50 protein-coding genes (2 of these 50 only partly in view) are annotated in these 56,899 nt (G+C 62.7%); 20 read left to right on the top strand and 30 right to left on the bottom strand.

Features of this window, described 5'->3' with window-relative positions:
* Window positions 1–254, bottom strand: partial view of a class A beta-lactamase gene (gene bla / locus J0O65_RS06410; protein WP_215405209.1) — the 5' end (the start) only. It extends 640 nt beyond the left edge of the window; the window shows 254 of its 894 coding nt (coding positions 1–254); its start codon is at window positions 252–254; its stop codon lies beyond the left edge, outside the window.
* Window positions 247–2,925 (bottom strand): hybrid sensor histidine kinase/response regulator, encoded by a 2,679-nt coding sequence (locus J0O65_RS06405; RefSeq protein ID WP_215405207.1) that lies wholly within the window; start codon window positions 2,923–2,925, stop codon window positions 247–249. Before J0O65_RS06405 ends, bla begins: the two co-directional genes overlap by 8 nt.
* Before the next feature lie 488 nt (window positions 2,926–3,413).
* Between J0O65_RS06405 and J0O65_RS06400 the strand changes: the two genes are divergently transcribed.
* Entirely contained in the window at window positions 3,414–5,645 is a 2,232-nt protein-coding gene (locus J0O65_RS06400) for a TonB-dependent receptor (RefSeq protein ID WP_215405199.1), read from the top strand.
* 74 nt (window positions 5,646–5,719) lie between these two features.
* Here J0O65_RS06400 and gluQRS read toward each other — a convergent pair whose 3' ends face one another.
* The 10 genes from gluQRS to J0O65_RS06355 all read right to left on the bottom strand — a co-directional run bounded on the left by gluQRS (window position 5,720) and on the right by J0O65_RS06355 (window position 20,641).
* A complete protein-coding gene (gluQRS, locus tag J0O65_RS06395; RefSeq protein ID WP_215405197.1) occupies window positions 5,720–6,634 on the bottom strand; it encodes a tRNA glutamyl-Q(34) synthetase GluQRS in 915 nt (304 codons plus the stop codon).
* Window positions 6,635–7,174: 540 nt separating this feature from the next.
* Window positions 7,175–7,642: a hypothetical protein gene (locus J0O65_RS06390; RefSeq protein WP_215405195.1), complete on the bottom strand. Its 468-nt coding sequence runs from the start codon at window positions 7,640–7,642 to the stop codon at window positions 7,175–7,177.
* A 198-nt stretch (window positions 7,643–7,840) separates the two neighbouring features.
* The gene (locus J0O65_RS06385; protein ID WP_215405193.1) at window positions 7,841–8,248 is read right to left on the bottom strand and encodes a hypothetical protein; all 408 of its coding nucleotides are present in this window, start codon (window positions 8,246–8,248) and stop codon (window positions 7,841–7,843) included.
* A 53-nt stretch (window positions 8,249–8,301) separates the two neighbouring features.
* On the bottom strand, window positions 8,302–13,311 hold the full coding sequence (locus J0O65_RS06380) for an RHS repeat-associated core domain-containing protein (protein ID WP_215405191.1): 5,010 nt from the start codon (window positions 13,309–13,311) through the stop codon (window positions 8,302–8,304).
* Window positions 13,308–14,606, bottom strand: coding sequence for a DUF2169 family type VI secretion system accessory protein (locus J0O65_RS06375; RefSeq protein WP_215405189.1), 1,299 nt, complete (start codon window positions 14,604–14,606; stop codon window positions 13,308–13,310). Before J0O65_RS06375 ends, J0O65_RS06380 begins: the two co-directional genes overlap by 4 nt.
* Window positions 14,607–14,608: 2 nt before the next feature.
* On the bottom strand, window positions 14,609–15,280 hold the full coding sequence (locus J0O65_RS27830) for a bacteriophage T4 gp5 trimerization domain-containing protein (protein ID WP_251373542.1): 672 nt from the start codon (window positions 15,278–15,280) through the stop codon (window positions 14,609–14,611).
* On the bottom strand, window positions 15,274–16,749 hold the full coding sequence (locus J0O65_RS06370; RefSeq protein ID WP_251373540.1) for a type VI secretion system Vgr family protein: 1,476 nt from the start codon (window positions 16,747–16,749) through the stop codon (window positions 15,274–15,276). The genes J0O65_RS27830 and J0O65_RS06370 overlap by 7 nt, the downstream gene beginning before the upstream one ends.
* A gap of 77 nt (window positions 16,750–16,826) precedes the next feature.
* Complete coding sequence (gene tssG, locus J0O65_RS06365) at window positions 16,827–17,879, bottom strand: type VI secretion system baseplate subunit TssG (RefSeq protein WP_215405187.1); 1,053 nt, start codon at window positions 17,877–17,879, stop codon at window positions 16,827–16,829.
* On the bottom strand, window positions 17,843–19,699 hold the full coding sequence (tssF, locus tag J0O65_RS06360) for a type VI secretion system baseplate subunit TssF (RefSeq protein ID WP_215405185.1): 1,857 nt from the start codon (window positions 19,697–19,699) through the stop codon (window positions 17,843–17,845). Before tssF ends, tssG begins: the two co-directional genes overlap by 37 nt.
* A 78-nt stretch (window positions 19,700–19,777) precedes the next feature.
* Window positions 19,778–20,641: an outer envelope protein gene (locus tag J0O65_RS06355; RefSeq protein WP_502793543.1), complete on the bottom strand. Its 864-nt coding sequence runs from the start codon at window positions 20,639–20,641 to the stop codon at window positions 19,778–19,780.
* A 391-nt stretch (window positions 20,642–21,032) separates the two neighbouring features.
* On the opposite strand from J0O65_RS06355, the gene J0O65_RS06350 reads away from it, so the two are divergent.
* From J0O65_RS06350 to J0O65_RS06325, 6 genes are all read left to right on the top strand, one after another.
* Entirely contained in the window at window positions 21,033–22,547 is a 1,515-nt protein-coding gene (locus J0O65_RS06350; protein ID WP_215405183.1) for an ABC transporter ATP-binding protein, read from the top strand.
* Complete coding sequence (locus J0O65_RS06345; protein WP_215405182.1) at window positions 22,540–23,616, top strand: ABC transporter permease; 1,077 nt, start codon at window positions 22,540–22,542, stop codon at window positions 23,614–23,616. Before J0O65_RS06350 ends, J0O65_RS06345 begins: the two co-directional genes overlap by 8 nt.
* Entirely contained in the window at window positions 23,609–24,538 is a 930-nt protein-coding gene (locus J0O65_RS06340) for an ABC transporter permease (protein ID WP_215405181.1), read from the top strand. Before J0O65_RS06345 ends, J0O65_RS06340 begins: the two co-directional genes overlap by 8 nt.
* Before the next feature lie 21 nt (window positions 24,539–24,559).
* Window positions 24,560–25,636 (top strand): BMP family ABC transporter substrate-binding protein, encoded by a 1,077-nt coding sequence (locus J0O65_RS06335; RefSeq protein ID WP_215405180.1) that lies wholly within the window; start codon window positions 24,560–24,562, stop codon window positions 25,634–25,636.
* Between the two features lie 114 nt (window positions 25,637–25,750).
* Window positions 25,751–26,587: an HDOD domain-containing protein gene (locus J0O65_RS06330; protein WP_077400451.1), complete on the top strand. Its 837-nt coding sequence runs from the start codon at window positions 25,751–25,753 to the stop codon at window positions 26,585–26,587.
* 138 nt (window positions 26,588–26,725) lie between these two features.
* Window positions 26,726–28,366 (top strand): M28 family peptidase, encoded by a 1,641-nt coding sequence (locus tag J0O65_RS06325; protein ID WP_215405179.1) that lies wholly within the window; start codon window positions 26,726–26,728, stop codon window positions 28,364–28,366.
* 45 nt (window positions 28,367–28,411) lie between these two features.
* On the opposite strand, the gene J0O65_RS06320 is transcribed toward J0O65_RS06325, so the two are convergent.
* Both J0O65_RS06320 and J0O65_RS06315 read right to left on the bottom strand, forming a co-directional pair.
* Window positions 28,412–29,632, bottom strand: coding sequence for an MFS transporter (locus tag J0O65_RS06320; RefSeq protein WP_215405178.1), 1,221 nt, complete (start codon window positions 29,630–29,632; stop codon window positions 28,412–28,414).
* A gap of 199 nt (window positions 29,633–29,831) precedes the next feature.
* Complete coding sequence (locus tag J0O65_RS06315) at window positions 29,832–30,830, bottom strand: LLM class flavin-dependent oxidoreductase (protein WP_215405177.1); 999 nt, start codon at window positions 30,828–30,830, stop codon at window positions 29,832–29,834.
* Between the two features lie 234 nt (window positions 30,831–31,064).
* On the opposite strand from J0O65_RS06315, the gene J0O65_RS06310 reads away from it, so the two are divergent.
* Window positions 31,065–32,552: a dipeptidase gene (locus J0O65_RS06310; RefSeq protein ID WP_251373539.1), complete on the top strand. Its 1,488-nt coding sequence runs from the start codon at window positions 31,065–31,067 to the stop codon at window positions 32,550–32,552.
* A 197-nt stretch (window positions 32,553–32,749) separates the two neighbouring features.
* Window positions 32,750–33,877, top strand: coding sequence for a M24 family metallopeptidase (locus J0O65_RS06305; RefSeq protein WP_215405175.1), 1,128 nt, complete (start codon window positions 32,750–32,752; stop codon window positions 33,875–33,877).
* 121 nt (window positions 33,878–33,998) lie between these two features.
* On the opposite strand, the gene J0O65_RS06300 is transcribed toward J0O65_RS06305, so the two are convergent.
* Complete coding sequence (locus J0O65_RS06300; RefSeq protein ID WP_215405173.1) at window positions 33,999–34,460, bottom strand: hypothetical protein; 462 nt, start codon at window positions 34,458–34,460, stop codon at window positions 33,999–34,001.
* A gap of 220 nt (window positions 34,461–34,680) precedes the next feature.
* Between J0O65_RS06300 and J0O65_RS06295 the strand changes: the two genes are divergently transcribed.
* Window positions 34,681–34,959 (top strand): hypothetical protein, encoded by a 279-nt coding sequence (locus J0O65_RS06295; protein ID WP_215405171.1) that lies wholly within the window; start codon window positions 34,681–34,683, stop codon window positions 34,957–34,959.
* A 21-nt stretch (window positions 34,960–34,980) separates the two neighbouring features.
* Here the strand turns inward: J0O65_RS06295 and J0O65_RS06290 are convergent, their stop codons facing one another.
* The 5 genes from J0O65_RS06290 to J0O65_RS06270 all read right to left on the bottom strand — a co-directional run bounded on the left by J0O65_RS06290 (window position 34,981) and on the right by J0O65_RS06270 (window position 38,756).
* Window positions 34,981–35,406, bottom strand: a complete 426-nt coding sequence (locus J0O65_RS06290) for a VanZ family protein (RefSeq protein WP_251373537.1) — start codon at window positions 35,404–35,406, stop codon at window positions 34,981–34,983.
* A gap of 548 nt (window positions 35,407–35,954) precedes the next feature.
* A complete protein-coding gene (locus J0O65_RS06285; RefSeq protein WP_215405169.1) occupies window positions 35,955–36,719 on the bottom strand; it encodes an SDR family NAD(P)-dependent oxidoreductase in 765 nt (254 codons plus the stop codon).
* Window positions 36,720–36,791: 72 nt separating this feature from the next.
* Window positions 36,792–37,313 (bottom strand): TPM domain-containing protein, encoded by a 522-nt coding sequence (locus J0O65_RS06280; protein WP_215405167.1) that lies wholly within the window; start codon window positions 37,311–37,313, stop codon window positions 36,792–36,794.
* Window positions 37,313–38,140, bottom strand: coding sequence for a TPM domain-containing protein (locus J0O65_RS06275; RefSeq protein WP_215405165.1), 828 nt, complete (start codon window positions 38,138–38,140; stop codon window positions 37,313–37,315). Before J0O65_RS06275 ends, J0O65_RS06280 begins: the two co-directional genes overlap by 1 nt.
* A gap of 1 nt (window position 38,141) precedes the next feature.
* Window positions 38,142–38,756 (bottom strand): LemA family protein, encoded by a 615-nt coding sequence (locus J0O65_RS06270; RefSeq protein ID WP_215405163.1) that lies wholly within the window; start codon window positions 38,754–38,756, stop codon window positions 38,142–38,144.
* Between the two features lie 157 nt (window positions 38,757–38,913).
* On the opposite strand from J0O65_RS06270, the gene pyrF reads away from it, so the two are divergent.
* On the top strand, window positions 38,914–39,738 hold the full coding sequence (gene pyrF / locus J0O65_RS06265; RefSeq protein WP_215405161.1) for an orotidine-5'-phosphate decarboxylase: 825 nt from the start codon (window positions 38,914–38,916) through the stop codon (window positions 39,736–39,738).
* 144 nt (window positions 39,739–39,882) lie between these two features.
* On the opposite strand, the gene sbcB is transcribed toward pyrF, so the two are convergent.
* A complete protein-coding gene (gene sbcB / locus J0O65_RS06260; RefSeq protein ID WP_215405159.1) occupies window positions 39,883–41,331 on the bottom strand; it encodes an exodeoxyribonuclease I in 1,449 nt (482 codons plus the stop codon).
* A 147-nt stretch (window positions 41,332–41,478) separates the two neighbouring features.
* Here sbcB and J0O65_RS06255 point away from each other — a divergent pair, with 147 nt between their 5' ends.
* Entirely contained in the window at window positions 41,479–42,093 is a 615-nt protein-coding gene (locus J0O65_RS06255; RefSeq protein WP_353056157.1) for a DUF5610 domain-containing protein, read from the top strand.
* 1 nt (window position 42,094) lies between these two features.
* On the opposite strand, the gene J0O65_RS06250 is transcribed toward J0O65_RS06255, so the two are convergent.
* The 5 genes from J0O65_RS06250 to J0O65_RS06230 form a co-directional block, all read right to left on the bottom strand.
* Entirely contained in the window at window positions 42,095–43,060 is a 966-nt protein-coding gene (locus J0O65_RS06250) for a GGDEF domain-containing protein (RefSeq protein WP_215405157.1), read from the bottom strand.
* 261 nt (window positions 43,061–43,321) lie between these two features.
* On the bottom strand, window positions 43,322–43,699 hold the full coding sequence (locus J0O65_RS06245; RefSeq protein ID WP_215405155.1) for an HPF/RaiA family ribosome-associated protein: 378 nt from the start codon (window positions 43,697–43,699) through the stop codon (window positions 43,322–43,324).
* Window positions 43,700–43,894: 195 nt separating this feature from the next.
* Window positions 43,895–44,560: a DUF1345 domain-containing protein gene (locus tag J0O65_RS06240; RefSeq protein WP_215405153.1), complete on the bottom strand. Its 666-nt coding sequence runs from the start codon at window positions 44,558–44,560 to the stop codon at window positions 43,895–43,897.
* Between the two features lie 38 nt (window positions 44,561–44,598).
* Complete coding sequence (locus tag J0O65_RS06235; RefSeq protein ID WP_215405151.1) at window positions 44,599–45,849, bottom strand: MFS transporter; 1,251 nt, start codon at window positions 45,847–45,849, stop codon at window positions 44,599–44,601.
* Window positions 45,850–45,926: 77 nt separating this feature from the next.
* Complete coding sequence (locus J0O65_RS06230; protein ID WP_215405149.1) at window positions 45,927–46,952, bottom strand: CDP-6-deoxy-delta-3,4-glucoseen reductase; 1,026 nt, start codon at window positions 46,950–46,952, stop codon at window positions 45,927–45,929.
* Window positions 46,953–46,964: 12 nt separating this feature from the next.
* Between J0O65_RS06230 and J0O65_RS06225 the strand changes: the two genes are divergently transcribed.
* The 4 genes from J0O65_RS06225 to J0O65_RS06210 all read left to right on the top strand — a co-directional run bounded on the left by J0O65_RS06225 (window position 46,965) and on the right by J0O65_RS06210 (window position 49,170).
* The gene (locus tag J0O65_RS06225; protein ID WP_215405147.1) at window positions 46,965–47,882 is read left to right on the top strand and encodes an SDR family oxidoreductase; all 918 of its coding nucleotides are present in this window, start codon (window positions 46,965–46,967) and stop codon (window positions 47,880–47,882) included.
* Window positions 47,883–47,965: 83 nt separating this feature from the next.
* Complete coding sequence (locus J0O65_RS06220) at window positions 47,966–48,226, top strand: hypothetical protein (protein ID WP_215405145.1); 261 nt, start codon at window positions 47,966–47,968, stop codon at window positions 48,224–48,226.
* Window positions 48,227–48,418: 192 nt separating this feature from the next.
* Window positions 48,419–48,688 carry a hypothetical protein gene (locus tag J0O65_RS06215; protein ID WP_215405235.1) on the top strand — a complete coding sequence of 90 codons (270 nt, stop codon included), beginning with the start codon at window positions 48,419–48,421 and terminating at the stop codon, window positions 48,686–48,688.
* A 242-nt stretch (window positions 48,689–48,930) separates the two neighbouring features.
* Window positions 48,931–49,170 (top strand): hypothetical protein, encoded by a 240-nt coding sequence (locus J0O65_RS06210; RefSeq protein WP_029496207.1) that lies wholly within the window; start codon window positions 48,931–48,933, stop codon window positions 49,168–49,170.
* Window positions 49,171–49,257: 87 nt separating this feature from the next.
* Here the strand turns inward: J0O65_RS06210 and J0O65_RS06205 are convergent, their stop codons facing one another.
* The 3 genes from J0O65_RS06205 to J0O65_RS06195 form a co-directional block, all read right to left on the bottom strand.
* Window positions 49,258–49,944 (bottom strand): glycine-rich domain-containing protein, encoded by a 687-nt coding sequence (locus J0O65_RS06205; RefSeq protein WP_215405143.1) that lies wholly within the window; start codon window positions 49,942–49,944, stop codon window positions 49,258–49,260.
* A 187-nt stretch (window positions 49,945–50,131) separates the two neighbouring features.
* On the bottom strand, window positions 50,132–51,979 hold the full coding sequence (locus J0O65_RS06200) for a CHASE domain-containing protein (RefSeq protein ID WP_251373535.1): 1,848 nt from the start codon (window positions 51,977–51,979) through the stop codon (window positions 50,132–50,134).
* A gap of 196 nt (window positions 51,980–52,175) precedes the next feature.
* Entirely contained in the window at window positions 52,176–53,942 is a 1,767-nt protein-coding gene (locus tag J0O65_RS06195) for a glutamine--tRNA ligase/YqeY domain fusion protein (protein WP_215405141.1), read from the bottom strand.
* A gap of 161 nt (window positions 53,943–54,103) precedes the next feature.
* Here J0O65_RS06195 and J0O65_RS06190 point away from each other — a divergent pair, with 161 nt between their 5' ends.
* The 4 genes from J0O65_RS06190 (at window position 54,104) to J0O65_RS06175 (ending at window position 56,676) form a co-directional block, all read left to right on the top strand.
* A complete protein-coding gene (locus J0O65_RS06190) occupies window positions 54,104–54,397 on the top strand; it encodes a DnaJ domain-containing protein (protein WP_215405139.1) in 294 nt (97 codons plus the stop codon).
* A 96-nt stretch (window positions 54,398–54,493) separates the two neighbouring features.
* Window positions 54,494–55,006: a hypothetical protein gene (locus J0O65_RS06185; protein ID WP_215405137.1), complete on the top strand. Its 513-nt coding sequence runs from the start codon at window positions 54,494–54,496 to the stop codon at window positions 55,004–55,006.
* Complete coding sequence (locus J0O65_RS06180) at window positions 54,996–55,784, top strand: hypothetical protein (RefSeq protein WP_215405135.1); 789 nt, start codon at window positions 54,996–54,998, stop codon at window positions 55,782–55,784. The genes J0O65_RS06185 and J0O65_RS06180 overlap by 11 nt, the downstream gene beginning before the upstream one ends.
* 19 nt (window positions 55,785–55,803) lie before the next feature.
* Window positions 55,804–56,676 carry a hypothetical protein gene (locus J0O65_RS06175; protein ID WP_215405133.1) on the top strand — a complete coding sequence of 291 codons (873 nt, stop codon included), beginning with the start codon at window positions 55,804–55,806 and terminating at the stop codon, window positions 56,674–56,676.
* Between the two features lie 31 nt (window positions 56,677–56,707).
* Here J0O65_RS06175 and J0O65_RS06170 read toward each other — a convergent pair whose 3' ends face one another.
* Window positions 56,708–56,899 carry the 3' portion of a LysR substrate-binding domain-containing protein gene (locus J0O65_RS06170; protein WP_215405131.1) on the bottom strand. 711 nt of this gene lie beyond the right edge of the window, so the window shows 192 of its 903 coding nt (coding positions 712–903); its start codon lies beyond the right edge, outside the window; the stop codon is at window positions 56,708–56,710.

Below are 56,899 nucleotides of genomic sequence, written 5' to 3'. Positions count from 1 at the left end.
GCCAGCATGGCCTTGAAGGTGCTGGCCAGGGGAAAGCGTTCGTCGGCGCGATAGGCAACGCGCAGCTCGCTACCCTGGCGCCAGGCGGCCACGCCGAGGCGCCCGCCCGCGGCCTGTTCCAGCGCGGCCAGCTGCGTCCGGGCGGCGGCGATGCTGGTGGCGGGCGCTGCAAACAGCAGCGGAGTCGGGCACAGCAGGGCGGCGCCGCCGGCCAGCAGGAGGTTGCGGCGGAGGTGGTTCAGGGATTCAGTCATGGTTTTCTGTCGGTGTTTTTGGAGTGGAAAGGGTGGCCAGCAATTCGCCGATGGCGAGCAGGCTGGCCGGTTTGGTCAGATGGTGGTCGAAGCCGGCCGCGCTCGATTGGCTGCGGTCGTTTTCGGCCCCCCAGCCCGTCAATGCGACGAGCACGGCGGCGTCGCCGGCCGGTGTCCGGCGCAGCGCGCGCGCCACCTCGTAGCCGTTCATGCCGGGCAGGCCGATGTCGAGGAAGATGACGTCTGGCAAGAATTGCGGCGCCATCGCCAGGGCTTGCGCGCCGTCATGGGCCACTTGCGTGGCATGGCCCATCATGTCGAGCACGGCGGCGAGCGTATCGGCGGCATCGACATTGTCATCGACCACCAGCACGCGGAAATAGGGACCGTTGGCGGCGCCCGCCTGCGCGGCCGGCGCGGCGGGCGCTTTCGCTTGCTCTTCCAGCAGGGGCAGGCGCACGCTGAAGGTGCTGCCCAGGCCGGCGCCGTGGCTGGCCGCCGTGGCGCTGCCGCCATGTAGCTCGGCCAGGCGCCGCACCAGCGACAGGCCGATGCCCAGGCCGCCTTGCGCGCGCCCCATGTTCTGTCCCACCTGGGTGAACATGTCGAAGACGGTGGCGATCGACTCGGCGGGGATGCCCACGCCGCTGTCCTGCACCTCGATCAGCGCCTCGTCGCCATCACGTACCGCGCGCAAGCTGATATGGCCGCCGGCGGGCGTGTACTTGGCGGCATTGTTGAGCAAATTGCCCAGCACTTGCGCCAGCCGCGTGGGGTCGGCTTCGATCGGCAGCGCCTGCTCATCGAGCGTTACCTGTAACTGGTGGCGGCCCGCTGCGATCAGCGGCATGCTCGTTTCCACGGCGCCCGCGATGATGGTTTTCAAGTCCGCGCGTTCCAGCCTGAGTTCGATCTGGCCCCGCGTGATGCGGGCCACATCCAGCAAATCATTGACCAGATGCACCATCTGATTGACTTGCCGTTCCATCACGTCGCGCACTCTCGCCACGGTGGCGGGCTTGTCGGCGGCCAGGCGCATGATTTGCAAGCCGTTGCGGATGGGCGCCAGCGGGTTGCGCAGTTCGTGCGCCAGGGTGGCGAGGAATTCCGTCTTGCGCCGGTCCATCTCGGACAGGTTGTCGGCCAGCTGGCGCAATTGCTGCTCCGAGCGCTTGCGCTCGCTGATGTCGCTGAACAGCACGGTCAGCAGACGGCTGCCGGGGCCGCCCAGGCGCGCGGCGAAGACTTCGAACCAGCGCTCCATGGCCACGGCTTCGTTTTCGTAGCGCACGGGCTCGCCAGTCTTGACGACCTGGTCGTACAGGTCGAACCAGTGCTGGTCGTGGTCGGGCACGAAGCTGCGGATGGTCTTGCCGATGGCATTGACCAGCCCCGACTGCTTGACGAAGGCGGGGTTGCCTTCCAGGTAACGGAAATCGATGGGGCGGCCTTGCTCGTCGTACAGCATTTCGATCACGCAAAAGGCTTGGTCCATCAGCTCGATCAAGGTGCGGTAGCGCTCTTCGCTGCGGCGCAGCGCATCTTCCACCTGTTTTTGCCGCGTAATGTCGAGCAGGACGCCGGGCAATTGCAGGGGTGTGCCATCGGGCGCGTATTCCGCGCGGCCCCGCGCGATGAGCGAGCGGTACTGGCCATCGCCGGCCGCGACGCGGTAGCTGGCCTCGAACGGCGCGTGCGCGTGCAGCGCCTGGGCAATCTGCGCGCTGACCTGCTCGCGATCATCTGGATGGATGAGCTCCAGGTAGCGCGCCAACGGCGCCGCCGTGGCCGCACCGGCATGGACGGGGAACAAGCGCGCCATATTGCTGTCGGCCGTGACCCGGTCGGCCACGATATCCCAGTTCCAGGTGGCCACTTCGCCGGCCGCCAGGGTCAGGCGCAGGGTTTCCTCGTTTTGCTTGCTGGCCGTCAGGTCGAGCGAGATGCCGGACAGGGCGATCACGTTGCCGGCGCCATCGCTGGCGCAGGTGCCGCGCATGTGCGCCCAGTGCAGCGAACCATCGGGCCAGCGCACGCGGATGTCGGCCTCGAAATCGCTGGCGCTGGCGATGGCTGCATGCACCACCGCCTGCCAGTGCTGCAGCTCGCCGTCGAGCATGGCGCCCGTCAGCTGCGCGTAATCGATGTGGCTGTCGGGCGGCAAACCCAGATTGGCCTTGAAGGCATCGGAGCCGGCCATGCTGCCGCTGCCCAGGTCGATCTCCCAGGTGCCCATGCGGCCGCCCTGCATGGCCAGGCGCAGCCGCTGTTCCGTCTGCCGTTGCTGCGTCACGTCGCAATGCGAACCCAGCCATTCAAGAATGCTGCCGTCGGGTGCCAGCACGGGCAGCATGCGCACGAGCATGTTGCGGTAGGCGCCGCTGACGTGGCGCAGCCGGTATTGCGCTTCGAACACGCTGGTCAGGTGCGATGGCATGACGTAAGGCAAGTTGCGGTCGTCCGGATGCAGGGCGTTGACCCAGCCGCGGCCCAGCAGGTCTGCCTCGGTCTGGCCCGTGAAGGCGCGCCAGGACGGCTGGTCGGCATCGAACTGGCCGAAGGTTTTCGTGCTCCAGACGATGTCGCAATGGGCGCTCAGCAGCAGATGCGCCGCCTGGGTGGCGACGGTGGAGGAAGGGACGGCGTTGCTGGGCTGGCTGGGTTCTGGCATGGATAGGGTACGTAATGGTGCGGCGCACCGCAGTTGCACTGGAATGGGGCGGCCTGGCAAGGTCGGGTATGGCGATATTACAGTCAATTGCCAGCCCGGGGGTGTCCTCCAGGGACCGCGTGACCGCTGTGTGGAAATCGCGGCGCTCGGGCTGGAAAATGGCAAAACAGCGAGCCATTGTGGCTGAATAACCACTAGTCAGGCCTTTATGTTGATGAATGAATATTTTACATAACAATATTCTTGCAGCGCATAAGGCGCTTGAATTAAATTGGCGCCTTACTTAAAAGTTGGTGTTCATCAGACATCCCGGAGATGCGGCCAGAACCGCTGTCAGCTTGGACGACAGCCAGGGCAGAGCCAGTGACGCCGAGAGCGGAGAAACATCCGTTCGCGCTGTTGCACCGAAATGGTGCAAACGATCATCCAGTGCCGTACATAACCCGGAGACAGGTTTCGCAATTCTTTTTAAACTTCTGGGAAACAACATGATCAAGATGTCCAAGATGCACAAGCGTTTGTGCGCCAAAAGCGCTGCTATGCTGGCACTGTCCGCTGCCTTGCCTATCGGCTCGGCTTACGCTGATGAAGTCGCTGCTGATACGGCGCCTGCCGCCAGCCAGCTGGAAACCGTGACCGTGACGGCGCAGCGCCGCAAGGAAAATATCCGCGACGTGCCCGTCTCCGTGTCGCTGCTGCGCGACGAAAAGCTCGACGTGCTGGTGTCCGGTGGACAAGACATCCGCGTGCTGGCCGGTAAAGTGCCGAGCCTGAACGTGGAATCGTCGAACGGCCGCACCTTCCCCCGCTTCTACATCCGCGGCTATGGCAATACCGACTTCAACATCTTTGCATCGCAACCTGTTTCCCTGATTTACGACGATGTCGTGCAAGAAAATCCTATCCTCAAGGGTTATCCGATTTTCGACGTGGCTGGCGTGGAAGTGCTGCGTGGCCCGCAAGGCACCTTGTTCGGCCGCAATACGCCTGCCGGCGTGGTCAAGTTCGAATCCGTCAAGCCGAACCTGGACAAGGTTGAAGGCTATTACAACGTTTCCGCCGCCACGCACAACACGACCAATTTCGACGGCGCCGTCAACGTGCCGCTGAGCAAAGAATGGGCGCTGCGCTTCTCGACCCTGCGCCAGCACCGCGACGATTACGTCGACAACACCTTTACGGGCCAGAAGAATGCGCTGGACGGCTACAATGAACACGCCGAGCGCGTGCAACTGCTGTACGCACCGAACACCACGTTCAACGCCCTGTTCAATGTGCACCAGCGCAATACCACGGGCAGCGCACGCATCTTCTACGCCAACATGATCAAGCAGGGCACGAACGATATCGTCGACGGTTTCGACCCGAACAAGTCGTTCACGAATGCCCCGAACTTCCAGCGCCTGCGCACCAACGGCGCCAGCGCCCGCCTGAGCTGGGACCTGGACGGCGTCAAGCTGTACTCGATCACCGGTTTTGAACAGGTTGGCAATTACGTGTCGCATGGCGATATCGACGGCGGCACGCCGACGGGCCCAGGCTTCATTCCTTTCCAGGTTGAAACGGCCGGCGGCATCACCAGCGTGAAGCAATACTCGCAAGAATTCCGCGCCGAATCGAAGAATGCCGGTCCGCTCAACTGGCAGGCAGGCGTGTACTACTTCAACGAAGATGCCAACGGTTTCACCGACAACTTCGATACCAACACGCACGTGCTGACCACGCACCTGGCCAGCCGCCAGAAGAACTCGGCCTGGGCAACGTTTGGTTCCGTCAACTACGCCGTCAACGATGACTTCATGCTGCGCGCCGGCTTGCGCTACACCAAGGACAAGAAGGATTTCAACACGGTGGAAGCGACCAACATCGTGCAGGTCAACCCGACCAGCGCCGATGTCAGCAAAGCCAAGGTCAACTGGGACTTGAGCGGCACCTATAAATATAACAAGGATGTGAACTTCTACGGCCGTGTCGCCACCGGTTTCCGCGCGCCAAGTATCGCCCCGGCCAGCACCAGCGTGCCTGTCACCGTGGCCGATGCGGAAACGATCACCTCGTTCGAAGCCGGCATCAAGGCCGACCTGTTCGAGCGCCGCGCCCGCGTCGCGTTCAGCGTGTACGACTACCAGGTGAAAAACCAGCAGCTGACGGTGGTGGGCGGTACGTCGAACGTGACGCGTTTGATCAATGCCGCCAAGACGAATGGCCGCGGCGCGGAACTGGAACTGGAAGGTTTTGTCACGCCTAGCCTGAAGATGTCCCTGGGCGGCAGCTATAACTTCACGGAAATCAAGGACCCGAGCCTGTCGATCGCCACCTGCGCCCAGACGCGTTGCACCGTGACCGATCCGCTGACCACCGGCAACCGTGCCATCATCGATGGCAATCCATTGCCGCAAGCGCCGAAGTGGACGATCACCGCCACGGGCCGCTATTCGATCCCGATGGAAAACGGCGAATTCTTCGTCTTCACGGACTGGGCTTACCGCAGCAAGATCAACTTCTTCCTGTATGAGGCAACCGAGTTCACCGGCAAGCCGATGGTCGAAGGTGGCTTGCGCGTGGGCTACACCTGGGATGCCGGCAAGTATGAAATGGCCGTTTTTGGCCGCAACATCACCGACACCCAGCGCATCACGGGCGCCATCGACTTCAACAACCGCACGGGCTTCATCAATGAGCCGCGTCAGTTTGGGGTGCAGTTCAAGGGCAACTTCTAATTGCCTGATACCAGGTGCCGGCCATGTGCTGGCGCCTGCATTGCTACCCGCCCGGTTCGCCGCGGCGGGTTTTTTTATGCGTGCTCGGGAAGCTGCGCCAGCCGCTGCGCCCACGCGGGAATCGCTTGCCGCCAGAAATCGTCGATGGACTCGGCGCGTATGTCGAGACCGAGGAAGCGGGCGGCCGGCAGCAAGGCTGACGCCAGCAGGTGGGCAGCATTGCTTGCCGTATCGAAGGCGAGAGCGCCCGTCTGCTTCGACAGTTTTTCGCCGCTGTCATTCGTGACGACGGGCACGTGCAAAAAGCCGGGATGCGGCAGACCCAGCACATCCTGCAGATACAGCTGGCGCGGCGTGGAATCGAGCAAGTCCGCGCCGCGCACCACCTGCGTGATGCCTTGTGCGCCATCGTCGACGACGACGGCCAGCTGATACGCCCAATAGCCATCGCCGCGCAGCACGATGAAGTCGCCCACTTCGCTGGCCAGGTCCTGCCGCTGCGGACCGGCCCAGCGGTCGGCAAACGCGTACACCGCATCGGCCCCCTGCGGCACCCGCAGCCGCAAGGCCCGCGCCGCCTTGCCCGGCGCCAAGCCATGGCGGCACGTGCCCGGATACACGGTAGCCGCGCCCTTGGGCCCGCCCGCTTGCAGCACCGAATCCTGGATCTCCTTGCGCGAACAGCCGCACGCATACACAAGGCCATCATCCTGCAACAGTTTCAGCGCCTCCTCGTACAGCGGCAAGCGCCGGCTCTGCCACGTCGCCTCGCCATCCCACTGCATGCCGCAGCGCTGCAGGCTGGCCAGGATGCCCAGATCGGCGCCCTCGACATTGCGGTCATAGTCCAGGTCCTCGATGCGCAGCAGCCATGTTCCATGATGCACCTTCGCATCGAGATAACTGGCCATGGCGGCAACGAGCGAACCCATGTGCAGTGGGCCGGAGGGGGAGGGGGCAAAGCGGCCGATGTAGGGGGAGGAGGGCATGCGGTGAGTGCGGATGGTGGCGACAGCTACTGATGGTTGATTGCTCCGGGTGGAGAGCTTTGGCGACAGCGGCAAGTATCGTGCAGGGCGTCGGGCAAGTCAAATCTTGGCCTACTCTTGCTGTTGCTTAATTTATAATCAAGTGCGTAACGTTATCTTCGGCATATGAAATTTCTTCGTTACAGTAATGCGGATCGTTGAGCGCTCTGAAATGGAAATCCTTGTCGAATTCCTTCGTTCTGAACTTGCTACTTAACAGCGCTACAACGCTCCCTTTCTCTGGCCAGTCGGAAGAATGCAATGCTATCAAGGAATTTCCAAAAGAAATTTCATCAAGGATAAATATTCTTGATTTTAGAGGCACTTTCTTCAATAAAATCAGCCATCGTATATCACTTGACTTTGGGAAAAACTTTCACCATTTTTTATGAATTCCATTATTCGTTGCTGCGTCTCTATCGATTTTTCTATATTGACGTGCGATTTGTAATCGTTACTTAATTTGTAATCGTCATTTATTTTCGACATGATGACTGATTTTCAGGCTGTTTTGTACTGCAAGATTATGCAGGAGGATGATGCTTTTATGTCATGTCGTACGATAACGCTTCCCCACGAAAACTGAAATACTATTTCTGATAGTCCCTTTATCTGACCCGGAATGCCAGACTTTATTTGAATTTTTTTGACTAACGATGATTCACTCACGCCGTTGCCTACAGAATTATTTTCAAAGTAATGAATTAATATGCAATCTATTTTTAGGAGCTTTTCTTTTATAATAATTAACTCAACAATGTGGTCACCTATCCAGCCATTAATATCAAAAAAATATATACCTTGTCCTGTTTTTCCGGGTTGGATATGAAATATATTGACAATGTTATTTATGAAATGTTTTGCTGGAGATTTTTTCGATAATTTAACTTCTCCATTGATGATCAGTGATCCATCAATAAAATCAAAAAAAGAGCCTGTTATTTCAAATTTTTTCACTTTATTATGCATGATTTCTAATGATGCATCTTGGAATTAATGATCGCAGTGGTCAGTACGGTTCGTAGAGGAAAATATTGTTTCCCATCGGAACTTCCACGCTTAGAAGATAATCGATTTACTTGCGAAAAAAATATCCATCTTTAAATTTAATGTTAGGGTGGATATTCATAATTTTTTAAATTCTGCCATGCTGCTACCATTTTCAGATCAATCAACTATTTTCCAAGACATTCCAATGGACGTCATCGCTGATTGAAGAGATGCTGAAGCTGAGATATTGCCCCATGGAAAATTAAATGCGGAAAATGTTTTTTTTCTCTCATCAGGTTCTTTACCTAAGACTTCAGCAAGTAATTTGTCTAAACTGTTTTTGTCGGCTATTAATTGGTTTTCTGTTATGTCGTATCCATATTTTTTTGTGTTTCCTCCATCCCACGATAGCCAAACACTCGTCATGCGATAATTTTCAAAAGTAAAATTTATGCCAAATTCAAATTCATTCAAGCTTCCGCACGTTGATAAATTATGCACATAGGTGTTTGTTTGAGTGTCTTCTATTTTAATGTTATTTTCTTCTGCTGTTTTTGTAAATTCATATTCTTTAAGTGGTGCCATTATTATGTTGTCCAATAGTAGGTAACCATCTTTTGTGTCAAAGGATATTTTTTTCATTTTCTTAAGGAAATTATTTTTCCAGTATCAATTAAACTTTTTTTGTCTCTGTTTTCTAAAAATAATTGTTGCGCACCTCCCGGGCCAAAATTCGGATTGTTTCTTGATACTCCCTCTGCCATGCAAGTATCTTCTTTTAATACGTAGACATGAAGTTGGGTGCGCATGGGACGAACGCCTTTATGCTTGGAATTGTCAGCATGTGCTACCTGTACCGCATCGTTGAATTTTCTCGCCTCACCATTCGCCAAAACTGCATCCGCCTTGGAGAAGTAATTTCCCGGCGCAGGTCCATGTGGATATAAAGTAAATAACACGGTTCCCTTTTTTACGACAACATTAGTATAAATATCTTGACCTAAATATGGATAATTATGCGGACCTTGCCAATTTCTAGCTTCACTAGCCGGATCACGACCTGTACATGCGTTACAAATCGGATTTTTAGGACAATTCTTTGCGTTTTTCGCCAGTCCTAATGGATCAATCCACAAAATCGGGTTTGGCGCGTATTGATAGCTGTTCAGTCCACCAAGCAAGCCAATCGGATCTTGTGTCACATACCTAGCTACATCTGGATCATAGTAGCGATACCGGTTATAAAAAAGTCCAGTCTCTTGATCCTCATACTGCCCCTGAAACCGCAGCGGCTGCTCGATTTCCCCTTCCACATGCAGCAAGCGCCCCCAGGCTTTGTAGCGCCCGCTCCAGACCACGTTTCCTTGCGTATCCGTCAGCTCGCGCGGCGTGCCCAGGTGATCGCAGTGGTAGTGGGTGATGCTATCGTGTGCCGCCGCGCCGTCGGCTGCCGCCTGGATGCGTTGCCATGCCGATACCTGCAGCGCTTCGGTGTCCGCCTGTGCTTGCGCAATGAGCGCCTGCAGTTCGGCGTCGTGCCGCGTGGCGGGTAAATCCCACTGCGTAATGCGCGGCAGGTAAACCGCACTTGCCTGGCGGCAGGTTGGCGAACTGATCCTGGCCAGCGGCACGAAGCTGTCCGGCTCGTACAAATATGTGACCGTTTCTTCGTGTCCAAGTTCCTGTGCCAGCGTGTCGCCGTCCCACACGAAGAAGGTGGTGGAGGCGCTTGTGCGTGCGGGCTGATCCGTGGTGATGTCTTGCCGATTGCTCCAGCGTGCTTCCTCCACCCGCTTGGCGATGCGGCGGCTGAAGGCGTCATAAAAATAGCGGGCGCGGTGGCGCGACTGGCGTTGCGTCCTGGTGGCGTGGCTGAGGCGGTTTTCGGCGTCGTATTCAAGCGCCAGGTCGCTCCACGTCGATTCCCTGCCCGGTGGATGGAAGCGCTTGCCGGTGGCATTGCCTTGCTCGTCGTAAGCGTATTCGGTATCGCCGTAGTGTTTCAGGACGTTGCCGGGGGCGGGAGCCGTGTCGAGCAGATTGCCGGCCGGGTCGAAGGCGAAGCGTTCGGCCAGGCCCGGTTGCACGGCGGACAGCAACTGGCCGACGGGGTCATAGGCGTAGCTGAGTTTGCCGAGCGGGCCGGCAGCCGTGGAACCCGTTTGGAAAATAGTGGTCAGGTTGCCTTGGGCATCGTAGTCGAAGCGGCGTTCGCGCACGGGGACGGGCGCGTCGGCGCCGCGTGCCAGGGTCAGCTGGGTGAGCCGCGATTGCGGGTCGTACTGGCGCGTGGCCAGCAAGCCGCTGCTGCCCAGCTGCCGCTGCTTTTCCCGGTGCAGCTTGTCGCGCTCCACGTCGACCACGGCCTTGCCTTGCCACAGCACGCCATGCCAGTGGCCGGAGCCATAGCGCAGGGTGTCGATGCGGCGTCCGTTCGGCAAGACCGTCTGGATGCGGTTGCCCAGTTCATCATAGGCATGCGTCATGACAAAACTGGCGTCAGGTACGCGCGGGGCATTCGGCAACCGTGGAGCTTCGGGCAGCGTTTGCATAAAGCAGGCGCTGCGCTCCTCGATCAATTGGCTCAGCGCATCGTGGATAAAGCGCTGTTCGGCTTGCGGGGCGGACACGGCCGTCAACCGCCCCAGCGCATCGTAGGCGTAGCGCACCACGCCGTCCGCCGTGGTCTTGACTAGCAACAAACCGAGCGCGTCGCGCAGCAACTGCGTGCGCTGGCTGCCGCACTCGGTGGCGGTCAGGTTGCCGGCCTGGTCGTAACTGTATTGCGTACGCTTGCCGTCGAAGCCCGTTTCCGACGTCAGCCAGCCTTCCGCGTGATACGCGAGTTGATAACTTTCGCCCTTGGCGTTGATCAATTCCGTCAGTTGCAGCGCGGCATCGTAGCGATACTGCACGGTCTGGCCGATGGCGTCTGTGCGCTCCACGGGCAAGCCCTGGCCGTTGTAGCGGTAGCGCGTCTGCTGGCCGGCGCCATCCTCGTGCAAGAGCAGATTGCCGTCCGCATCGTAGGTGTATTGCTCCTGGGTTTGATCGGGCGCCGTGAGTCGGATCAGCCGGCCCAGCGCGTCATAGGCATAGCGGGTGGCATAGCCCAGCGCATCGCGAGCCGCTTCCAGCCGCCCCAGCGCATCGTAGCGGTATTCGCTGGTATGGCCGGAACAGTCCGTGTAGTTGGTCAGCGAACCCTGGCGGTTGTACTGGAAATGCTTGCTGCCACCCCTGGCGTCGATCCATTCCACCAGTTGGCCGCGCTCGTCGTAGCGGTAACGCGTGACGCGGCCCAGGGCGTCCGTGATGCTGACGGGACGGCCTGCCGCGTCGTATTCGCGCAGGGTGGTGTGGCCCAGCGCATCCGTGAAGGCGATAGGCTGATTTCCGGCATCGTATGCGATGCTGCTGCCGTGTCCCTTGGCATCGGTGCTGCGGGTCAGGTTGCCGGCCGCATCGTAGGTATAGCGCATGGCGGCGCCATTGGCATCGATATCGGCCAGCAGCATGCCATCGCGGTCCCATTCGCGCCGGCCCAGCGAGGCAGCCTTGCCATCGATGACGCGGCGCACGTCGGTGACCAGCCAGTTGGCGTCGAAGGTGTAGTCGAGGACGCCGCCGTTTTCCGTGACGCGGCTGGTGTCGTTGTCCACGTAATCGATGCGCATGTGCTCGCTGCCATCGCACGCCCGGGTGGCGATGGCGCGCGCCTGGTAACTGTTGGCCAGGGTGATGGGGAAACGTTCGGCCAGCTCCGGCTCGCTCAAGGGTGAACCGCTCCAGCGGGCGCGCAGCGCGTCCAGGCTGATCCACTCGAGTTCGTAGGCAAAGCCCGTGTAGCTGCTGCATGAGGTGAGCAGGTGGTGACGATAGGCATAGCGGCGCGTATCGCCCAGCGCATTCGACTGGCTGACCAGGTTGTGGCGCGGTGGGAAGGGCGGCTGGGCATCGTTCGTCTCGACGGCATAGGCGTAGCGGACGTGGCAGAGGCGGCTGCCGTCGGGCAATACCTCGTCGATGCTGCCGATGTGGATGGCCGTTGCCTCAGCTCCGCGCATGGCTTCGAGCACGCCGCCATCGTCGCTGCGCAGGCGCAGCAGCACTGCGCCCGCTTTGGCATCCATGAAGCGTTCCATGCTGATGCCGCGTCCATCGCGCCCCTCACTGCGCACCAGTGCAAAGCGCTGCGTGGCGACGGGAGCGGACGGGGCCAGCATGGCGTTGACGCCGTCGTAGCCATGCGGCAGCCAGCCGCTTTCCGCGCGCGCAAAGAGGTCGATGCTGCCGTCGCGCCATAGCACGGTAAAGGTGTCGGCACCGTCGCGCGTGAGCGTAAAACCTTCCTTGCGGCTGTCGTGCCGCTGGCCCGGTTCCAGGCCCGGCAGGCGCAGGGCGCGGCCGCTGTCGTCGTGGTAGACGATGCCGGCCTCGCATAGCGACAGGCTGGTGGTGTAGGGTGTGGACCAGCGCGCGCCCAGCAAGCCCCCGTCCTCGTATTCAGCGCCGGAGCGGTAGCAGCGCGTCCAGGCGATGGGGATGCTGCGCTCGAGCGCGAAATCCGTTTGGTACAGGATTTCCTGCCCCGTGCCGAAATGCACGGGCTTGCGGCCCTTGACGGGCTTTTTCGCGGGGCCGCTATCCTTGGGGCAGCAGTCGGAAGGCGGCTCCGATTTCGGTTCTTTCTTGCCACGGCTCTTGCCGTCGTCGCCGCCGTTTTTTGGGGGAGGTTTGTCGAGTTTCGGGGGCGGCTTGTCCGGCTTTTTGCCGACCAGCTTGTCCTTGACCTTGTTGATGGTCGGCGCCGCTTTTTTACCGAGGAACTTGCTCAGTATTTTTCCGCCGGGAATCTTGCTGAAGAGCGCCGTTTGCAGTAATGTGCCTGCCGCATTCGTGACGATGTCCGAGGCCGTATTGAGTAAATCAGGGGTCTTGCCTGTCAAAATGTAGTCGGCCGCCTGGTCGAGCACCGTGGCCGACGCTTCCATGGCCGTGCCTGTCGCAACGGTCGCCGTGCCGGCAACGGCGCCTGCCGCCGCCCCCGTTTCCATCGCGGCGGCAACGGGGGCGCCGACTCCCGTGGCCGCCACGCCAACGCCAGCCACTCCCAGCACGGCGCTGCCTGTCAGCACGGTGCCGCCCACTTCCACCAGGTCTTCGGCGGCGCCATGCATTTTCTTGGAGCCGTGATCCTTGTAATCCTGTGCCGCTTCCCGTATCGCCGCCTTCAGTTCCTTGAGCATGGGCTTGGCCGCCTCCCCACCCCGTTCATAAATCTTGCCCACCGTATTGCGCGAATTCATCCACACTTCGCGCCCCATCTGCACCAGGCTGGCGCCGTTGGCGCGGTGGATGGGGCTGGCGACCTTGGTGTCGACCTGCTTGCCGACGGTGCCGCTCTTGACGCCGCCCGCCTTGCCGGCCGCGTCGCCCTTGACGGTGGGAATGGTGCTGCGCTGGTGCAGGATGACGGGCTCGCTGTGCGACTTGACGTTGGGCGAGGCGTTCTGCGCCTCTGAAAATTCGCCGATGATGTTGTAGGGAATAGGGGGCGTGCTGGAGCCGACTGGCGTCTTGCACATGTCGGGGCTCAGGCTGACGCAATAGAAACGCGAGGCCTTGGTGACGGTTTCATTCGTCATGGTTGCTTGCCTTGCCCGGCGGCTTCGCCTAGCGCTTCCTGCGCCTGCTCCAGCAGTTCGATGCGCGCGATTTGCGCCGGCTCCATCACGTGCAACAGGCGCGACGCGACCTGGCCCGCGTCGGCCGGCACGATGGCGCGCCACACCAGTTCCACGGTGGCCGCCTCGGGGTCGACCAGCACCGTATCGATGGCCAGGCGCCAGACAAGCAACTGGTCGTTCTTGTCTGCCAGCAGCAAACACAGCACCTGCCGTGGCAAGGCGAAGCGCAGCACCGTGTTGCCGCGCGGGTCGATGCGGGCCGAGCGATGGTCGTGGCGGCACAGATTGGTCAAGCTGAATTGTTCCAGTCCGGCCAGGTACGGGCATTGCTGGTCGGGCGGCGTGCTGTTCCAGTACGCGAAATCGAAGTCCTCGGGCAGGGAGGGGATATCGTCGGCATCCCATTGATCCTTGACGACGATGTTGCCGGCCAGCGCGCGGCGCGGCAGCCAGCCACGACCGACAGCGGCCAGCCCCGCCGGTGGCGGCAGCTCCTTGCCGCCCGCGCCTTGCCAGAACTGGGCGGCCGTGCACGGCAGCGACGGCTGCGTGATACGGGGCGCGGGCACCTCGTCGATCTGTTTCCCATCCAGGTACCAGTGCCGCGCGAAACCGCGTCCCAGCGGGTTGGCCTGGCAGGAATCGTGCGCCGCCGCGTTGCAGTCATCGGCCTCGATGCGGCATTGCCCGCCATACGCGTAGCTGTAGTGCAGCGGCAATTGCAGGAACGCTACCGGTGCGGATAGCTGCCACGGATTGGGCCGCAGCAAGCCCAGCGTGGCGACGCGGGCACAGCCCTGCGCCAGGCGCGTCAGCATGGCTTTCTTGCGGAAGGCACGCTCGCCGCTCACTTGCAGGGTCTTGTCGACCAGAATCTTCTTTTCCGACTTCACCTTGATATTGACGAGAAATTGCGGCATGGCCTGGCCGCGCGGCGCGTGCGCCACGCCATTGATGATCACGTCGCAACGCGGCTTGTATGGCGCGAAGTCGCTCTCCTGCACGGTGCCCGCCTGCGTGTCGCCGTCCAGGTGCCGGTCTTGCGTGACCAGCGGCGACTGGCGCGCCATGGGCAGCAGGCTGGCCAGGCCATCCGCGCCGCAGGGGCCGAGCGTGTAGCCCATGCGCGCCACCACCACATGGAAGGCCGCGCCAAACTGGTCGACCATGTCGAACTGGCTGGCCGCGTGCGGCGTGCGGTTGTCGAACAGCAGGTTGGGGATGTTGAAATGGGCTGTGCCGGCGTCGTTCATCGTCAGCCCGGATTGTTGTCGATATCGTCGCCATGGATCTGCACCTTGGACCTGCCGCGGATGATGATTTCATCGGCAACGAGTTCGATGCGTCCCGGCGTGATGGTGATGCTGGACGTGCCGACCGTCATCGTGTGCGAATCGGTGGCCGTGAGCGTGCTGTCGGCGCCGACGATGACGCTTTTCGCCAGGCCGATCTGCTCGGCCTGTGCCAGCACCACGGTGGTGTTCATGGCGCCGATGACGGTGGTCTGGTAGGCGGCGCCGATGGTCAGCACCTTGGCCAGGCCGATGGTTTCGTCCTTGGCCAGGGTCACCCGTTCCGAACGGTGGCCGTCGATCTGCACCTGCTCGTTGCCGCCCACGTGTTCGCGGCGGTTGTCGCCAATGTCGATGTGCTCGTCATGGTCGACGCGCTCACGGCGGTTGTTGTGCACGGTGATGTCTTCATCGTGGTCCACCGTTTCCGTGCGGTCGCGCTTGACGTGCACGGTTTCATCGCGGTCGACGGTTTTGCGCCGGTCGTTGCCCACCCAGTGCGATTCGTCATGCTCGACTTCAATGCGCTGGTCTTTTTCCGCATGCAGCCACAGTTCTTCCGCATCCTTGCGGTCTTCGAAGCGCAGGGCGTTGGCGTGCGCGGTGGAACCTTTTTTCGAGGATCGGCTCAGCATGCCGCTCTGCGTCTTGTTGGCTGGCAGCTCCCACGGCGGCATGTTGCGCGCGTTGTAGACGCAGCCGATGATGAGGGCATGGCGACGTTACCGTCGAGAAATTGCACGGCCACTTCCATGCCCACCCTGGGCAGGCTGATGTGGCCGAAATTCGGGCCGGCCCAGGTCGACACCACCCGTATCCACGGCGAACTCTTGTCGTCGAAAGTGCCCAGGCGGTCCCAGTGGAATTGCACTTTTACCCGTCCGTAACCATCAGTGTGGATTTCCTCGCCGGGCGGCCCGACGACGGTGGCCGTCTGCACGCCGTAGATCTTCGGCTCGCGGCTGTGGAAATTGCGTCCCGGGCGCCAGGGGACGGCGCGGGCGATGCACGTAAATGTGTTGCTGTAGTGCGAGGTGGCGCCATGTCCTTGCTGGTAGTTGTTGCTGGCGTAGTGGTGCACGGACAGGATCAGGTACTCGCTGGCCGCGCTGTCGAAATGCCCGCCCAGGGTGAACCAGCGTCCCGGTTGCGCCGTGCGGTCGTTGCCTTGCGCCTCGAACAGCTGGCCCTGCGCGTCAACCTCTTCCATGCGGCGCTGCGCCAGCGCCTCACCGTCGTCGAGGTTCTTGAAACCGTAGCTGCCCGTGTTTTCATACACTTCCAGAGACGGCACGGCGCCTTGCCGGTTCAGCGAGTCGCGGCTGGCGCGGGCGCCGCGCGGTTTCTTGAAATTGAAGCTGGCCACCGTCATCTGGCTTGGCGCCATGCGCCGCACGGTGCTCCATTGATGCACGCCATCATCTTCCAGGGAACCGGCCTGGTGCTGGAAGGGGATTTCACTCAGATCACCGTCGATGGGCTTGCCGCTGGTGCTGTCGTCGGACAGCCACAAGGTGTGGCCGTCAGGGCGGTGTTCGTAGCGGTAGTGCCAGCCCAGTTGTTCCCAGTGGCGGTGCAACAGGTTGTGGTCGCTCTCGTTGTGCTGGCAAGTGTAGGTGATGGCGGGATCCAGGCCGCCGGCGGCCAGCTTGTAGTCGCGCATCAGGTAATCATCGAAGACCTTTTCCGTCAGCGCCGCCACCGTCAAGCCGTGGAAGGCGACATTGTTTTGCCGCAAGTGCAGATGCGACAGCCACGGTTCCAGCACCATTTCATAGAAGGCGAAGCCGCCGTCCGTGCGCAGGAAGCGGAACTCGAACACATAGCCATTGAAGTAGCGCAAGGTGCCGTCTTCTCGCACCAGTTCGATGGTCACCATCTTGCCCATCACTGTGTCGAGCGCGATGGCGGCATTGTCGGATAGCACTTCCACCACATAGGAAAAATCGCGCGACAGGCTTTCGCTGGCGTCCAGGCTGTTGGCCAGAAACTGGATGCGGGCCGGGCCGTCGCCATGCGGAAAGTGCAGGCGCAGCAGGCGCTGGCCCTGCATGTCGCCCAGTAATGCCGTCCATGCCGCCGTCGTATCGGGGAACTGGCTCATCGCGCATCGCTTCACGGTAGGAATCGTTGACGGACTGTAGCAATAGCGAACACTGGCGTTTTGCGCGACCGCAAGGATCAATCATTGAACGAGGGCATCAATTGCATTTCGTAATGCATGTCGTCGCGGTGGCGCGGCGCGGCGTCGTTGCCGAGAAAGCTGTTGCAGCCGAGGCCATCCTGAACGCCGGTACGCAGGGACAGGCCATGCACCTCGCCGGCGCGCAGCACCAGCACGATCTGGTAGCGCACGAGCGGCTGGCCGAACAGCATCAGCATGTGCCGCAGCGTCTCGCTGCCGGGCGCACGCGGCAGGAAGCTGGCATGCTGCCGCGCCGTGAGCGGGCCGAGGCGCAGGCGCACGGCCAGGTCGGGGCGGCGGCAGCGCGCGCCGACGGTGGCGTGCTGGCCCAGCACGGCATTGGCCATGCCCAGCGCCGTTTGTTCGCGCGGCGCCAGCACGTCCATGGCGCCCGTCGCCTCGTCGATATGGCAGGGCACGCCGAAGTGGTCGGCGAGGATGCGCGCCATGACGATGGATGAGATGTTGCACTGCTGCAGCAAGCCGCTGTACAGGCCGACCGCCGCCTCATCCTGGCCCGGGTCCTGGCCCGGCTGGCACGCGGCCAGGTCCAGCAGGCGCGACAGGAAGGCGCCGTCGTGGCCGGCCAGCTCGATGCGGTATTTGTGCCAGGCCTGGTAAAACAGGGCCACGGTGCGGCTGGAAAACAGGTCGAGAAAAGCCCGCGGGCTATTGTCTCGTTCGCCATGCTGGTGCGCGGCGATGCGCTCCGAATAGTGGCTGGGCAAGCTGCCCTGGCAACCCAGCAGGCCCATGAAGGCGGGCGTGATGTGGATGTGCTGGCCGTGGCCGGACAGCAGCGCTTGCAGCAGGGCGTCGGCATCGGCCATGCCGTTGGTCGCGAGCGCCTCGACCTGGCTTGCGGGAAAGCCCAGCGAGACGCTATTGTCGAAGCGCAGGACCTTCGCCAGCGCCGTGCGTTCATCGATGCCGTGTTCGGCCAGCCACGCCAGCAGCAGGCGCAGCGCCTGGAAGCACTCGAAGCGCTGCGGCGCGTCGAGCAATTGCTGGATCACGCTGGCGTGGCGTCGGCGCTGCGTTCCGGGCATCGCAGGATTTCCTCGCCGCTGCGATGGGACAGCAGCGTCAGTTGGCTAAAGCAGTTGAGCTGGCTGTTCAGGGCGAAATAGCGCTGCAGCACCTGGGCAAAAATATAGATGCTGCAGCTGCCGAAGGCTTGCTCGTCGATGCCCAGGCGAATGGCGATGCCCGGCATCAGCGTGGGGAACGGCACGGTGGGCATCCACGCGCGCGTGCTGCCGTGGTCGAGCGTGACGATGCCCTGGATCAGGCGCTGCGTGGCGGGCGAGCGGGGCAGGTCGTACAGGCTGAGCATTTTCTGGAATTCGCCCAGGCCCGCTTGCGTCAGGCTGGAGTAATTGAGCGACAGGTGCGCAATCAGGCGCCAGTGCGTGTCCGCCAGGAAGCGCATGCCGGGTGACGGTTTGCGCAGGAAGCGCGCGGGGATGCCGTCGGGAACGTCCTCGGCCAGCAAGTCGCCGCCGGGCAAGCCGTAATGCAACTGCGTGGGCAAGTCGCGGTTGCTGCACAGCAGCTGCGTCGAGACGGTGGCGCAGGCCGCGCTGCTTGGCGAAAACTGCGGGTCGATCAGACTGAGCCGCATTTCATGGCCGGGGCTGATGGCCGCCACGGTTTCGTCGCGGCGCGCCAGCCAATACTGGCCATGATGCTCCTGCTGATGTTCGGCCTGGGCGCCTTGCAGCGAGGCATACAGCGGCAAGAAGGTGCTCAGGCGCTCGCCGGTCTCATCCTTGCGCACCACGGTGACGGCCTCGATGCTGTGGATGTCGTAGGCAAACGCATGCGTGGCATCGGCCACCAGGGCGTAGTCGGGCTCGGTATGCGTGAGGCGGATCGGCACGCCGGACTTGGCGAACAGATTGACGACGGGCGTGCATCCCAGCAAGAGGTTGTCGCGGCTGACACCGGACAAGAGCCGCGCCTCGTGGCTGTCGCTGCGCACGCCCTTGAGCGGCAGGTGCAAGGTGAATTGGCGGCACTGTTTCGGCAGCAAGGGCGCCAGCAGGGACCAGGCAATATCGATGAAATGGAATTTTTCCGGAAAGGCGAAATACTCGGTCAGCAGGCGCAAGGCCGGGTGCGAACGGGACGAGAAGGGGATCAGCGCATCGTTTTCTGCGTAGCCGGCCGGCGCCAGCGGCGTGCCGTCGACGGCTTGCCACGGGCCGTGTTCGTCCAGCGCCACGTACGCGCCCGCGCCGCGCAGGAACAGGGCGTCGAGCAGGGCCGCGCGCACGGACGGTTCGCCATCGGCAAACAGGCGCAGACTGGAAAAGCCGGCCTGGTCCAGATGGTAAGGTTCGCTGCCGCTGGTGAATTGAATGCTCAGCAAGGCGCTGGCGCCGGCGGGCAGGCGCAGGCCGGGCGGCGCATCGATGAGCGGTGAGAAATGCAGGCGAGAAATGGCCAGCGGCGCCAGGGTCACGTCATACGCGCTGGTGAACTTGCACGCCACGCCCTGCACCGGTTGCGAGCGCAGCACCGTGCCGCGCGCTACATGCGCCACCTGGGCCAGCTGGCCGCCGCCCGGCGCTTCGTCGGCGGCGATGCGCACGATGGAGCAAGAGGGAAAGGGCCGCAGGTAGTGCGGGTACAGGGTGTCGAGCAGGGAATGGGTAAATTGCGGGTAGGCGTCGTCGAGGCGCTTGGCGACCCTGGCCGTGAGCAGGGCGACGGACTGGATCAGGCGCTCGACATGCGGGTCTTCGCAGGTCTCGCCGGCGATCAGCAGGCGCCCGGCCGCCTTCGGATAGCGGCTGGAAAACTCGCGCGTGTACTGGCGGAACAAGCCCAGCTCACGCTCGTAATACGGCAATAGTTGTTCCACGGTCGCGCTCTCCGCCTGCAGGAAAGCTTCATGCTGGCATCAGGCGCGACCGTGTGTGTTGATGCGTGACAATGAATTTTAGAAATGGTACTCCGCGCGCACCATCGGCGTCTTCGCCGTCTGGCCCACGTTGCCCGTGGTGGCGGGCGAATTGCCGAACTTGTTCTTCCAGTACTGGTATTCCAGGCCCACGCGGAAGGTGTTCTTGGCGCTGCCCAGTGCCGCGCCCACGTCGTACATCACTTGCATGTCGATATTCGTTTCCACCGCCGTGTCGCGTCCCACTTCATCCTTGCCTTTGGAATCGATGAGGTTAAAGAAACCTTCGAACGAGAACAGCGGCGACAGGGGAATGGCCCAGGCGCCCGTCAGCATGGCGTGCGTTTTATACGTGTAGCGGCCCGTCACTTGCGAGATGGGCGGGAAGGCGCCACTGGGGGCGTTGCTCTCGCGCAGCAACAGCAGGCTGGTGTTGAAGAAGCCGGGCACGTCCCACATCAAGGTGGGGCCGGCCACCAGCATGCGCTTGCGCGAGTTGTAGCCGACGTCATTTTTCGTGTTGACGTCGAAGCCGAGGGTGACGCCGACGCCGCGCACGGGGCCGAACTGGATGTCGCTGCCGCGCACCTTGCCGATGTCGATGGTGTTGCGGTAGACCAGATACGCCTCTTGCGCGCCGGACGTTTTGCCGAGCGCGCCTGGGTCCTTGCTGTCGGAGATCAGGAAATCGAGGTTGACGAAATTGCTGCCGTATTTGTAGCCGCTGGCGTGCGTGATGGCGAAGATGTTTTTCTTGATGTCGTCCGGATTGAACGGTTCGCGGTAATCATTGCCGGCGCGCCAGCTCAGCGCGGTATCGCTCCATTCGGCAGCCTGGGCGGTCGCGCCCACGCCGAGGGTGGCGGTGAGGCAGAGCAATAGACACGGTATGGTTTTTGGCACTTTCGGCTCCTGATGGCGGTGTGGGAAAACGGAAATGAAATAGCTGGGGGCGTAGCCCGCATGCAGCGCTGCGATGGGGCAGGCAAATTGCGCACCGTTCAATCCATGATGCGAGAATCGCCGCGCCGGGCGATATGTCTTGTCTGGATACTGACTATCATTTCTTGCATATAATCATCGCACCTTCTCGCTCGTGCGGGGCAAGGTAGCCACTGTAAAGCTGATAATTTTTTTCAAAATTGTATACAGGTGTTGTTTTTTCGCGGAAATAGAAATGCGCGCCGCCACGCCCGCCCCCAAGCGCCGCGGATGCCGATACGATAGAGACAAGAGCTTGAATTTTTTCACCGGCAACGATGCCGGCGACCCTGCAGCGAGGCACAAAAAAACAATGACGGCACGCCTGGAACTCCTCGATATCAGCAAGCGCTATCCGGCCGTGGTGGCCAATGACGGCATCTGTCTCACCGTCGCGCCCGGGCAGATCCATGCCGTGCTCGGCGAGAACGGCGCCGGCAAATCGACCCTGATGAAAATCATCTATGGCGCCGTGCGGCCCGATGGCGGCCGCATCCTGTGGAATGGCCGCGAAGTCGAGATCGCCAACCCGTCGGCCGCGCGCGCGCTCGGCATCGCCATGGTGTTCCAGCATTTTTCCCTGTTCGATACCTTGACCGTGACGGAAAACATCGCCCTCGGTTTGCCTGCCGGCACCAACATGGCGGAGCTGGCGCAGCGCATCGAAGCGACGGCGCGCCAGTACGGCCTGGACCTGGAACCGCAGCGCCACGTGCACACGCTGTCCGTGGGCGAATGCCAGCGCGTGGAAATCGTGCGCGCCTTGCTGGCCAAGCCGCAACTGCTGATCCTCGACGAGCCGACCTCCGTGCTGACGCCGGGCGCCGTGGACAAACTGTTTGGCACCTTGCGCCAGCTGGCGGCCGAAGGCTGCAGCATCCTCTACATCAGCCACAAGCTCGACGAGATCCGCGCCCTGTGCCATACCTGCACGGTGGTGCGCGCCGGCAAGAACGCGGGCGTGTGCGACCCCACGCAGGAATCGGCGGCCAGCCTGTCGCGCATGATGATCGGCGCCGAGCCGCCCGCCGTCACGCGCGTGGCGCGCACGCCGGGCGCGGCCATGCTGAGCGTCAAGAATTTGGACTTGCCGAAGAGCCATCCGTTCGCCACGCAGTTGACGGACATCAGCTTCGACGTGCGCGCGGGCGAGATCGTCGGCATCGCCGGCGTGTCCGGCAATGGCCAGCAGGAATTGCTGGCCGCCCTGTCGGGCGAGGACGTGCGCGCAGCCTCCGCCAGCATCGTCCTGAACGGCACGCCGGCGGGCCGCTTGCCGCCGGGACGCCGGCGCGCCCTGGGCTTCGGCTTCGTGCCGGAAGAACGGCTGGGGCGGGGCGCCGTGCCCGACATGTCCCTGGCCGACAATGTGCTGCTCAGCTTGCAGACACCGGCCACCATCCGCCACGGCTTCCTGCGCCGTGACGCGATCGTGCAGCGCGCGGCCGCCATCCTCGCCCGCTTCCAGGTGAAGGCGGGCGGGCCGCAGGCGCTGGCGCGCAGCCTGTCGGGCGGCAACTTGCAGAAATACATAGTCGGGCGCGAAGTCATGCGCGAACCCACCGTGCTGGTGGTGGCGCAGCCGACCTGGGGCGTGGACGTGGGCGCGGCCGCGCAAATCCGCGCCGAATTGCTGGCCTTGCGCGACGCGGGTTGCGCGCTGCTCGTCGTGTCGGAGGAACTCGATGAATTGTTCGAGATCAGCGACCGCTTGCTGGTGATGGCGAAGGGAAAAATCTCGCCGTCGCTCGACGTGGCGGAGGCCAGCGTGGCGCAGGTGGGACAATGGATGAGCGGGCTGTGGCCGCGGGAGGCCATCCATGGCTAAGTTTGCCTTGCGCCTGGAAGCCCGTCCCACGCCGTCGCGGTTGATGTCGTGGCTGTCGCCCGTGCTGGCCGTGCTGCTGACCGTGCTGTGCGGCGCGCTGTTGTTCATGGCGCTGGGACACGATCCGCTGGCGGGACTGGCCGTCTTTTTCGTCGAACCCTTGCGCGACGCGCACGGCTGGTCCGAGCTGGGCCTCAAAGTGGCGCCCCTGCTCTTGATCGCCGTCGGCCTGGCCATCTGCTTTCGCGCCAACATCTACAACATCGGCGCGGAAGGGCAGCTGACCCTGGGCGCCATCTGCGGCGGCGCGGCAGCCCTGTACCTCGATGACGGCGTGGGCGGCGCGGCCATCATCGGCGTCTCGTTGCTGGCCGGCATGGCGGGCGGCATGGCGTGGGCGGGACTGGTGGCCTGGCTGCGCGACCGCTACAACGCCAGCGAAATTCTCGTCTCGCTGATGCTCGTCTACATCGCCCAATTGCTGCTCAGCTATCTCGTGTATGGCGTGCTGCGCGACCCGGAAGGCTTCAATTTTCCTCAGTCGAAACTGCTGTCGGACGGCTTGCTGTTGCCGATGGTGATCAGCGACACGCGCTTGCACGTGGGCATCGTGTTTGCCTTGCTGGCCTCGCTGGGCGGCTGGCTGTATCTGTCGCGCAGCATTGCGGGTTTTCGCCTGCGCGTGGGCGGCATGGCGCCGGCCGCCGCCCGGTATGCGGGCTTTTCCTCGCGCAAGACCTTATGGTCGTCCCTGCTGATCTGCGGCGCGCTGTCCGGCCTGGCGGGCGCCTGCGAAGTGCTGGGACCGATGGGGCAGCTCACGCCCACGGTCTCGCCCGGCTACGGCTTTGCCGCCATCATCGTCGCCTTCGTGGGGCGCCTGCATCCCGTGGGCGTACTCTTTTCCAGCTTCGTCATGGCCCTGTTCTATATCGGCGGCGAACTGGCGCAGTCGCGCCTCGGTTTGCCCAGCGCCATCACGGGCGTGTTCCAGGGCATCTTGCTGTTCGCCTTGCTCGCTTGCGACGTGCTGATCCAATACAAACTGCGCTGGAGAAAACATGGATAACCTGGCACTCACCATCGCGCCATTGATCGCCGCCAGCATCAACGCGGGCACGCCGCTGATGCTCGCCGCGCTGGGTCTGCTTGTGAATGAGAAGGCGGGCGTGGTGAACCTGGGCGCGGAAGGCATGATGCTGGTCTCGGCCATCACGGGCTTTGCGGTGGCCGTCAGCACGGGCAGCCCCACCCTGGGGTTTCTCGCCGGGGCGGGCGCCAGCATGCTGCTGTCCGGCTTCTTTGCCTGGCTGACCGTATGGCTGGGCACGAACCAGTACGCGACGGGCCTGGCCTTGTCGCTGTTCGGCGCGGGCGCGTCCACGTATATCGGCTTGAAGTATGTGGGCAACAGCTTGCAGAACAGCCGCTTCGGCATCCCTTACCTGGAAGACATTCCCGTGCTGGGACCGGCCCTGTTCCGCCAGCATGCCATGGTGTATCTGTCCCTGCTGCTGTGCCTGGCCATCGCCTGGTTCTTGTACCGCACGCGGGCCGGATTGGTGCTGCGCGCCGTGGGCGAGTCGCCGTCTTCCGCGCATGCGCTCGGCTATCCCGTGCGCCGCATCCGCCTGGCGGCCGTGCTGTTCGGCGGCGCCTGCTGCGGCCTGGCCGGCGCCTTCCTGTCGCTCGTCTACACGCCGCTGTGGGTCGAGGGCATGGTGGCGGGACGGGGCTGGATCGCGCTGGCGCTGACCACCTTTGCCACCTGGCGCCCGGCGCGCGTGGTGGGCGGCGCCTACCTGTTCGGCGGCATCACGATATTGACCTTCCACGCGCAGGCGCTGGGCGTGCCCATCGCCTCGCAACTGCTGTCGATGCTGCCGTATGTGGCAGCCATCGTCGTGCTCGTGCTCATTTCCAGCAATGCCAGTTACATCAAGCTCAACATGCCCGCTTCGCTGGGGAAAAATTTCAATCCCGGAAATTAATCACTCACCACAAGGAAAACCATGTCCAAGAAATTACTGTGCGCCGCCGTTTGCAGTGCCGTGCTGATGCCCGCCATGGCCGCCGCGCCCGCCGCCGCCCCGCTGAACGTTGGTTTTGTTTACATCAGCCCCATCGGCGACGCGGGCTGGACCACCCAGCATGACCTGGCGCGCAAGGAAATGGAAAAGGCGCTGGGCAACAAGATCACCACCAAGTACGTGGAAAACGTGCCGGAAAGCGCCGATGCGGAACGGGTGATCCGCGACCTGGCGCAAACGGGCAGCAAGCTGGTCATCACGACCTCGTTCGGCTACATGAATCCCACCTTGAAAGTGGCGAAGCAATTTCCTAATGTGAAGTTCATTCATTTGACGGGATACAAGACGGCGCCCAACGTGGCCAACACGAACGCGCGTTTCTACGAAGGCCGCTACCTGGCCGGCGTGTTGGCAGGCAAGATGAGCAAGACCCATGTGGCCGGTTATGTGGCGGCGTTTCCCATCCCGGAAGTGTTGCAGGGAGTTAACGCCTTCACGCGCGGCATGCGCAGCGTCGACCCGAAGGCGGAAGTGAAAGTGGTGTGGGTCAATAGCTGGTTCGATCCGGGCAAGGAGCGCGACGCGGCCATCACCCTGATTGGCCAGGGCGCCGACGTGGTCACCCACCACACGGACTCGACCGCCGTGGTGCAGGCGGCGGAAGAGAAGGGCAAGTATGCGATCGCCTACCATTCGGACATGAAGAAGTACGGGCCGAAGGCGCAGCTGGCGGCCGTCACCCACCATTGGGGCGAGTACTATACGAAGCAGGCGCAGGCCGTGCTCGACGGTACGTGGAAGTCCGGCAGCACCTGGGGCGGCATCAAGGATGGCATGGTCAAGCTGGAAGGCATCAACGCCGCCGTGCCGGCGGACGTGAAACAGTTTGTATTGGCGCGTGAGAAAGACTTGGTAGCTGGCAAGCTCAATCCTTTCAGCGCGCCGATCAAGGATAACGATGGCAAGGTGCGCCTGGACAAAGGCGTACTGGATGATGCGGCGCTGACGAAGATGGATTATTTTGTCGAAGGCGTGGCAGGGAAAGTTTCCGGAAAGTAATAGGTTTGAGCATAAACTTGCTGTAATATTGCCGGAAACGGGAGCCGGGCCGGGAGCATATTCCGGCCCATCCATACAGCAGAGCCTGAACAGGCCCGTACCGGAGATTGACCCATGGATAGATTGGAAGTATTCAAGATTATCGCGCTGCAAGCGAGCAAGGGCGAGCTGACGTTCCCCGCCAACGTCAAGGCCACCTTGAAGCTGCAGGAAGCGCTGGACGACCCCGATTGCCATATCGAGGCGGCCGCCCGCATGGTCATGGCCGAGCCGCTGCTGTCGGCCAGGGTCGTGGCATTGGCCAACTCGGCCGCCTACAACCGTTCCGGCAATGAAATCGCCAATGTGCGCGCGGCCGTCTCGCGCCTGGGCTTTGCCACCTTGAAATCGATGGTGGCGTCCGTCATCGTGCGCCAGCTGGGCAGCCAGATCACGGACCCGCAATTGCGCGCCAAGGCGGCCAAGCTGTGGGAACACACGGCCCACGTGGCCGCGCTGAGCCAGGTGATCGCGCGCAAAGTCACGCATGTGGACGTGGAAACGGCCATGTTCGCCGCCATCGTGCATGAAGTGGGCGGCTTTTATCTGCTGTCGCGCGCCGAGGAGTATCCAGGATTGCTCGACGACAATACCGAAGACTGGATCGAATACGGCGAAAAGCTGATCGGCCGCGGCGTGCTGCGCCAACTGCAAGTGCCGGACATGGTCTTGCAAGCGGTGGAAGGCATGTGGCATGGCGGCAGCCCCTTCCCGCCCCGTACCCTGGGCGCGACCCTGGTGCTGGCCAACGACCTGTCGCCCGTCGGTTCGCCCTTGCACCCGCCGGAAAGCGCCGCGCGGCGCCAGGCGGCGGCGAAGATCGACTTCGGCATCGGCGGCAGCACCCTGCACACGATACTCGACGAATCGGCGGAAGAGATCGAATCGCTGGCGGCAGCCTTGCTGGTCTGACGCTTTTTCCATCGCCCATCCCCGCCCTTGCCGCGGGGATTTTTTTCGTCCGCATTTTGAGCCATCTTTCTCCATGGCATACAATCGCCGGCCCGGCCATCCGCCGGACTGAATGTCTCCTCTTATCCAAAGGATCTTATGCAGAAGCTGTTTTCTTCCCTGGCCGTCACGGCGCTCGCTTCCAGCCTGGCGCTGGCGTTTTCCGCACACGCCGCCACCGGCTTGCCCGTGGTGCAGGAAGCGCCCCTGCGCGCCCACCTGGCCTTCCTGTCCAACGATTTGCTGGAAGGCCGGGGTACGGGCCAGCGCGGCGCCGACCTGACGGTGGCCTACCTGGAAACCCAGGCGCAGATGGCCGGTTTGCGTCCTGTGCGCGGCAATAGCTATCGCCAGAGCGTGCAGATCGCCGGCGTGAAATCGCTGCCGCAAGAGAGCAGCCTGCACGCCGTGGCGGGCGGCAAGGCCGTGCCGCTGGCGTTCGGCCCGGACTGGGTGTGGGCCACGGGCGACTCCGTTGCCGCGCATACCTTCGATGCGCCGCTCGTGTTCGTCGGCTACGGCATCACGGCGCCGGAAGAAGGCTGGAACGATTTCAAGGGCGTCGATGTCAAAAACAAGATCGTCGTCATGATGGTCAACGATCCGCAAGCGACTACCGCCGAGCCGAACCGCTTTGCCGGCAAGGCGCTGACCTATTACGGTCGCTGGACCTACAAATTCGAGGAAGCCAAGCGCCAGGGCGCGGCTGGCGTATTGCTGATCCACACGAAACCATCGGCTTCGTATGACTGGAGCGTGGTGCAGAACAGCTGGAGCGGCAGCGAACGCTTCCAGTTGGCCGATCGCACGGCTGGCACGCCGCTGCAGGGCTGGATCGCGGAAGACGCGGCGCGCCGCTTGTTCGCGGCCGGTGGCCAGGACCTGGACGCCTTGCGCGCGCAAGCGGAAAGCAAGGACTTCAAGGCCGTCGCATTGAACGCCAAGCTGAGCGGCGAAATGAAGTCCGCCGTGCGCAAGGTGGAACAGTTCAATATCGCCGGCATGGTGCCGGGCACCGATCCGGTATTAAAAGATGAAGCCGTCATCTACAGCGGCCACTGGGACCATCTGGGCAAGCAGGGCAAGGATGACGAAAAAGCGGGCGACACCATCTACAACGGCGCCGTCGACAATGCGTCCGGCACGGCCGGCCTGCTGGCCATGGCGCAGGAAGCCGTGAAACAGCCGGCGAAGCGCACGCAGATCTTCCTGTGGGTGGCGGCCGAAGAGCAGGGCTTGCTGGGCAGCGCCGCGTATGCGGCCGACCCGCTGTGGCCGCTAAACAAGACGGCGGCGGCGCTGAACCTCGACAGCCTCAATTTCGTCGGCGCCACGCACGACATCGGCGCGCAGGGCAGCGAGCGCACGGAGCTGGGCGCCATGGCCGCGACGGTGGCGAAAGCCATGGGCATGCACATCGCGCCAGCGCGTCCCGACCTGGCCGGCGGCTATTTCCGCAGCGACCATTTCAGCTTTGCCAAGGCGGGCGTGCCCGCGTTTTCCATCAATGGCGGACGCGAGTACATCAAGGACGTGGCAGCGTCGAAAGCCAAGGCGGCCGCCTACGGCCCCCGCTACCATCAAGTCACCGACGAGTACGATGCCAGCTGGGATTTGTCCGGCATGACGCAGCAGGCGCAGTTCACCCTGAACCTGGGGCAGGCCGTGGCGAATGCGGCCAGGATGCCGGCCTGGAAGGCGGGCGATGCGTTCGGCAAGGCGCGCGCGCCGGCGAAGTAAGGACGTAAAAAAACCGCTCGTCCGAGCGGTTTTTTTCGCGCTGGTTCAGGTGGCGCTTGTCCGTTCCAGTCTGCGCTGCGTGTGGCGGTACTTGCTCCACACGATCAGCAGCAACAGCGGCATGGCGCCGCCCACCATGCACAGGGCGGGCCAGCCGCCGGCGGCGAAGCTGGCGCTGGCCAGGGCCGAGCCTGCCGACGCGCCGATGAAGCCGCCCGCGATGAACACGGTGGTGACGCGCGCCCGCGCATGCGGCGCCAGTTTATAGATGATCGACTGGTGCGTCACTTGCAAGCCCATCACGCCCATGTCCAGCAGGACGATGCCGATCAACAGCAGCGCCAGCGAATGGGCGCCAAAGCCGATCAGGGCCCAGCCCGCGATGGAGCCCACGGCCAGCAGCCACGTGGCCTGGCGCGCATAGCCGCGGTCGGCCATGCGGCCCGCCGTGTTGGCGGCAAACGCACCCGTGGCGCCCGCCAGGCCGAACAGGCCGATCTGCATTTCCGAGTAGTGATATGGCGCGCCGCTGAGCAAGAAGGTCAGGCCCGTCCAGAATACGCTGAAGGTGCCCAGGCCCAGGCCCGAGAACAGGGCGCGCTGGCGCAGTAGCGGTTCCTGGCGGATGATGTCGGCCAGCGAGGCCATCAATTTTCCGTATTGCAGCCTGCCACGCGGCGCCTCGTTGGGCAGGATGCGGCGCAGCATGACGAGCAGGGCGGCCACGACGATGGCGGCCAGCACGTAGACGGTGCGCCAGCCGCCGCTGATCTGCGACACCGTGCCGGAGACGGTGCGCGCCAGCAGAATCCCCAGCAACAAGCCCGTCATGACGGTGCCCACCATGCGGCCCCGGCTGTGATCGGGCGCGTACGACGCCACCATGGCCGTGACCACCATCAATGCGCTGGACGTGATGCCCATCAAGACGCTGGCGATGGCAAAGACGATGATGTTCTGGCTGGTGGCTGCCAGCAGCAGGGCGCCGATCTTGGCGATCAGCATCCAGGTCAGCAACTGGCGGCGGTTCAGCACGTCGCTGAGCGGCACGAGGAAGACGATGCCCAGCACATAGCCGATCTGCGTGGCCGTGACCAGGTAGCCCGCTTGCGGCACGCTCACGCCAAACGAGGCGGCCAGCATGGAAGTAAGCGGCTGCACATAGTACAGGCTGGCGACGAGCACGCCGGCGGACAGGGCGAACAACAGGATGCGCGTCGACGTCAGCAGGGTGCTGGCGTCGATAGTGGATGGTGCAGATTTCATGCGATACAACTTTCTTGGAATGACGCTTTTGGACGAGCATGATAGCGGGGCGGCGCATTTCTTGCCGGGCGCGGCCGATTTTGCGGCGGGGTGGAAGGAAACCCCGCAGGCAAAACGGCAGACAAAAAAATCCCGGCGATCGTTGCCGACGGCCGGGAAAAGGGTATTTGGGGAAATACCGAGGGAGGAAAACTGTCAGTTACTGTTGCCGGGCCAGCTCCGCATGCACCTGCGCCGTGATTTCATACGAGCGCAGGCGGTGCTGGTGCTCGAAAATCTGCGAGGTGATCATCAGCTCGTCGGCGCCCGTCTCGGCAATGAAAGCGGCCATCTTGGCCTTGACGGTCTCCGGCGCGCCGATGGCCGTGCACGACAGGACGGAGTCGAGCATGGCGCGTTCCTGCGGCCCCAGCTGTTCCAGGTAGCCGGGCACGGGTGCTTGCAGGCGCGACGGGCGGCCCGTGCGCAGGTTGACGAAGGCCTGCTGCATCGAGGTGGCGCGCAGCTGCGCCTGCGCATCCGTGTCGGCGGCAAACACATTGAAGCCCAGCATCACGTACGGTTTCGCCAATTGTTTTGACGGCTTGAAGTGTTCGCGGTAATACGCCACGGCTTGCATCATCATTTGCGGCGCGAAGTGCGAGGCGAATGCATATGGCAAGCCCAGGTGGGCGGCCAGCTGGGCGCCGAACAGGCTTGACCCGAGTATCCACACGGGCACTTTCGCGCCCTTGCCGGGCACGGCCAGCACGCGCTGGCGCGGCTCGTCGGACATGTAGTCGATCAATTCCAGCACGTCTTGCGGAAACTGCTCCGCGTCGGATTGCAGGTCGCGGCGCAGCGCGCGCGCCGTCGTCTGGTCGGAGCCGGGCGCGCGGCCCAGGCCCAGGTCGATGCGGCCCGGATGCAGCGCTTCCAGTGTGCCGAACTGTTCCGCGATGACCAGCGGCGAGTGGTTCGGCAGCATCACGCCGCCCGCGCCCACGCGGATGGTCTTCGTGCCGGCCGCCACATGGGCGACGACGACGGCCGTGGCGGCGCTGGCGATGCCGGGCATGCCGTGGTGTTCGGCCAGCCAGTAGCGGTGATAGCCCCAGCGTTCGCCGTGCTGCGCCAGGTCGAGCGTGTTCTTGAACGACTGGCTGGCGTCGCTGCCTTCGGCGATGGGGGCCAGGTCGAGTATGGAAAATGGAATCATGGTAGCGATATCGGGACGTGGTGGAAAATCACAATGGACGATTTGTCTATCCCTTGACGCTGGCAGGGTCACCCAGGACGGCGTGGCGGGGAAGACAGGCTGGACACATCATAATGCGAATCGGGAATTTGCGTACTGATCGGTAAAAAACTCGTGTTGATTGGAAAGCGGGCAAGGCAATGCTAGAGTGTGCTTCCCAACTTCATGCGCCTCCCCATGTTCAAGAAACCTGTTTTGCTGACCTTGATTAGCCTGCTGCTGCAGTCCGCCGCCCACGCCGCGCCCGTCAGCCTGCAGGCGCAGGAAACGGCCCGCTACGCGCTGGCCACCTATCCCGAGCCGCTGATCGCCAGCCTGGCGCAGATGATCAGCTACAACACGGTGGCCGACCCGGCCGTGCCCTTTGCCGACCATCCCCAGCACACGGGCTTCAAGCGCTACCTGGCGGCCGAGGCGCAGCGCCTGGGATTCGATTTCCATGATCACGGCCACGTGGTGATCATCGGCATGGGCAGCGGCAGCGAGCGCGTGGGCGTGATCACGCATGGCGACGTGCAGCCCGTGAATCCCGCCAAGTGGGCCCGTTCGCCATTCGAGCTGGACCGAACCAGCGAGCCTGGAAAACTGCTGGGACGGGGCACGGAAGACGACAAGGGACCCATCGCCACGGCCCTGTATGCGATGAAAGCGATCCAGGACAAGCAGGTGCCGTTGAGCAAGCGCATCGAGCTGTACGTCTACATGGCCGAGGAATCGGACTGGGAACCGTTGAAACAATTCCTGAAAACCCATACGCCGCCACAGGTCAACATCACCATCGATGCGGAATATCCGGTGGTGACGGCCGAGAAGGGGTATGGCTCGATCAAGCTGACCTTGCCGCCGCGCACGGCGCTGCCGCTTGCGGGCGGCCCTGTGCTGAAGAGCCTGACGGGCGGCTTTTTCGGCAGCCAGATACCGGAAGACGCACAAGCCGTCATCGGCCATGCGCCGGCCGCGCTGGAGACGGCCATCCGCGCCCGCGCGCAGGGCCAGCAGGGCATGCGCTACAGCTATGCGCGCGATGGCGACACCTTGACGGTGACGGCGCTGGGTGTGTCGGCCCACTCGTCGAAGCCGGAAGACGGCGTCAACGCCATCAGCATGCTGGCCGACGCGCTGGCCGTGCAGCCGTGGCAGGGCACGCAGGCGGCCGACATGCTGTCGTTCCTGAATGAGCTGGTGGGCACGGGCATTTACGGCGAACGCTTTGGCCAGATCGCCTACCGCGACGGCTTCATGGGACCGATGACGGTGGCGCCTACCGTGCTCAAGCAAGATGGCGGCGCGCTGGAACTGAACATCAATTTGCGCCGTCCGCAAGGCAAGACGGCGGCCGTGCTGCAGCAGCAGGTGACGGCCGCCTTCGATGGCTGGAAGGCGCGGCGCCACGTGCCGGCGAGCTTGCAGGTGCAGATTGGCGAACCATGGCTGCAGACGGACGCGCCGCAGATTCCCACGTTATTGTCCGTCTTCGAGCACTACACTGGCATGGCGAAACCGCAACCGGTGGCCATAGGCGGCGGCACCAATTCGCGCCTGTTCCCGAACGCCGTCAGCTTTGGCCCGGCCATGCCGCACACCGTCTACACGGGGCATTCCGAACATGAGTTCATCACGGAAAAGCAGCTGTTGCTGAACTTGCAAATGTACACGGCCGCGCTGATCGAGCTGGCGAAATAGCCGCTTGCAAAAATAGAGGGAAGTCATAGACTGCAAGCCTGAGACGCATCCGGGCACTGAACTTTTCATGTAGGCGCCGGTCTTACGTTTCCATGTGGGAAGGGAGCAGCTATGCATGAACAACAGGACGCCCGGCTGGTGCCAGGCAGGGCAGGCGCGGTGGCGCCATGCCCGATGATCGCGCACGAGGGGCGGTCATGAACTGGCCGCTGGAACTGGAAGTGGGACACAAGCTGGCGCAGATGCGGGGCTGGCTGGAACAGGAGCGGGCCGGCGCCGTGCGCCTGCGCGGCGTGGACTGGTTTGCGTGGGCCACGGCGGGGGCGTCGAACAGCCATTGCCATACGGCAGAGTGCGGCTGCGCGGAAGTGCTGGTGACGCGCGACGCCGCCTACATCCTGACGGACGAAGCGGAAGCCATGCGCATGCGGGAAGAGGAAGTGCGCGGGCCATGGTTGTGGCAAGTGTCGCCCTGGATGCAACCGCAGCTGTATGAATTGCGCGAGCATTTCGTGCAGCATGCGGCCGGCGGCGCGCCGGTCTTGTCCGACCGGCCGGGTTTGCACGAACGCAGCTTGCCCGTGGCCCTGCGCGAAGAGCGGCTGGTGCTGCTGGAATCGGAGCAGCAGCGTTACCGGCAGGTGGGGCAGCTGGCTGCCGGCGCGGCCGCGGATGCGCTGCGCCAGGCCCGCCCCGACTGGAGCGAGCAGGAACTGGCTGCCGCGTGCGCGCGCGCGCTGTGGCTGCGGGGCTTGCAGGCCGTGCACGTGCTGGTCAGCGGCGAGGAGCGCCAACACCGTTATCGGCGCGCGCCGCCAGCCCAGGTGATGCTGGGCACGCAAGCCGTGCTGGCCCTGTGCGCGCGGCGTTTCGGCCTGTGCGCCAGTCTCAGCCGTCAACGGCGCTTCGGTCCGGCGCGGCATCGGGGCAACGGCGCGGCGGTGCTCATGGACGATGCCGATGCGGCCATGCTGGCGCTGGAAGCGGTGGCGCTCGACGCTTGCGAAACGGGCCATGCGCTGAGCATGGTGTATCACGCACTCGACAGCGCCTACGCCTATGCAGGCCAGCCCGACACGGTGCGCACGAGCCGGCAGGGCGGTATCCATGGCTACCTGGCGCCCGAAGTGGTGGCTGGCGCGCACACGGAAATCATCCTCAAGCGGGGCATGGCGCTGGCCTTCCACCCCAGCCTGCCCGGCAGCACGGTGGAAGACACATTTCTGCTCGACGGCAGCCAGTTGCACAACCTGACGCACGACCCGGCCTGGCCCTCTGCCGTGGTGCAGGGGCGCAGCCGGCCGCTGACGCTGACGCAGGCCTGAAAAATGGTTGGCAACTGCGCGGCAACTGCGCACTCAGTGCGTGCCAATGCGTGCCAATGCGTGCCGAGTGCGGCCAGGTGCTGTGAGGAAATCGGCCAGCATCGGCAAGCCCCTGCACTGATCAATAGCGCTGCACCACACCTTTTTGCACGGTGACCCGCTCACCGATCTGGAAGGCGGGCTGGGTATTTTGCACAAAGGTGCGCGTCGTGCCATCTTCCAGGCGCAAGGTGACGCGGTACAGCATATTGCCCGCCGCGCCCGAGGTGGTGCCGGCGGTGCCAGACGTGCCCGCCTGCATGTCGGCACTGCCCTGGTCCATGCTGCGCGGCACGGTTTCTATCGATTGCACCGTGGCGTAACTGATGTTCATGTCGCTGCTCATGCTGCTGCCTGTGGCGTTGCCGGTATCGGTGCTGGCCGTGCTGCTGGTCGGGGGGCTGCTTTGCGGTGTCGTGCCGGCCGGCGCGGCATAGGTTTCGCCGCTATTGCTGCGCGCCAGGCTGGCATTCTCCGTGGAATGGCAGGCCGCCAGCAGGGTGCATGTCAGGCCGGTCAGCAGCAGGGTTGTTTTCGATCTCATCTTGGTCTCCTCATGGTCGCACACTCAGGATCGGCGCCCGCGGTGATGCGGATGGCGGCGATTGCTGCATGTAAGAGCATGGCGGAACAAGGATGTTCGGCAGCCGTCATTGTCGATTGAGCTAGATCAAGCATCTAATTGCCGTGCTTGGTATAAACGATGCTGGCAATCACCATTTTGTGCGTCCGCACGTTTCCTCACTGTTTAATCGGGAGAAAAAATGTCATCTGGTCCTACCGCAAAACTGATCGATGAGTTGGTGCAGGCCGTCGCCGGCGCCGCGCGCGATGCCCGTGCGCGCCATGTATTGGCCCAGGCCTTGCATGGCCTGGTGCGGCTGGCGCGCTCGGAACAGTTGCTCGACATGCAGCGCGATGCGGCACGCGCCATGGGCGCCGGCAGCCGGCGCGAGGCGCGCGCCCTGATGCGGCGCCTGGGCACGCGCAGCCAGGGACAGTTGCGGCTGGAGTTGCAGGATAGCGAAGCGGACCGCGCCTGACGGACGCGCGTCATCCCCCGTTCAGGTTTCGGACAGCGGCGCGTCCTTGCCCAGGGCGGCGGCGACCATTTTCGGCCACAGGAAATACAGCGGCAGGCAGACCGCCGTCGCGGCCGTGATATCGACCACCCAGTCGCTGACGGCGCCATGGCGGTAAGGCAGGAAACTCTGGATGAATTCGTCCAGCGCGCCCATGGCCGCCACCATCAGCACCGACAACAGCGCGCGGCGCGCCATGCCGCCGCCCGTGCCGCTGAACAGGATCAGGGCCAGCACGCCATAGCCGAGGGAATGCAGCACGCCGCCGGACGCATATTGGCCTACGTCCGCGCGCACGCCGGGGATGTCGCCGATCAGGATCACCAGGACATACAACAGCAGCGCGGTGCGGTAGCGCAGGCGTTCATAACGGTCGGAAAAACAGAGTTCGGGCAAGGATGCAGGCATGATGCGTCAGGACGGGTGGAAAGGCAGTCACAATATCATGCGCTTGGCGGGCCACCATGTTTTTGCGCAAGAGCTTGCCGGGCAGGCAAAAAAAGGCCCGCGGGGGCGCGGGCCAAAAACCCAAATGAAATGGGTCAAGAGTTGAGAGTTGCTCGGTACTCACCATGTCGCGCGCCTTGCCGGCGCCCGCCACGGTCATGAAAGGGGAGTGGTGTGCCATCGCAGCACACCTGTCTGTAGTCAGGCATATCGGTTGCCTGTACAGCAGATGAAGCAAGTATGGGGGGCGAACATGACGAGCTGATGACACGCCGCAACATTTTTTTGCGACAGCGCAATTTATCGGAAAGAGTGTGGAATATGGCAAGAATGGCCATGTTACAGCAGTGATGGCGAAAAAAAAGCCCGCTGGTGAAAGCGGGCTTAAAACTATTTTCTTGGAGGAGAATAGTGGAGACAGGTGCATTATGCTGCGTCGCACGATATGTGTCTAATGGTATTTTCAGATAACCATTATCGTTTTTTGATATAACTGGCTGTGCCTGCCTTTACTCCTTCACGGCCACCGTGTAATTGAGCGCCATGCGCCCCCCGTCGACATAGATGGTCTGGCCCGTCATGTAGGTGGCGTCGTCGCTGGCCAGGAAGGCGGCGATGCCGGCCACTTCTTCCGGTTCGCCGCAGCGGCCCAGCGGCGTGCGCGACAAAATCGTGTGGCGCGCCTGCGGGCTCGACAGCACCGCCTGCTTGGCCAGTTCCGTCAGGATGGTGCCTGGTCCGATGCCGTTCACGCGCACGCCGTGCGGCGCCAGGTTCAAGGCCATGACCTTGGTCAGCTGGTTGATGGCGCCTTTCGACACCACGTACGGCACCTGGTTCGGAATCGCCAGTTCCGCGTTCACGCTGGACATATTGATGATGCAGCCGCTGTTGCGCTTGACCATCTCGCGCGCCACGGCCTGGCCGCACAGGAACATCGATTTCAGGTTGATGCGCATGACCCGGTCGAAATCGTCTTCGCAGACGTCGAGGAAGTCGGCCGCGTGCGTGACGCCCGCATTGTTGACGAGGATATCGATGTGGCCGAACTGGGCCAGGGTTTCCTTCAGCATGGCATCGACGTCCGCCTTCTGGCTGACGTCGGCGCAAAAGAAGCGCGCCTGCGGGCCGAGGGCGGCCGCCGCCTGCGTGCCTTCTTCCTTGATGTCGACCAGCATCACTTGCGCCCCTTCGGCGATCAGGCGGGTGGCGCAAGCGAGGCCGATGCCTTGCGTGGCGCCCGTGACGATGGCGGTTTTATCGATCAGTTTCATGTGTTCTCCTCTGCGGGTGGGGCGCGCTGCCTGTGTGCGCGGCAATGGCAGATTTTAATCCCTGCCCGGGATTCAGAGGAGGATGGGTTCGTTCGGCAACTGGTTGCCGCGCGTGCCATCGGCGGGGAAGTGGCTTTGCAGCAGGGTATTCAGCTGCGCCAGCGCTTGCAGGGTGCTGTCATGGTAATTGCCCTCCTTGAAGCCTTTCGTCATGGTGCGGCACACGGCTTGCCATTGCTCCGGCGTGACGCGGCGGCCCACGTTGCGGTCGGCCACGATATCGACCTGGTGTTCGGCCAGGTTGATATAGATCAGCACGCCAACGTTGTCTTCCGTATCCCACACGCCATACTGGGCGAACAGTTCGCGCGCCCGCTCGCGGTTGCTCACGCCCTGGTAGGCCATGCCCGGCGTCAGGGCCGCTTCGACGATCAGGCGCACTTCCGCCTGGTGCATCGCTTCACCGTCGGCGATGGCCGTCTCGATGGCTTTCAGGGTGCGTTCCGGAAAGGCCTGGCGCGCCGTCGCCGGCGTGCCCCGCAAATGTTTCAAGGCCCGTCCGCAGCGTTGTCCGAATGTCAGTTGTTTCGTCATTACCAATCTCCCGAGGCGCCGCCGCCGTCAAAACCGCCGCCGCCACCACCGAAACCACCGCCGCCGCCGCCACCAAAACCGCCGCCGCCGAAGCCGCCGCCGCCGCGGTGGTTCAGGGCCTGGTTGAGGATGCTGCCCAGCACGACGCCGGTGGCGCCGCTGGACCAGTTGCTGCCGCGCTGCAGCCGCGTGGGTCCGCCGCGCGAGCGGAACAGGGTCAGCACGACGAGAAAGCCGAAGAACAGCAGCGGCAGCCAGAAGGTCATGCCGCCCGCTTCCATGCTGGCTGGCGCTTTTTGCTGGACCGGGGCGGGGAATTGCTCCTGGTTCAGCAGGGTGGCAATCGCGCCTATGCCGGCCACCAGGCCGCCGTAATAATCATTTTGCTTGAAATGCGGGGCGATGACGTCTTGCAGGATGCGTTTCGATTGCGCATCCGTCAGCACGCCCTGCACGCCGCGGCCCGCTTCAATGCGCAGGCGGCGCAGGGACGAGGGGTTGTCCTTCGCCACCATCAGCAGCACGCCGTCATCGACGCCCTTGCGGCCCAGCTTCCAGGCATCCGTCACGCGGATGCTGTATTGCTCGATGGCTTCCGGTTCCGTGCTCTTGACCAGCAGCACGGCGATCTGGCTGCCCGTCTTGGCTTCGTAATCGGCCAGCACGCCTTCCAGCGCCGCCTTTTGCTTGGCGTCGAGCATGCCGGCGTTGTCCGTCACGCGCGCGGCCAGCGGCGGCACGGGCTGCAAGCCCTGCGCGCCGGCCGGCGGCATCGACCACAGCAGCAGCGCCGTCGCCAGCGCCGCAAGGTAGGACCAGGTTTTCATCTTATTTGCCGAAGTTGACGGTCGGTGCTGTCGAGATGGCTTTTTCATTGTCCACCGTGAACGATGGCTTGACCTTGTAGCCGAAGACCATGGCCGTCAGGTTGTTCGGGAAGCTGCGCGCATGCACGTTGTAATCCTGCACGGCGGCGATATAACGCTGGCGCGCCACGGTGATGCGGTTTTCCGTGCCTTCCAGCTGCGACTGCAAGTCGCGGAAGCTGGTGTCGGCTTTCAGGTCGGGGTATTTCTCGGACACCACCATCAGGCGCGACAGGGCCGACGACAGCTGCCCCTGCACTTGCTGGAATTTCTCGAACGCGGCCGGGTCGTTCAGCACCTCGGGCGTGATCTGGAAACTGGTGGCGGCTGCGCGCGCCTTCGTCACCGCTTCCAGCGTTTCCTTTTCATGCGTCGCATAGCCCTTGACGGTGTTCACCAGGTTGGGGATCAGGTCGGCGCGGCGCTGGTATTGGTTGACCACTTCGCCCCAGGCGGCCTTGGTGGCTTCGTCCTTGCTCTGGAATTCGTTGTAGCCGCAGCCCGTCAGGATGCCGGCCAAGACGGTGACGCTCAGCGCCAGGCGCAGCCATTTGGTGAATTGATTGGTGATTTGCATGATAGGTTCCGTGCGTAATGGGGGAGGTGAGGCAAATATACCTGAAACGGCCTGCAATGTCGGTTTAATAAGCGCCGGCCGCCGCCCCCGGCTGCCTTGCATGGCCTGCGCCGCGTTACAATACGGGGTTTGCAACTGAATATAGAGAAGGTGTGCCGTGAATTTCATCGATAAATTATCCGCCGCATGGACGGCCAATAATTCCCTGCTGTGCGTGGGCCTGGACCCCGACCTGGCGAAACTGCCGGCCGAACTGCGCGACCTGCCTGATGGAATCACCACCTTTTGCACGCGCATCATCGACGCCACGGCCGACCTGGCCTGCGCCTTCAAGCCGCAGATCGCGTACTTTGCCGCGCTGGGCGCGGAAAAGCAGCTGGAAGACATCTGCCGCTACGTGCGCGAGAACTACCCGCACATCCCGCTGATCCTCGACGCGAAACGGGGCGACATCGGCGCGACGGCCACGCAATACGCGCGCGAAGCGTTCGAGCGCTACGGCGCCGACGCCGTCACCGTCAACCCCTATATGGGCGAGGATTCGCTCGATCCCTACCTGGCGTGGAAAGACCGCGGCGTGATCATTCTGTGCCGCACCTCGAACCCGGGCGGCTCGGACCTGCAATTCCTGAATACGGACGGCGAACCGCTGTACCAGCGCGTGGCGCGCCTGGTGGCCGGGAAGTGGAATAAAAACGGCCAGTGCGCGCTCGTCGTCGGCGCCACCTTCCCTGAAGAACTGGCGCAAGTGCGCGCCATCGTCGGCGACATGCCGCTGCTGGTGCCCGGCATCGGCGCCCAGGGTGGCGACATCGCCGCCACCGTCGGCGCGGGCCAGACGGCGAACGGCATGGGCATGATGATCAGCTCGTCGCGCGCCATCATCTACGCCACGCCGCAAGCGGGCGAAGACTGGGCCGACGCGGCGCGCCGCGTGGCGATTGAAACGCGCGATGCGATCAACACCCATCGGTCGGTTTAAAAACGATATACAGTTAGCCTCACAGCGCCTAACAAAACCGTAGCGAGCGGAAGGGAGAGGTGGCCGAGAAGCGCAACCGTACTGGAGTACCGTGAGCATCGCAGGCCACCTATACCGACGCGCAGCAGGTTTGGTTAGGTGCGACTAATCGCGCTGTGGTGCAACGATCTCCGCGTAATCGTAGAGTTCTCCCAGAATTTCCTCGCCCCGCTCATCGACGGATTCCGACAGCACGTCGATTTCCGTAAACAGCATTTCGATGGTGCGGGCGCCGCCGTCGCCGTCGAACAGGCGGGCGGCGCGGTGCTGTTCCCAGCGCAGGCTTTCCGCTTCGCTCAGGGTTTGCGGGAAATTGCGGGCGCGGTAGCGGAACAGCAATTCCTGCAGGCGCTCGTCGGCAAACGAGGGGCGGGCCGTGGCCAGCCTGGCCGGCGTGTCGCGGCGCAGCGACTCGAGCAGGCGGCGGTCGTCGTTGCTGACGAAGCCGTTGTACAGATCCTCATCCACATCCAGGGCGACATTCGCGCCCGGGCGCTGGAACACTTCGGCCCAGATGGCATCCATGTTCGGCGCCGTGGCGGCCAGCCCGGCGTTGACCTTTGCCGCGTCCACGTCGATGCCCCACTGCGCGGCCATGGCCGGCGACAGGGTCTTTAAATTGCCCACCAGCATGGGTGACTTGTTCAGGTGCACGCTTTTCACGGGCAGGCGCGTCATGCCTTCCGGCATGGCGTCACTGCGTGTAAACAGGCGCGTGCGGATGGTGTCCGCGTCCAGGCTGAACAGTTCGCGCGGGTCGTAGGCGCAATCCCAGACGAGGATCTCGTTCTTGTTGCTCGGATGCGTGGCCAGCGGCCAGACGACGCCCAGGCAGCCCCGTTCGGCGGGAAACATGCCCGACACGTGCAGGAAAGGCTGGCGCTCGCTGGCGGCCAGGTGCATGCCCATCTCGCTGGCGACCCTGTCTTTCTTGTGCAGCGCCAGGCAAAACTCGAACAGTTTCGGCTGTTTCTGCTTGATCAGGCGCGCCAGGGCGATGGTGGCGCGCACGTCGGACAGCGCATCGTGCGCCGCTTCGTGGACCAGGCCATTGGCCTTGCTCAAGTGTTCCAGCTTGAAACTGGTCTGGCCATCGTCGCGCTTCGGCCATGCGATGCCTTCCGGGCGCAGCGCGTGCGTCATGCGCACCACGTCGAGGATATCCCAGCGGCCGCAATGGTTCTTCCATTCGCGCGCATACGGGTCGATCAGGTTGCGCCAGAACAGGAAGCGCGTGACTTCATCGTCGAAGCGGATGGTGTTGTAGCCCACGCCGATGGTGCCCGGCTCCGAAAAGGCCGCCTCGATGGTGGCGGCGAACTGGTGCTCGGGCACGCCCAACTGCAGGCATTGCTGCGGCGTGATGCCCGTGATCAGGCACGATTGCGGGTCGGGCAGGAAATCATTGGCAGGCTGGCAATACAGCATGATGGGTTCGCCGATCTCGTTGAGGTCGGCATCCGTGCGGATGGCGGCGAACTGGGCCGGTCGGTCGCGGCGCGGCTGGGCGCCAAAGGTTTCGTAGTCGTGCCAAAGAAAGGTCTGGTTAGTCATTGATGGTCGTTGCTTGATTGGTTATCCGGGCCCCTGAAAGCGGCCGCTGCTACAGTTTTCTGAAAACCTGCCGATACTACACGAGAGGATGGTCATCATCGCGTTTTCCGCATGGTGGCATACATTGCCCGTTCAAGGAGGTCTATCGTGTCAATTCCCATCGCCGCAAGCGGCAATTCCACCCCTTCCGTGACTTCCGTCAGTACGGGCGTTGCCGGCAAGGACGATAAAGTCCAGCAAAAGGACGGCGTCAACGCTGAAATGAGCGTTAACGACCGCACCAAGCTGCAATTGAACGCCTCCATCATGCAGGCCTCGCTGAACGTCTCGATCGGATCCGAGAACGAGCCGCTGGCGCTGCTGTACAAGACGGCCATCACCAACATCAATGAAGCGTTGAAGGGCCAGTACGGCGAGGACGCGATACAGAACGCGGCCTCGCAGGATAACAGCGCCGAAGCGACGGCGAGCCGCATTGTATCGCTGTCGACGGGATTTTTTGACGCCTTCAAGAAACAGAATCCCGGCCTGGACGACGATACCGCCCTGACCAAGTTCATGGACACCATCAGCGGCGGCATGGAAAAAGGCTTCAAGGAAGCGCGCGACATCCTCGGCGGCTTGAAAGTGCTGAATGGCGATATCGCCGGCAATATCGACAAGACGTATGCGCTGGTGCAGAAGGGCTATGCGGATTTCATCGCCGCGCACAGCAGCAAGAAGGATGATGCCGCCAAGCCGGCCGACAGCAAGGCCGCCTGAACTACAGCATGACCCTGTTGCGGCCGTTAGCCTTGGCCCGGTAAAGGGCCGCGTCGGCGGCGGCGATCAGCGCCTCGTCGTCCTGTCCGGCCGCCAGGCTGGCCACGCCGAAGGAACCCGTGATGTGCGGCAGCGCGCTGCGCATGTCGGCGAAGATGACGGCGTGCCGCATGCGCTCGCACAGGCGCTCGGCCACCCGCAGGGCCACGTGTTCGTTGGTATCGGGCAAGATCACCATCATTTCCTCGCCACCGTAGCGCACGGCAAAATCCGTCGGCCGCAGGGCCGCGCCCAGCACTTGCGCGGCGATGCGCAGCGCCTGGTCGCCCGCCTGGTGGCCGTGCGCGTCGTTGAAACGCTTGAAATGGTCGAGGTCTATCATTACCAGCGACAGCGGCTCGCCGCTGGCGTGGGCCGTGACGATCATGTTGGGCAGCAAGTCGGTGAGCCAGGCGCGGTTGTACAAGCCCGTCAGGCTGTCGACCATCGACAGCTGGCGGTAGAATTCCCCCAGTTTCTGGCGCCGGCGCAGCAGGGCATTGGCGGCGCGGATGCGGAAGGACAGCAGGCGCAGCAGGTTGCGCGCCAGGCCGTTCGATTGCTCGATCAATTCCCACACGACAGCCGCATCGATCACCAGCAAGTCGGTTTCTTCCAGGGCGGAAATGGCGGCCAGGTTGCTCGCTTCATCGAGCACCGATTGTTCGCCCACGCTTTCGCCGGGCAAGACCTTGCTGACGGTGCCGTCATCCATGCCCGTGTGGGTGTCGGCGGCCACGGCCAGCGAGCCGCGCAGGACGATGTACAGGCTGGCGCCTTGTGTGTCGGCAATGGCTTCGCCCGCTTCGAGGCGCATGACGGGACAGGGCGCCAGCATGGCGGCCGTCTGGCTATCCGCCCCATCGCGAAATAGCTGTAAATCGCCGATGTTGCAGCCTGAAGCGCCGAAGTTGCCGATCTGTTCCACAATCACACTTTCAAAAAGCCGGCGCGCGCGAGCAGGGGGCCGGTAGCTTCATGATAGCGTAAAGCGGCCTAGACCGTCACGGCAAAGGCTTGCTTGATGACACCTACTGTGAGAAATACGACAATTATTTCATTGTCGTGTTAGTAAGCTGAAATGATGACGGTTTTGATATGCTTGTTGCCGCACGCGAAAGGCGGGCCGGATGTGCAAAGGCAGCCTTGAACGGCTGCCTCAGTCTCTGGAAATCCTGCGGGTGGGGAATTACTCGGCGGTTTCTTCCGCTTCGGCCGTATCGATCACGGCATTCTTGCCGGTGGCGTGGCGCTTGCTGTCTTGCAGGCGGCCCAAGGCGCTGTCGATGGCGCGTTTCAGTTTGTCGGTGGCGCCGGCAATGGATTGATGCACGGTGGCGTTTTGTTCAGTGACGGCGATTGGTTGATAGCCGGCAACGCGTGCTTCCATGACGCAGCGGATATCGTCGGCGCCGCCTTTCGGGCCATTCGTGTCGCTCAGGTGGACTTCGATGCGGGTCAGGTTGTCGCGGAAGCGGCTCAGTGCGCTTTCAAGTACGGATTGCACATGTTCGTTCAGTCCAGCGGTGTTGGCGATGGTGCTGTCGGTATGAATATTGATTTGCATATGCTTACTCCTGTCAATTCAAAAAAAACCCATCTCAGGCGTACTGCGGCCCGGTTGCTGCCTCATGCACATGACCTCGTGCATGGAACTTATCTTACTCCTCTTTCCAGTATTTCAAGAGGGTGCGCACGATTAAGATGAGCTTAACCCTTCAGCCAGGTCAAGTTTCCACCACGAAATTATTTATCGTCAGCCTTATCCATTGATCAGGCCCGCCGCGATATTGATCGACAGCCCCAGCACGACGAGGTTGAAGAAAAAGCTCAGCACGGATTGTCCCAGCACGATCTGCCGCATCAAGCGCGTCTGCACGGAAACGTCCGACGTTTGCACGGCCACGGCGATGGTGATGGCGAAATACAGAAAATCCCAGTAATCGGGGTTTTGTTCGTCGTCGGGAAATTTCAGGGGGCGCAGCGCGGGGTCGGCCTGGTAATACAGGTGGGCATAGTGGAAGCAGAACAGGGTGCCGACGAGGAACCAGGAGCCGACCAGCGTCAGGATCGTCAGGCCGTAATGCAGTGCGCGCTCGTCCGGCGCCATGTCTTTCATCGAGGATAGCTGCGAGACGATGGCCACCAGGCTCATCACGGATGCGACGGACAGGGCCGACAGGACCGTGGCGGCGCGCTCATCCTGGCGCGCCGCCATCACCTTCACCTTGTGATGGTTGGCGCGCATCATCATCCAGGCCATCGTCGCCAGGTAGAACCAGACGGCGACGTTCCACGCCGTCAGCAGCCGCGTCATCTGTTGCCAGGAAGACGGCAGCAGCAGGCCGGCCGCCACGCCGATGGCCGTGGCCATGCTCAGGTGGGGGCGGCTGCGGATGAAGCCGTGCAAGGGAAGCGTGATTTTCATGGTGCGGGTTCGTCAGTGGCAATAGCGCATCTTAGCGCCTAGCGCGCGGTCGCGGTGGCCGTCCTGGCTGCCGCTTCCTTTTCGTGGTGGGGAAAGCGGTCCATGCGCGACAGCACGGGGAACAGCACGGCCCAGATGCCCGTCACGGCCAGCGTGGCGGCGCCGCCGAAGAGCACGGCGCGCACGAGGCCGAACCAGCCGGCCGTCAAGCCCGATTCGAATTCGCCCAGCTCGTTCGAGGCGCCGATGAAGACGGCATTCACGGCGCTGACCCGGCCGCGGATCTCGTCGGGCGTCTCGAACTGCACCAGCAGGTGGCGGATGTAGACGCTGACCATGTCGCCGGCGCCCATCAGGAGCAACGCCGCCAGCGCCAGCGGGAAATAGCTGGTGCTGCCCAGCACCAGCGTGCCCAGGCCGAAGACGGCCACGCCGCCGAACATCCAGGCGCCCACGCGGCGCGTGATGGGGACGATGGCCAGCACGATCGAGCACAGGGCGGCGCCGGCGCCCGGCGCCGTGCGCAGCAAGCCCAGGCCGCCGGGGCCGATATGCAGCACGTCATGCGCCAGCGCCGGCAGCAGGGCCGTGGCGCCGCCGAACAGCACGGCAAACAGGTCGAGCGAAATGGCGCCCAGCACGATGGGTTTCGACCAGACGAAGCGCAAGCCTTCGAGCAGCGTATGCCAGCTGACGGGTTCGCGTTTCACCACTTGCGGCGCCGGCGCGGTGGCGCGCATCAGCAGGACGGACACGACCAGCAGCGCGGAAGAAATCAAATACACCACCTTGGGGCCGAAGTAATACAGCAAGCCGCCCAGGGTGGGGCCCAGGATGATGGCCACGTGCGAGCTCGACGAGCTGAGCGCGACGGCGCGGCTGAAGTGTTGCGTGGGCACCATGTTCACCAGCACGGCTTGCGTGGCCGGCATCATGAAAGCGCGCGCGCTGCCGAACAGCACCAGCACGGCAAACACGGGCCAGACGATGGAAATATTGCTTAACGTAAACGCCAGCAGGGCCAGTGCGCACGCCAGTTGCGCCGCCAGGCACCAGGCGATGATGTTGCGGCGGTTGTAGCGGTCGGCCACGTGGCCGGCCGGCAAGATCAACACGAGGAAGGGCGCGAATTGCGCCAGGCCGATCAGGCCCAGGTCGAACAGGCTGCCCGTGATCTGGTACACCTGCCAGCCGATGGCCACGCTTTGCATCTGCACGGCCACCGTGCCCAGCACGCGGGCGGAAAGATAACAGACGAAGTTGCGGTGACGCAGGATGGCGAGAGACATGAGATTTCCAGGGAACAGCGGGGGAGGGCGGCAGCGGGCGCCGCGCCAGCCGCGCCCCGCTGTCTGGAAGGTGACGCTTACTTGGCCAGGTCGGCTTCCGTGGTGAAGGCGTCGGCGTAGAACTCGTCGGCTGGCAACTGGCACAGTTGCACGAAATCGCGGTTGGCCGATTCGACGACGATCGGCGCGCCGCAGGCATATACCTGATACGCGGACATGTCGGGCAAGTCGGCCATGACGGCCTGGTGCACGAAGCCCGTGCGGCCTTCCCATGCGTCTTCCGGCAAGGCTTCCGACACGACGGGCACATAGGTGAACTGCGGCAAGTCGGCGGCCCACTGGCGGCACAGCGCGTCCATATACAGGTCGTGCGGACGGCGGCCGCCCCAGTACAGGGTGATCGGGCGCGGTGAGCGCTCGTTGATCATGTGCTCGACGATGGCTTTCAAGGGGGCAAAGCCCGTGCCCGAGGCCAGCAGCACGACGGGCTTGTCGGAATCTTCGCGCAGGAAGAAGGTGCCCATCGGGCCTTCGAAGCGCAGGATGTCGCGCTCTTTCATGCTGCCAAAGACCTGGTCTGTGAACAGGCCGCCTGGCATATGGCGGATGTGCAGGCTCACGGGGCCGCCTTCGACGGGCGCGCTGGCCATGCTGTAGCTGCGGCGCTTGTTGTCGCGCAGCATGATTTCGATATACTGTCCGGCGCGGTAATTGAGGCGCTCGCTGGCCGGCAACTGCAGGGTCAGCACGACGACGTCGGGCGCGACTTTTTCGATGCTGGTCACGCGCGACGGCATTTTCTTGATCGGGTAGTCGCTGCTGCCCGCCACTTCGCGCGCTTCGATGACGAGGTTGGCGCTTGTCGTGGCGCAGCAGAACAGGGAAAAGCCGGCCGCTTCCTCTTCCGGTGTCAGGGCGCGCTGCTGGTGCGCCTTGTGCTGGACGGTGCCAGAAACCACTTTACCCTTGCAGGAACCGCAGGCGCCATTTTTACAGCCATACGGCAAGCCCACGCCGGCGCGTATCGCCGCCGCCAGCACGGTTTCGTCCGCTTCACAGCTGAATTGGTGGCCGCTGGGCTGAACAGTAACTTGAAAAGTCATACAATCCTTGAGATGAAAAATATGTTAATGCACTCTTTGCGCAAGCCGTCAGGCTTGCCGCGCCTGCTGATCCTCGGTTGCGGCGACGTCGGCATGCGCTTGCTGCCCCTGCTGCGCACGCGTTTTCGCGTCTTTGCCGTCACCAGCCAGCCGGCGCGCCGCGCCCAGCTGCGGGCGGCCGGCGCCGTGCCCATCGTGGCCAACCTCGACGAGCGCGCCAGCCTGAAACGGCTGGCGGGACTGGCGACGATGATCGTGCACCTGGCGCCGCCCCGGTCGTCCGGCTTGCTGGACCAGCGCACGCGCAATCTGGCCGCCATTTTACCCGAGCATGCACGCATGGTGTATGTGAGCACCAGCGGCGTGTATGGCGATTGCGCCGGCGACTGGGTCGATGAAACGCGGCAGCTTGCGCCGGCGAATGCGCGCGCGAAGCGGCGCGTCGATGCCGAACAGGTCTTGCGTGGCTGGGGCGCGCGCCGCGGCGCCAGTGTGGCCATCCTGCGCGTGCCCGGCATCTATGCGGATGACCGCCTGCCGCTGAAGCGCTTGCGCGAAGGCACGCCGGCCCTGGCGGCAAGCGACGATGTGTACACCAATCATATCCATGCCGATGACCTGGCGCGCATCATCGAGCGGGCCTTGTGGCGGGGCAAGCCGGGACGCGTGTATCACGCCAGCGATGACAGCGAACTCAAAATGGCGGAATATTTCGATGCCGTGGCCGATACGTTCGGCTTGCCGCGCCCGCCGCGCCTGCCGCGTGCCGAGCTGCGGCAAGTGGTGACGCCGATGCTGCTGTCGTTCATGTCCGAATCGCGCCGCCTGCACAATACGCGCCTCAAGCACGAGCTGGGCGTGCGCCTGCGCTATGCGCGCGTGGCCGATGCCTTGCGGTCGCTGTCCGCCGCTGGCGCCGGCATCGGGTAAAATGACCGGTTATCTGCGCACTTTGCTGGGCCGGCGCGCAGCGCGCCGTTGCGGCGGTGCGCCATTCACCTAAGGACGACAGCATGAGCACCCTCACTTACGAAGAATACCTGGACGAGGTCACCACCGTCCTGACGGAACTGTATGGCCTTGACGACGACGCCGCCATCAAGCTGGTCGTGGCGGCGCAGGACGCCGAGTTTTTTGTCCCGCACGATGCGCATGAGGAAATGCGTACCGTCGAGCACGCAAAGAAAGATGCGGTCACCCTGTTCGAACGCAAGCAGAACCGCCAGCAAACGCAGGAAAAACAGCAACAGCGCGTGCGCCAGCAAAAGAAATAAGAGCAGTCTGTCGGCCGTCAGGCCGTGGGACAGCATGGGCTTCGGCGCAACACCGGGGCCTTGCCTTTTGATGCAGCGCAAACGAAGCATGGCGCGCTGGCGATATGGTGAGCAATGTCGTCACGCGTTTCAGCTATTTGTGGCGGGCTCTACAATTAGCGCGACGCAGTTTCCCGTCAGCAGGAGCGAGCCATGCGAGCTACGAGTCACCCCAGCAAGGAACAGGTGCGCGCCTATATGCGGCGCCGCGAACATGCGCTGCAGCCGCCACCACCACCCGATGAAATTCGCCGGCAACTGGCCTGGTGCCGTGGCGATGCCACCGCAGGCACTTGCCTGCCTGCCACCCCGGCCGGCGTGGCCGCGCAAGGTTGGCATCTATCCGCCGACATGGCCCGTCTGGGCACGCTCATGACGATTGCCTGGTTCATGCGTAGCGGCGTCCCCCATTGTAAAAATTGATGACGTGCAGCAAATTTTCCTGATTTGAGTTATCCTCTAGCACATTCCAAGTGCGTCAATTCTCTTCAATTATCACAATTTTGCTTTAAGTTACGCAAAAATCAACAATAGCGTGTATTATATTGTTTGCGGCGTAAAAACCGCATAAGTGATGGCGCTTTTTAGTGTGTTTACCCTGAATTATTGCAGAAGAGACATTCTGTTTTTTCTTGCTTTAATACAACAAGTACGGATTTTTGATCATGTCTCTCAAACAAATTACCTCTTTGCCTACCTACAACCCGAATCGCGTCCTCGATGCGATCATCGACAAGCTGCAACTGAAAAATGACGCCGCCTTGTCGCGAGCTCTGGAAGTGGCGCCACCTGTTATCAGCAAGATTCGTCACAATACCTTGCCGATCGGCGCCACGATCCTCATCCGCATGCATGAAATCAGCGATTTCAGCATTCGTGAATTGCGCGAGTTGATGGCTGCCTAAGAGCGCCTGACAGACGGCAAACTGAGAGGTGCCGTCTGGGTAAGTCAGGCTTGCCGCGTGCGGCAGCCACAGCTGTTTGCCGCTTTTCTATTGCGGGTCGCGGTTCAGTACCGGACGATCGAGATAGAAACGCCCCATGTCCAGTCCAGCCGAGGACGACTTGACCACCGCCGCCGTCAGTGAGGCAGGCGCGCTGGAAAAGGCGGTGTTGGCAGCCCCGGTCGCGCGGCCCGAATACGCCGTCGCCTGTACCGCTGCGCTGGAAAACGCCGTTTGCACGGTCCGTCCCGAGTAGGCCGTCGCCTGTACCGCCGCACTGGAAAATGCTGTTTGTACGGTCCGTCCCGAATACGCGGCTTGCACGGCCCGTCCCGAATACGCCGTTTCTGCGCGGATATAATCTTCCCCGAACGTTTGTTCATACAGCTGTTTCATGCGCTCGCCCACGCGATGGTGCGCCGCCTCGTCGTCTTCGCCGCGCAGGCCGATGTAGGGGAAATGATGGAGGAAGTAGCCGAACACCTGTTCGCAGTCGGCCGCATATTTCAGGGTGTCGAGGATGTGGTAGTGCCAGAACGTATCGACGTCCATCAGTGGCGCCGTCTCTTCTTCCGGAAACTGTTTCATCAGGATCAGGAAGCGGCGGTATTCGAATTCCACCGCATTCGCCTTCTCCAGGCTCCATCCTTCGCCTGACTCCCGGTGCATCAGCTTGACCTTGATCGCGTCCAAATTCAAATCGGCAATTGCCTTGAAACTGTCGTTCGTATCCATGAATGTCCTTTGGTGAAGAGCGTTGTGGGAAATACGGTGAAACAAGGGAAAGCGGTGGGTTTGTCCTCCTGGCAAGTAGTCGAGGAATGCCTGGCCCATGGCGGGCGGGCGCTGAGTTGATCTACATTAATATTGCATTTAATTACGAAATACGCAAGCTGAGCTTGTTGTCTGCGTGGCGCGCCGCTCAGCCGCTGGCCCGGATTTCCTCCTGGTAAGGGAAGCCGGTGGCGTCCGCGCCCAGCGGCACGCTGACGTGCACGCTCATGCCGGCCCCAGGGCTGCTTTCGATATGGAAAGTGCCACCTAGCAACTTGATGCGCTCCTCGATGCCCACCAGGCCAAACGAGCCCAGCTTGTTGCGCCCGTCGATGGCCGCGCCCACGCCGTTGTCGCAGATGCTCATCGACACCGTATCGCGGCACTTTTCCAGCTTGACCCGCACGCGGCTGGCATTCGCATGCTGGGAAATATTGCTGAGCGACTCTTGCAGGATGCGGAACAGGGCCGTCGCGCATTGATCGCTGAGGCAAATGTCGTCATGGCTTTCGCTCACTTCGCAGGCGATGCCCGTGCGCTGGCGAAATTGCGCCACCTGCCATTCGACGGCCGCATTCACTCCCAGGTCCAGCACGGTGGGACGCAAGTCGTTGATGATCTGCCGCACGCTCTTGATGGTGGTGTCGATCTGCTCCAGGGTCGAGCGGGCGCGGGCGTTCAGGCGCGGATGGCGGCGCTGCGTGCGCGAAGCCAGCATGTCGGCGTCGATGCGCAAGACCAGCAGGTTCTGTCCCAGGTCGTCGTGGATTTCCCGCGCGATGCGCTTGCGCTCTTCTTCCTTGATCTGGTCGGCATGGGCCGCCAGGCGGCGCAGTTTCTGGTGCGACAGCTGCAGGCGGATCTGGCTGGCGCGCAACTCCTCCGTCATGCTGTTCGCCATCTGGATGGCGCGCCGGCGCGATGACGCCAGCGTATGGAACAGCATGTACAGCAGCATGGTGCTGGCGAAGCCGATCAGCAGGGCCAGCCACGGCAAAAAGGCGCTGAAGCGCGTGTACAAGTCGCTCTTGCGCACGCTGAACAGCGCTTGCCACACGCGGCCATTGTGTTTGATCAGCATCGTGCTGCTCAGGTAACGCCCTGAGTTGCCGGGCAGCCACCATGGCGCATGCATGCCCTCCATCGTGCTGTCGAAGACGGGGCGCATGTCGTGCGGCAGTTGCAATGGTTCGCGTGCCTGCGGGCCGATATCGAACAGGGTCAGGCGGACGTTGCGTACCGGCATGTCCGCCAGCGCGCTGCGCATCATCGTCACCAGGTCGTAGCCGATGCCGACGGAGCCCTGGTAAGCCGCGCGCCGCTGCTCCACCGTGTCGGTCGGCATGCCGAAGCGGTACACGGGCAGGCGCATGGCCATGCCCGTCAATTGGGGGCGGCCTTCCATCGGCACGGGCATGCCGGAATTGCTGAGTTGGCCGGAATCGCGCGACTGCGCCAGCGTTTCGGCGATCAGGGGGCGCGAGGCGATGTCATAGCCATACTTTTCCGGGGCGCTGGCGATCGGTTCGATGTACATCAGCACGGAATAATGGGCGCGCGGGGCGGGCGGATGGATGGCAAAGGCCGGATAGCCGTCGCGCCCGGGCGGATAGTCGCGCCGTATGGCCGCTTCGACAGCGGCGCGCTGATTTTCGTCCAGTTCCTCGCTGTAATTGAGGTTCATCACGCCCGGATAATTCTGTTGAAGGGCGATATTCGCCACGTAGCGGTGGAATTGCTCGCGGCTCACGTGTTCGTTGGCGTGGAACAGGCTGGCCGTGCCGCGCAGCAGGTTGGCATACGACTTGACGCGCGACTCGATGTTTTTCTGGGTATTGCGCGCCAGATTGTTGAACAGGTCGCTGGCGTCGTTTTCGATCGACAGCGAAGCGGCCATGTAGAACAGCAGGCCTACCATCATCGACATGACAAAGCCGAGCAGCCACAGCGGTTTTTTTTCAGCAGCTAAAGGGTGTTCGCCGACAGTAGAAGACATCGCCATCCGCATCAGGAAGAGAAATCGGGTGCCGCCTGTGTGGTGGAGGCTGTAGCAAGCTGCACAAGCACTAATTGCAAATTGCTTAATATATGCCTAATATACAAAACTATCGTGAATATAGTCAACAGGCAATATTTTTCTTTGAAACGAAAAAAAACCGCCGCAGCGGTTTTTTTCGTGTGTCGTCCAGTCCTTATTTGGCGGGCTGCCAGCTGTCTTTCAGGGTGACGATGCGGTTGAAGACGGGCTTGCCCGGCTGGCTGTCGACCCGGTCGGCCGCGAAATAGCCGTGGCGCTCGAACTGGAAGCGCTGTTCCGGCTGGGCCAGTTCCGCGCCCGGTTCCAGCCACGCCTGCACCACTTCCTTGGCCAGCGGGTTCAGGGCCAGCTTGAAGTCCTTGCCGCCCGCGTCCGGCTGCGGGTCGGTGAACAGGCGGTCGTACAGGCGTACTTCGGCGGGAATCGCCGTCGGCGCGCTGATCCAGTGCATATTGCCCTTGACCTTGTAGTTGGCGCTGCCTTCCGTGCCCGACTTGCTGTCCGGGAAGTAGGTGCAATGCACGGCGACGACCTTGCCGTTTTCATCCTTGTCGAAGCCCGTGCACTCGACCACGTAGCCGTAGCGCAGGCGAACCTTGCTGCCCGGCTTGTCGTCGATGGGCGGATACAGGCGGAAGTAACCCTTGTTCGGCACTTCCATGAAGTCGTCTTCCTCGATCCACAGCTCGCGCGAGATGGGGAAGGTGCGCACGCCCCGTTCCGGGAAGTGCGGGTGCACGGGCGCCGTGCATTCCACGCTTTCGTTGTCGGGGAAATTGTCGATGATCAGTTTCAGCGGACGCAGCACGGCCACCGTGCGCGGCGCCTTCGGATCCAGGTCTTCGCGCAGGCAGCCTTCGAGCACGCTGTAATCGATCCAGCCGTCGGATTTCGTCACGCCTGTGCGTTCGCACATCAGCTGGATCGCTTCCGGCGTGTAGCCGCGGCGGCGCATGCCCACCAGGGTCGGCATACGCGGGTCGTCCCAGCCGTCGACGATTTTTTCCTCCACCAGCTGGCGCAGCTTGCGCTTGCTGGTGACGATGTAGGTCAGGTTCAGGCGCGAGAACTCGAACTGGTGCGGCACCGGTTGCTGGAAGAAGCCGCCGGCGGCCAGGGTTTCCAGCAGCCAGTCGTAGAACGGACGGTGATCCTGGAATTCCAGGGTGCAGATCGAATGCGTGATGTTTTCCAGCGCGTCCGAGATCGGGTGCGTGTAGTCGTACATCGGATAGATGCACCAGGCGTCGCCCGTGCGGTGGTGATGCGCATGGCGGATGCGGTAGATGGCCGGGTCGCGCAAGTTCATGTTCGGCGAACTCATGGCGTCTTCGCTCATCTTCGCGCGCAGGATGTGTTCGCCATCCTTGAACTGGCCCGCCTTCATGGCGCGGAACAGGGCCAGCGATTCGTCGCGCGGACGGTCGCGGAACGGCGAATTCTTGCCGGCCTGGCCGAAATTGCCACGGTTGGCGGCCATGTCTTCGGCGCTCTGGCTGTCCACGTAGGCAAAGCCCGCCGTGATCAGGTATTCGGCCATCGCGTACAGCTGGTCGAAATAGTCGCTCGCGTAGTGCAGGTGGCTCTGGCCATCGCCATTCTTTGGTTCCCAGTCAAAGCCCAGCCATTTCACGCTGTCCATGATGGTGTCGACGTATTCCTGCTCTTCCTTGGCCGGATTGGTGTCGTCGAAGCGCAGGTTGCACTGGCCGGCGTAATCGCGCGCCAGGCCGAAGTTGACGCAGATCGACTTGGCGTGGCCCACGTGCAGGTAGCCGTTCGGCTCCGGCGGGAAACGCGTGATCACCTGGGGCAGGCCGGGACGCACGTGGGCGCCGGCAGCCAGGTCGGCTTCGATGATGTTACGCAAGAAATTGGGCGCCAGCGCTGGCGCGGCGGTATTCGGTTTATCGTTGCTCATTGATCAATGCGAAAGAGTGACAGTAAAGAGCATTTTACCGTACAGCCAGCGCTTTATAAGCACGTATTTGCCCCCATTTCCCAGCATGTCAGCGACGCGGAAGCCGTTCTATAGGATAATTCGCCTTTAATTAGTAGAAATTCGCGCCTCCGGAGCCTTTTATGGAAAATTTATATAACGTCCTCGGTGTCGCGCCCAATGCCAGCGACGATGAAATCAAGAAGGTCTACCGTTCGCTGGCCATGCGCTTCCACCCCGACCGCAACCAGGCCCCCGGCGCCGAGGCGCGCTTCAAGAGCGTCACCAAGGCGTATGAAATCCTGGCCGACCCGGCCAAGCGCGCCGAATACGACCAGAGCGTGAACCACCGCATCATCATCGACCCGGAAGCGGAAGCGTATGCCCTGTGGTGCGGCGTATTCCGCCTGCATGGCACGGTGTTGCCTGTCGATTAAATCGATGCGGCCCGCATCAACCGGCCAGAATTACTTGAAAAACAACAACAACGGCGCTTTTAATTGAGCGCCGCGCATCACATTGGAAAGCACAGCATGAGAAGAGTACACCCTGAATTCGCGTACCAGTCGCGCGAGCTGGAAGGCCAGATCGAAGGCATCCTCGGCGACCCGCCGAACCGCAAGAACTACAAGAGCATGGTTGACGCGCTGGTCAGCGAATACGCCAGCGGCGGCGGCATCGAAGACGTGAACATGCTGGCCTTCGCGCTGGTCGACCACATCGCCTTCAGCGACCCGAAAGGCTTGCTGGCCGAGAGCGAAGACTACGAGTTCGGCGACCCTGCCCGCGTGTTTGCCATGGCCACGTGCGCCGCGCCGGAAGCGGCGAAGATGTACACCGCCATCGAGGACAGCTTCCCCGACCTGGCGCGCCAGGCCATCATCACGGCCTTTTTGCACAAGAATCCGCGCCTGTGGGACGACGACGACCAGTCGCTCGACCAGCTGGCCGCCAATGATGACGGCGACGACGAGATTGATGAAGACGAAGCCACCGACGATTTCGCCCAGATGTTTGACCAGGATGGAGATGACCATGGCCGATAATGACGACAAAAAAAGCAATCTTCCCGCGCTGACGAAGCAAGTCACGGAACTGGTGCTGTCCGGTTCCCTGGGCCATGCCGAGCAGGCGTTTGCCGATGCGGCCGACCAGTATGGCGACCTGGCCGTGGTGGAAGTGCTGAGCGCCATCCCGCCGCAGGTGACGGCGCTGCACCTGGCCGGTTTCGACGGCGGCAAGATGTCGCTGGCGACCCTGCTGGTGCCGCCGAAGGCCTGGGCCGACAGCCTGGCCTTCATCGCCGCCACCTGGAGCGACGACCAGATCGAGGACGATCCGGAACGCATCGCCGAAGCCCTGTTCGCGCACATCCACGGCGTGGTGTTTTCCACCGACGACGCCGAGCGCCGCCGCGAGCTGCTGCTCGAAGCGTCCGCCACCGACTGGGGCGCCACGGCGTTCGCCATCCTGTTCTCGATGGCGCCGAAGGAAATCCTCGAAGTGGCGGGCGAGATCGTCATCAAGGGACCGTATGTGACGGGCGTGACCTCGTCCGACAACGACATCGTGCCGCTGGCCGTCGAGCTGGCGCAGGCGAATGAAGACGGCTGGGACCGCTCACTGTTCGAACTGTTCCCCGACTTCCGCCACAGCGCCGACCTGGCCGACGCCGAGTACTCGGACGACCCGGACGAAGAGCCGACCATGTTGCAGCGCAGTACCAAGGAATTGCTGTACCGCCTGCGCAAGCAAGTGCCGAGCACGCGCAGCGCGCCGCGTTCCAGCACGCGCCGCAGCCTGGGCACGGGCATTTTCTCGTAATGAAAGCAGGGAACGTCTAATGCTGCCAGCAATTGTTGTAGAGAATCTTCCGCGCCTCGTGCGCGCCATCAAACTGTTGCCGGGCGACCCGCGCGAAGACGCGGCGCTGAACCTGGCCGATGAGTTGACGGGCATCACGGCCATGGTGGCCGAGAAGTTCACGAATGAACGCACGGCCGACGGCATCCAGAAAGCGTTGTACCTGACGGTGGGCGGCGTGTCCCTGGGCCTGGAGCAGGCCGTCACGCATGAAGGCGACCAGGCCGCGCTCGATTTCCTCGTCGAGCACGGCGCCGAGCACGCCTTCCAGGTGGGCTTTCGCCTGATCAAGGAATTGTCGCAGCTGCCTGAAGACGCCCTCGTCGGCGAATACGACCAGGACCCCGTCTACCTTGCGCGCCGCCTGCGCGAGCTGTTCATCGATATTTGCCAGGCCGACCCGAACCAGAACTGGGCCGGCTATGAAAAGTATGCGTTGCAGTTGCAGCAGCGCAAGGAAGTGCAAGCCGTCGTGCGCCTGGCCGGCTGGCTGCGCCGCCACCATGACAACGGCCCCGTCAGCGACAGCGACTTGAATGCCGAAGGCGTCATCGCCCTGGCCATCATTTTCGCCATCGAAGGAGGCGGGCGCATCGTGGCGCGCACGGGCCAGAAGGAGTTCGAGCGCTTCGTGCGTTCCGTGCGCAAGAACAAGCCCGACTTCGAGGAAGGCTGGGCCGCCCTGGTGGCCAAGGTGCCCGTGCAGCACCATCCCGTGCTGCTCGACCGCATCGCCTCGTATCGCCGCAGCTGCACCGTCGTGCATAAAATCCTCACGCGGGCCAGCATGAAGAGCCTGTTCGAGGACCTGGAAAACTACGCGGGGTCGGAGCTGGACGCCGACTACTCGTAAGCGTTGTCCACCTGGGCCGGCATATGCCGGCCTATTCTTTTTCTGCCAGCGCCGCTTCCTCGGCCAGTTTCACGAACGCCGCCACCAGCGGCGACGTCTCTTCTTCCCTTTGCGCAAGTAACAGACTGGTGCTCGCCTGCGGGTCGGCGATCGGGCGGTAGCACACGCCATCCATGCGGATGCGGTCGAACGAGGCGGGCAGCACGGAAATGCCGCAGCCGGC

It is taken from the genome of Janthinobacterium sp. JC611, assembly GCF_018682595.1.
Lineage (GTDB): Bacteria > Pseudomonadota > Gammaproteobacteria > Burkholderiales > Burkholderiaceae_D > Janthinobacterium.
The sequence above is the reverse complement of the archived record's forward strand: the minus strand, read 5'-3'. Positions and strand labels throughout refer to the sequence as shown.

Excerpts from the sequence above, each read along its gene's own strand:
- J0O65_RS06405 (WP_215405207.1), bottom strand. The coding sequence starts at position 2,925 with ATGCCAGAACCCAGCCAGCCCAGCAACGCCGTCCCTTCCTCCACCGTC.
- J0O65_RS06400 (WP_215405199.1), top strand. The coding sequence starts at position 3,414 with ATGATCAAGATGTCCAAGATGCACAAGCGTTTGTGCGCCAAAAGCGCT.
- gluQRS (WP_215405197.1), bottom strand. The coding sequence starts at position 6,634 with ATGCCCTCCTCCCCCTACATCGGCCGCTTTGCCCCCTCCCCCTCCGGC.
- J0O65_RS06390 (WP_215405195.1), bottom strand. The coding sequence starts at position 7,642 with ATGCATAATAAAGTGAAAAAATTTGAAATAACAGGCTCTTTTTTTGAT.
- J0O65_RS06385 (WP_215405193.1), bottom strand. The coding sequence starts at position 8,248 with ATGGCACCACTTAAAGAATATGAATTTACAAAAACAGCAGAAGAAAAT.
- J0O65_RS06380 (WP_215405191.1), bottom strand. The coding sequence starts at position 13,311 with ATGACGAATGAAACCGTCACCAAGGCCTCGCGTTTCTATTGCGTCAGC.
- J0O65_RS06375 (WP_215405189.1), bottom strand. The coding sequence starts at position 14,606 with ATGAACGACGCCGGCACAGCCCATTTCAACATCCCCAACCTGCTGTTC.
- J0O65_RS27830 (WP_251373542.1), bottom strand. The coding sequence starts at position 15,280 with ATGCTGAGCCGATCCTCGAAAAAAGGTTCCACCGCGCACGCCAACGCC.
- J0O65_RS06370 (WP_251373540.1), bottom strand. The coding sequence starts at position 16,749 with ATGAGCCAGTTCCCCGATACGACGGCGGCATGGACGGCATTACTGGGC.
- tssG (WP_215405187.1), bottom strand. The coding sequence starts at position 17,879 with ATGCCCGGAACGCAGCGCCGACGCCACGCCAGCGTGATCCAGCAATTG.
- J0O65_RS06350 (WP_215405183.1), top strand. The coding sequence starts at position 21,033 with ATGACGGCACGCCTGGAACTCCTCGATATCAGCAAGCGCTATCCGGCC.
- J0O65_RS06345 (WP_215405182.1), top strand. The coding sequence starts at position 22,540 with ATGGCTAAGTTTGCCTTGCGCCTGGAAGCCCGTCCCACGCCGTCGCGG.
- J0O65_RS06340 (WP_215405181.1), top strand. The coding sequence starts at position 23,609 with ATGGATAACCTGGCACTCACCATCGCGCCATTGATCGCCGCCAGCATC.
- J0O65_RS06335 (WP_215405180.1), top strand. The coding sequence starts at position 24,560 with ATGTCCAAGAAATTACTGTGCGCCGCCGTTTGCAGTGCCGTGCTGATG.
- J0O65_RS06330 (WP_077400451.1), top strand. The coding sequence starts at position 25,751 with ATGGATAGATTGGAAGTATTCAAGATTATCGCGCTGCAAGCGAGCAAG.
- J0O65_RS06325 (WP_215405179.1), top strand. The coding sequence starts at position 26,726 with ATGCAGAAGCTGTTTTCTTCCCTGGCCGTCACGGCGCTCGCTTCCAGC.
- J0O65_RS06320 (WP_215405178.1), bottom strand. The coding sequence starts at position 29,632 with ATGAAATCTGCACCATCCACTATCGACGCCAGCACCCTGCTGACGTCG.
- J0O65_RS06315 (WP_215405177.1), bottom strand. The coding sequence starts at position 30,830 with ATGATTCCATTTTCCATACTCGACCTGGCCCCCATCGCCGAAGGCAGC.
- J0O65_RS06305 (WP_215405175.1), top strand. The coding sequence starts at position 32,750 with ATGAACTGGCCGCTGGAACTGGAAGTGGGACACAAGCTGGCGCAGATG.
- J0O65_RS06300 (WP_215405173.1), bottom strand. The coding sequence starts at position 34,460 with ATGAGATCGAAAACAACCCTGCTGCTGACCGGCCTGACATGCACCCTG.
- J0O65_RS06295 (WP_215405171.1), top strand. The coding sequence starts at position 34,681 with ATGTCATCTGGTCCTACCGCAAAACTGATCGATGAGTTGGTGCAGGCC.
- J0O65_RS06290 (WP_251373537.1), bottom strand. The coding sequence starts at position 35,406 with ATGCCTGCATCCTTGCCCGAACTCTGTTTTTCCGACCGTTATGAACGC.
- J0O65_RS06285 (WP_215405169.1), bottom strand. The coding sequence starts at position 36,719 with ATGAAACTGATCGATAAAACCGCCATCGTCACGGGCGCCACGCAAGGC.
- J0O65_RS06280 (WP_215405167.1), bottom strand. The coding sequence starts at position 37,313 with ATGACGAAACAACTGACATTCGGACAACGCTGCGGACGGGCCTTGAAA.
- J0O65_RS06275 (WP_215405165.1), bottom strand. The coding sequence starts at position 38,140 with ATGAAAACCTGGTCCTACCTTGCGGCGCTGGCGACGGCGCTGCTGCTG.
- J0O65_RS06270 (WP_215405163.1), bottom strand. The coding sequence starts at position 38,756 with ATGCAAATCACCAATCAATTCACCAAATGGCTGCGCCTGGCGCTGAGC.
- sbcB (WP_215405159.1), bottom strand. The coding sequence starts at position 41,331 with ATGACTAACCAGACCTTTCTTTGGCACGACTACGAAACCTTTGGCGCC.
- J0O65_RS06245 (WP_215405155.1), bottom strand. The coding sequence starts at position 43,699 with ATGCAAATCAATATTCATACCGACAGCACCATCGCCAACACCGCTGGA.
- J0O65_RS06240 (WP_215405153.1), bottom strand. The coding sequence starts at position 44,560 with ATGAAAATCACGCTTCCCTTGCACGGCTTCATCCGCAGCCGCCCCCAC.
- J0O65_RS06235 (WP_215405151.1), bottom strand. The coding sequence starts at position 45,849 with ATGTCTCTCGCCATCCTGCGTCACCGCAACTTCGTCTGTTATCTTTCC.
- J0O65_RS06230 (WP_215405149.1), bottom strand. The coding sequence starts at position 46,952 with ATGACTTTTCAAGTTACTGTTCAGCCCAGCGGCCACCAATTCAGCTGT.
- J0O65_RS06225 (WP_215405147.1), top strand. The coding sequence starts at position 46,965 with ATGAAAAATATGTTAATGCACTCTTTGCGCAAGCCGTCAGGCTTGCCG.
- J0O65_RS06220 (WP_215405145.1), top strand. The coding sequence starts at position 47,966 with ATGAGCACCCTCACTTACGAAGAATACCTGGACGAGGTCACCACCGTC.
- J0O65_RS06215 (WP_215405235.1), top strand. The coding sequence starts at position 48,419 with ATGCGAGCTACGAGTCACCCCAGCAAGGAACAGGTGCGCGCCTATATG.
- J0O65_RS06210 (WP_029496207.1), top strand. The coding sequence starts at position 48,931 with ATGTCTCTCAAACAAATTACCTCTTTGCCTACCTACAACCCGAATCGC.
- J0O65_RS06205 (WP_215405143.1), bottom strand. The coding sequence starts at position 49,944 with ATGGATACGAACGACAGTTTCAAGGCAATTGCCGATTTGAATTTGGAC.
- J0O65_RS06200 (WP_251373535.1), bottom strand. The coding sequence starts at position 51,979 with ATGTCTTCTACTGTCGGCGAACACCCTTTAGCTGCTGAAAAAAAACCG.
- J0O65_RS06195 (WP_215405141.1), bottom strand. The coding sequence starts at position 53,942 with ATGAGCAACGATAAACCGAATACCGCCGCGCCAGCGCTGGCGCCCAAT.
- J0O65_RS06190 (WP_215405139.1), top strand. The coding sequence starts at position 54,104 with ATGGAAAATTTATATAACGTCCTCGGTGTCGCGCCCAATGCCAGCGAC.
- J0O65_RS06185 (WP_215405137.1), top strand. The coding sequence starts at position 54,494 with ATGAGAAGAGTACACCCTGAATTCGCGTACCAGTCGCGCGAGCTGGAA.
- J0O65_RS06180 (WP_215405135.1), top strand. The coding sequence starts at position 54,996 with ATGGCCGATAATGACGACAAAAAAAGCAATCTTCCCGCGCTGACGAAG.
- J0O65_RS06175 (WP_215405133.1), top strand. The coding sequence starts at position 55,804 with ATGCTGCCAGCAATTGTTGTAGAGAATCTTCCGCGCCTCGTGCGCGCC.